Source organism: Streptomyces sp. NPDC014623, assembly GCF_043088245.1.
GTDB lineage: Bacteria > Actinomycetota > Actinomycetes > Streptomycetales > Streptomycetaceae > Streptomyces.
Genome location: NZ_JBIBZU010000007.1, coordinates 115,344 through 173,014 on the forward strand (window position 1 = coordinate 115,344; position 57,671 = coordinate 173,014).

The 57,671-nt window shown below is 71.5% G+C and carries 41 protein-coding genes and 3 pseudogenes (2 of these 44 cut by a window edge); 19 read left to right on the top strand and 25 right to left on the bottom strand.

Annotation, left to right across the window (positions count from 1 at the left end):
- From ACF1FZ_RS14140 to ACF1FZ_RS14165, 6 genes and pseudogenes are all read right to left on the bottom strand, one after another.
- Window positions 1-685: the 5' portion of a substrate-binding domain-containing protein gene (locus ACF1FZ_RS14140; RefSeq protein ID WP_391773647.1), read on the bottom strand. The gene continues 353 nt to the left of window position 1, outside the view; 685 of the gene's 1,038 nt are visible here — the first part of the coding sequence; it begins with the start codon at window positions 683-685; its stop codon lies beyond the left edge, outside the window.
- Window positions 686-763: 78 nt separating this feature from the next.
- Window positions 764-1,816, bottom strand: a complete 1,053-nt coding sequence (locus ACF1FZ_RS14145) for an ABC transporter permease (RefSeq protein ID WP_391773648.1) — start codon at window positions 1,814-1,816, stop codon at window positions 764-766.
- Window positions 1,813-3,336: a sugar ABC transporter ATP-binding protein gene (locus ACF1FZ_RS14150; RefSeq protein ID WP_391773649.1), complete on the bottom strand. Its 1,524-nt coding sequence runs from the start codon at window positions 3,334-3,336 to the stop codon at window positions 1,813-1,815. The genes ACF1FZ_RS14145 and ACF1FZ_RS14150 overlap by 4 nt, the downstream gene beginning before the upstream one ends.
- Window positions 3,337-3,560: 224 nt before the next feature.
- Window positions 3,561-4,742 (bottom strand): ROK family protein, encoded by a 1,182-nt coding sequence (locus ACF1FZ_RS14155; protein ID WP_391773650.1) that lies wholly within the window; start codon window positions 4,740-4,742, stop codon window positions 3,561-3,563.
- A 212-nt stretch (window positions 4,743-4,954) separates the two neighbouring features.
- A pseudogene (locus ACF1FZ_RS14160) lies at window positions 4,955-5,630 on the bottom strand (GntR family transcriptional regulator).
- Between the two features lie 72 nt (window positions 5,631-5,702).
- Window positions 5,703-6,653: a beta-ketoacyl-ACP synthase III gene (locus ACF1FZ_RS14165; protein WP_391773651.1), complete on the bottom strand. Its 951-nt coding sequence runs from the start codon at window positions 6,651-6,653 to the stop codon at window positions 5,703-5,705.
- Window positions 6,654-6,928: 275 nt separating this feature from the next.
- Here ACF1FZ_RS14165 and ACF1FZ_RS14170 point away from each other — a divergent pair.
- The 6 genes and pseudogenes from ACF1FZ_RS14170 to ACF1FZ_RS14195 form a co-directional block, all read left to right on the top strand.
- Window positions 6,929-7,360, top strand: a pseudogene (locus ACF1FZ_RS14170) (ketopantoate reductase family protein); the annotation flags it as partial.
- Window positions 7,338-7,921 (top strand): annotated as a pseudogene (locus ACF1FZ_RS14175) (Fe-S-binding domain-containing protein); the annotation flags it as partial. The pseudogenes ACF1FZ_RS14170 and ACF1FZ_RS14175, both read left to right, overlap by 23 nt.
- 5 nt (window positions 7,922-7,926) lie before the next feature.
- Window positions 7,927-8,778, top strand: a complete 852-nt coding sequence (fdhD, locus tag ACF1FZ_RS14180; RefSeq protein WP_391773652.1) for a formate dehydrogenase accessory sulfurtransferase FdhD — start codon at window positions 7,927-7,929, stop codon at window positions 8,776-8,778.
- A 326-nt stretch (window positions 8,779-9,104) separates the two neighbouring features.
- Window positions 9,105-10,232, top strand: coding sequence for an ABC transporter permease (locus ACF1FZ_RS14185; protein ID WP_391773653.1), 1,128 nt, complete (start codon window positions 9,105-9,107; stop codon window positions 10,230-10,232).
- Entirely contained in the window at window positions 10,229-10,945 is a 717-nt protein-coding gene (locus ACF1FZ_RS14190; protein WP_391773654.1) for an ABC transporter ATP-binding protein, read from the top strand. Before ACF1FZ_RS14185 ends, ACF1FZ_RS14190 begins: the two co-directional genes overlap by 4 nt.
- Before the next feature lie 61 nt (window positions 10,946-11,006).
- Window positions 11,007-11,618: a TetR/AcrR family transcriptional regulator gene (locus ACF1FZ_RS14195; protein ID WP_391773655.1), complete on the top strand. Its 612-nt coding sequence runs from the start codon at window positions 11,007-11,009 to the stop codon at window positions 11,616-11,618.
- A gap of 233 nt (window positions 11,619-11,851) precedes the next feature.
- On the opposite strand, the gene ACF1FZ_RS14200 is transcribed toward ACF1FZ_RS14195, so the two are convergent.
- Entirely contained in the window at window positions 11,852-12,886 is a 1,035-nt protein-coding gene (locus ACF1FZ_RS14200) for a bile acid:sodium symporter family protein (protein ID WP_391773656.1), read from the bottom strand.
- Between the two features lie 115 nt (window positions 12,887-13,001).
- On the opposite strand from ACF1FZ_RS14200, the gene ACF1FZ_RS14205 reads away from it, so the two are divergent.
- The 3 genes from ACF1FZ_RS14205 to ACF1FZ_RS14215 all read left to right on the top strand — a co-directional run bounded on the left by ACF1FZ_RS14205 (window position 13,002) and on the right by ACF1FZ_RS14215 (window position 16,897).
- Window positions 13,002-13,895: a LysR substrate-binding domain-containing protein gene (locus tag ACF1FZ_RS14205; RefSeq protein ID WP_391773657.1), complete on the top strand. Its 894-nt coding sequence runs from the start codon at window positions 13,002-13,004 to the stop codon at window positions 13,893-13,895.
- A gap of 228 nt (window positions 13,896-14,123) precedes the next feature.
- Window positions 14,124-15,923 (top strand): AMP-dependent synthetase/ligase, encoded by a 1,800-nt coding sequence (locus ACF1FZ_RS14210; protein WP_391773777.1) that lies wholly within the window; start codon window positions 14,124-14,126, stop codon window positions 15,921-15,923.
- Window positions 15,924-16,060: 137 nt separating this feature from the next.
- Complete coding sequence (locus ACF1FZ_RS14215) at window positions 16,061-16,897, top strand: aldo/keto reductase (protein ID WP_391773658.1); 837 nt, start codon at window positions 16,061-16,063, stop codon at window positions 16,895-16,897.
- Window positions 16,898-17,084: 187 nt separating this feature from the next.
- On the opposite strand, the gene ACF1FZ_RS14220 is transcribed toward ACF1FZ_RS14215, so the two are convergent.
- The 5 genes from ACF1FZ_RS14220 to ACF1FZ_RS14240 all read right to left on the bottom strand — a co-directional run bounded on the left by ACF1FZ_RS14220 (window position 17,085) and on the right by ACF1FZ_RS14240 (window position 24,196).
- Complete coding sequence (locus tag ACF1FZ_RS14220; protein WP_391773659.1) at window positions 17,085-18,731, bottom strand: penicillin-binding transpeptidase domain-containing protein; 1,647 nt, start codon at window positions 18,729-18,731, stop codon at window positions 17,085-17,087.
- Window positions 18,732-18,969: 238 nt separating this feature from the next.
- Complete coding sequence (gene cs1 / locus ACF1FZ_RS14225) at window positions 18,970-19,944, bottom strand: clavaminate synthase Cs1 (protein WP_391773660.1); 975 nt, start codon at window positions 19,942-19,944, stop codon at window positions 18,970-18,972.
- Window positions 19,941-20,891, bottom strand: coding sequence for an agmatinase (gene speB, locus ACF1FZ_RS14230; protein ID WP_391773661.1), 951 nt, complete (start codon window positions 20,889-20,891; stop codon window positions 19,941-19,943). Before speB ends, cs1 begins: the two co-directional genes overlap by 4 nt.
- A 57-nt stretch (window positions 20,892-20,948) precedes the next feature.
- Entirely contained in the window at window positions 20,949-22,481 is a 1,533-nt protein-coding gene (locus tag ACF1FZ_RS14235; RefSeq protein WP_391773778.1) for an asparagine synthase-related protein, read from the bottom strand.
- Window positions 22,481-24,196 carry a thiamine pyrophosphate-binding protein gene (locus ACF1FZ_RS14240; protein ID WP_391773662.1) on the bottom strand — a complete coding sequence of 572 codons (1,716 nt, stop codon included), beginning with the start codon at window positions 24,194-24,196 and terminating at the stop codon, window positions 22,481-22,483. The genes ACF1FZ_RS14235 and ACF1FZ_RS14240 overlap by 1 nt, the downstream gene beginning before the upstream one ends.
- A 212-nt stretch (window positions 24,197-24,408) precedes the next feature.
- Here ACF1FZ_RS14240 and argJ point away from each other — a divergent pair, with 212 nt between their 5' ends.
- From argJ to ACF1FZ_RS14255, 3 genes are all read left to right on the top strand, one after another.
- Window positions 24,409-25,587 carry a bifunctional glutamate N-acetyltransferase/amino-acid acetyltransferase ArgJ gene (gene argJ / locus ACF1FZ_RS14245; protein WP_391773663.1) on the top strand — a complete coding sequence of 393 codons (1,179 nt, stop codon included), beginning with the start codon at window positions 24,409-24,411 and terminating at the stop codon, window positions 25,585-25,587.
- A gap of 99 nt (window positions 25,588-25,686) precedes the next feature.
- A complete protein-coding gene (locus ACF1FZ_RS14250) occupies window positions 25,687-26,691 on the top strand; it encodes an MBL fold metallo-hydrolase (protein ID WP_391773664.1) in 1,005 nt (334 codons plus the stop codon).
- A 703-nt stretch (window positions 26,692-27,394) separates the two neighbouring features.
- Window positions 27,395-28,159 carry a BTAD domain-containing putative transcriptional regulator gene (locus ACF1FZ_RS14255; protein ID WP_391773665.1) on the top strand — a complete coding sequence of 255 codons (765 nt, stop codon included), beginning with the start codon at window positions 27,395-27,397 and terminating at the stop codon, window positions 28,157-28,159.
- Between the two features lie 392 nt (window positions 28,160-28,551).
- Here the strand turns inward: ACF1FZ_RS14255 and ACF1FZ_RS14260 are convergent, their stop codons facing one another.
- Window positions 28,552-32,667: a NocE gene (locus ACF1FZ_RS14260; protein WP_391773666.1), complete on the bottom strand. Its 4,116-nt coding sequence runs from the start codon at window positions 32,665-32,667 to the stop codon at window positions 28,552-28,554.
- A gap of 192 nt (window positions 32,668-32,859) precedes the next feature.
- Here ACF1FZ_RS14260 and ACF1FZ_RS14265 point away from each other — a divergent pair, with 192 nt between their 5' ends.
- On the top strand, window positions 32,860-34,521 hold the full coding sequence (locus tag ACF1FZ_RS14265) for an ABC transporter substrate-binding protein (RefSeq protein ID WP_391773667.1): 1,662 nt from the start codon (window positions 32,860-32,862) through the stop codon (window positions 34,519-34,521).
- Between the two features lie 50 nt (window positions 34,522-34,571).
- Here the strand turns inward: ACF1FZ_RS14265 and ACF1FZ_RS14270 are convergent, their stop codons facing one another.
- Together ACF1FZ_RS14270 and ACF1FZ_RS14275 are read right to left on the bottom strand one after the other, a co-directional pair.
- Entirely contained in the window at window positions 34,572-36,044 is a 1,473-nt protein-coding gene (locus tag ACF1FZ_RS14270) for a LysR family transcriptional regulator (protein ID WP_391773668.1), read from the bottom strand.
- Window positions 36,045-36,215: 171 nt separating this feature from the next.
- On the bottom strand, window positions 36,216-36,959 hold the full coding sequence (locus ACF1FZ_RS14275; protein ID WP_391773669.1) for an SDR family oxidoreductase: 744 nt from the start codon (window positions 36,957-36,959) through the stop codon (window positions 36,216-36,218).
- A 256-nt stretch (window positions 36,960-37,215) separates the two neighbouring features.
- On the opposite strand from ACF1FZ_RS14275, the gene ACF1FZ_RS14280 reads away from it, so the two are divergent.
- Genes ACF1FZ_RS14280 through ACF1FZ_RS14295 form a run of 4 tightly spaced genes read left to right on the top strand, consistent with a single transcriptional unit; the run spans window position 37,216 to window position 40,983 of the window.
- A complete protein-coding gene (locus ACF1FZ_RS14280; RefSeq protein ID WP_391773670.1) occupies window positions 37,216-38,448 on the top strand; it encodes a cytochrome P450 in 1,233 nt (410 codons plus the stop codon).
- Window positions 38,445-38,657 carry a ferredoxin gene (locus ACF1FZ_RS14285; RefSeq protein ID WP_391773671.1) on the top strand — a complete coding sequence of 71 codons (213 nt, stop codon included), beginning with the start codon at window positions 38,445-38,447 and terminating at the stop codon, window positions 38,655-38,657. Before ACF1FZ_RS14280 ends, ACF1FZ_RS14285 begins: the two co-directional genes overlap by 4 nt.
- Before the next feature lie 35 nt (window positions 38,658-38,692).
- Window positions 38,693-39,997 carry a Cpe/LpqF family protein gene (locus ACF1FZ_RS14290; protein ID WP_391773672.1) on the top strand — a complete coding sequence of 435 codons (1,305 nt, stop codon included), beginning with the start codon at window positions 38,693-38,695 and terminating at the stop codon, window positions 39,995-39,997.
- Complete coding sequence (locus ACF1FZ_RS14295; protein ID WP_391773673.1) at window positions 39,994-40,983, top strand: EamA family transporter; 990 nt, start codon at window positions 39,994-39,996, stop codon at window positions 40,981-40,983. Before ACF1FZ_RS14290 ends, ACF1FZ_RS14295 begins: the two co-directional genes overlap by 4 nt.
- Here ACF1FZ_RS14295 and ACF1FZ_RS14300 read toward each other — a convergent pair.
- From ACF1FZ_RS14300 to ligA, 8 genes are all read right to left on the bottom strand, one after another.
- On the bottom strand, window positions 40,935-41,966 hold the full coding sequence (locus tag ACF1FZ_RS14300) for a GNAT family N-acetyltransferase (protein ID WP_391773674.1): 1,032 nt from the start codon (window positions 41,964-41,966) through the stop codon (window positions 40,935-40,937). The genes ACF1FZ_RS14295 and ACF1FZ_RS14300 overlap by 49 nt on opposite strands.
- A complete protein-coding gene (locus tag ACF1FZ_RS14305; protein ID WP_391773675.1) occupies window positions 41,963-43,672 on the bottom strand; it encodes an ABC transporter substrate-binding protein in 1,710 nt (569 codons plus the stop codon). The genes ACF1FZ_RS14300 and ACF1FZ_RS14305 overlap by 4 nt, the downstream gene beginning before the upstream one ends.
- On the bottom strand, window positions 43,669-44,829 hold the full coding sequence (locus tag ACF1FZ_RS14310; protein ID WP_391773676.1) for a GNAT family N-acetyltransferase: 1,161 nt from the start codon (window positions 44,827-44,829) through the stop codon (window positions 43,669-43,671). The genes ACF1FZ_RS14305 and ACF1FZ_RS14310 overlap by 4 nt, the downstream gene beginning before the upstream one ends.
- Window positions 44,826-46,115 carry an ATP-grasp domain-containing protein gene (locus ACF1FZ_RS14315; RefSeq protein ID WP_391773677.1) on the bottom strand — a complete coding sequence of 430 codons (1,290 nt, stop codon included), beginning with the start codon at window positions 46,113-46,115 and terminating at the stop codon, window positions 44,826-44,828. The genes ACF1FZ_RS14310 and ACF1FZ_RS14315 overlap by 4 nt, the downstream gene beginning before the upstream one ends.
- A 394-nt stretch (window positions 46,116-46,509) precedes the next feature.
- Entirely contained in the window at window positions 46,510-46,815 is a 306-nt protein-coding gene (locus ACF1FZ_RS14320; protein ID WP_391773678.1) for a 4a-hydroxytetrahydrobiopterin dehydratase, read from the bottom strand.
- A gap of 260 nt (window positions 46,816-47,075) precedes the next feature.
- Entirely contained in the window at window positions 47,076-49,370 is a 2,295-nt protein-coding gene (secD, locus tag ACF1FZ_RS14325) for a protein translocase subunit SecD (RefSeq protein ID WP_391773679.1), read from the bottom strand.
- Between the two features lie 557 nt (window positions 49,371-49,927).
- Window positions 49,928-50,773: a rod shape-determining protein MreC gene (locus ACF1FZ_RS14330; RefSeq protein ID WP_391773680.1), complete on the bottom strand. Its 846-nt coding sequence runs from the start codon at window positions 50,771-50,773 to the stop codon at window positions 49,928-49,930.
- Window positions 50,774-50,921: 148 nt separating this feature from the next.
- Window positions 50,922-53,018 (bottom strand): NAD-dependent DNA ligase LigA, encoded by a 2,097-nt coding sequence (gene ligA / locus ACF1FZ_RS14335; protein ID WP_391773681.1) that lies wholly within the window; start codon window positions 53,016-53,018, stop codon window positions 50,922-50,924.
- 102 nt (window positions 53,019-53,120) lie between these two features.
- Here ligA and ACF1FZ_RS14340 point away from each other — a divergent pair, with 102 nt between their 5' ends.
- Window positions 53,121-54,176, top strand: coding sequence for a LacI family DNA-binding transcriptional regulator (locus tag ACF1FZ_RS14340; RefSeq protein WP_391773682.1), 1,056 nt, complete (start codon window positions 53,121-53,123; stop codon window positions 54,174-54,176).
- Between the two features lie 13 nt (window positions 54,177-54,189).
- On the opposite strand, the gene ACF1FZ_RS14345 is transcribed toward ACF1FZ_RS14340, so the two are convergent.
- Complete coding sequence (locus ACF1FZ_RS14345) at window positions 54,190-56,529, bottom strand: alkaline phosphatase family protein (protein WP_391773683.1); 2,340 nt, start codon at window positions 56,527-56,529, stop codon at window positions 54,190-54,192.
- 102 nt (window positions 56,530-56,631) lie between these two features.
- Window positions 56,632-57,009 (bottom strand): hypothetical protein, encoded by a 378-nt coding sequence (locus ACF1FZ_RS14350; protein WP_391773684.1) that lies wholly within the window; start codon window positions 57,007-57,009, stop codon window positions 56,632-56,634.
- Window positions 57,010-57,207: 198 nt separating this feature from the next.
- On the opposite strand from ACF1FZ_RS14350, the gene ACF1FZ_RS14355 reads away from it, so the two are divergent.
- Window positions 57,208-57,671, top strand: partial view of an MBL fold metallo-hydrolase gene (locus ACF1FZ_RS14355; RefSeq protein WP_391773685.1) — the 5' portion only. It continues 313 nt past the right edge of the window; the window shows 464 of its 777 coding nt (coding positions 1-464); it begins with the start codon at window positions 57,208-57,210; its stop codon lies off the right edge, out of view.

A 57,671-nucleotide genomic window follows, 5' to 3' on the forward strand; every position in this document is an offset into this window, starting at 1 on the left:
GCGCCATCTTGGCCTGGCCCGACTCCACGGTGAAGTCGGCGGCCTGACGGGCCACCAGCTCGATGTTGGAGTAGTTCTTCAAGGCGTCGGCGAAGCCCTGGCTGCGCTGCTTGGTGAGTTCCAGGTTGTCGATGCCGGCGAGCTCGACGACCTTGGCGCTCGCCTTGCCCTTGAGCTGTTCGCCGATGTAGTGCCCGGCGTTGAGGCCCATGCCGTAGTTGTCGCCGCCCACCCAGCAGCGGTAGGCCTGCGGTGAGGCGAAGACGCGGTCCAGGTTGACGACCGGGATGCCGGCCTTCATGGCTTCCAGGCCGACCTGGGTGAGCGCCTTGCCGTCGGCGGGGAGGACGACGAGGACGTCGACCTTCTTGTTGATCAGGGTCTTGACCTGACCGATCTGGGCGGCGGTGTCGTTGGAGCCCTCGGTGGTCTCCAGAGTCACCTCGGAGTACTTCTCCGCCCGCCCCTTGGCCTGGACGTTGATGGCGTTGAGCCATCCGTGGTCGGCCTGGGGACCGGCGAAGCCGATGGTGACGGGCTTTCCGGGCTTGTCGTCGGCGGCGGGCTGGTCGCTCTGCGCGGCTGCCGCCTCCTTGGGTTCGTTACTGGTGCAAGCGGTGAGGAAGGCTCCCGCGGAGACGGCCGCGGTGCCGAAGAGCAGTCCTCTGCGGCTGGTTTCTGGCATGGCTGTCAAACCCTTCATCCGGTGTCGTGCGTACGGAACAGCGGGTGGGTGGTCGGTGCTCTGTCACGAGGGAGGGGCTCAGGTCTCGCCGCCGCGCAGGGTGCGGCGCTGGACGAGGACGGCGGCGACGATGATGGCGCCCTTGGCGATCTGCTGGACGTCGCTCTGCAGGTTGTTCAGTGCGAAGATGTTGGTGATCGTGGTGAAGACCAGGACCCCGAGCACGGAACCGACGATGGTGCCCCGGCCTCCGCTGAGGAGTGTGCCTCCGATGATCGCCGCGGCGATGGCGTCGAGTTCGTACAGGTTGCCGTTGGTGTTCTGCCCGGAGCCGGACAGGATGATCAGCATGAAGGCGGCGATGCCGCAGCACAGGCCGGAGAGCAGGTAGAGGTACAGCCGCTGGCGCCGTACGTCGATGCCGGCGAGCCTGGCCGCCTCCGCGTTGCCGCCGATGGCGACCGTACGGCGGCCGAACGTGGTCCGGTTCAGGATCAGCCAGCCGGCGAGGGTGACCGCGGCGAAGACCAGGACCAGCGGCGGGATGCCCAGGACGTAGCTGTCGGGCAGTCCGAGGTCCAGGACCGACTGGACGGTGACGATCTGTGTCTTGCCGTCGGTGATCTGCAGGGCGAGCCCGCGGGCCGAGGCGAGCATGGCGAGCGTCGCGATGAAGGGGACCATGCGCCCGTAGGCGATCAGGACCCCGTTGACGAGCCCGGCGGCGAGGCCGACGATCACGGCGGTGAAGAGGATGCCCGCGAAACCGAAGTCCTGGGTGGCGAGCGTCGTCGCCCAGACGGACGCGAGGGCGACCATCGCTCCGACCGACAGGTCGATGCCGCCGCCGATGATGACCAGGGTCATGCCGACGGTGACGACCCCGATGACGGAGGACTGCGTCAGGATCAGTTGCAGGTTCCCGGTGTCCAGGAACGCGTCCGGTTCGGTGAGGCCGCCGACGGCCACCAGCACGGCGAGGACGCCGAGCAGTGACAGGTTGCGGACATCGGCCCGCAGGCCGAGGGCGCGCGGACCACCGCCCTTCTCCGGAGGCGGCGCGGCGGCGGGACCTGTCAGGGTCCCCTTCTCCGGCCCGTGGTGCTGCGCCGACGGTGCGGGCTGTGTCATGACGTCGGGCTCCCTTCCATGACGAGGTCGAGGACACGGTGCTCGTCGAGCTCCCTGGCGTCGGCCGTGTGCACGACACGGCCTTCCCGGAGCACCAGCACCCGGTCGGCGAGGCCCAGCACTTCGGGCACTTCGCTGGAGACGAGCAGAACGGCGAGGCCTTCGTCGGCCAGCCGGCGGATCACGGCGTAGAGCTCGGCGCGGGCGCCGACGTCCACACCGCGGGTGGGTTCGTCGAGCAGCAGGACCCGGCATCCCCGCAGCAGCCAGCGGGCCAGGACCGCCTTCTGCTGGTTGCCGCCGGAGAGGGTGCGGACGACGGCGTCGGGGTTGTCGGGCCGCAGGGAGAGTTCGCGGGTCGCGGTTCTGGCGGCCTCGCGCTCGGCACCCCGGTCGAGCCAGCCGGCGCGGGCGAAGCGGGACAGGGAGGAGACCGAGACGTTACGGGTGACGGATTCCGTCAGCAGCAGTGCCTGCGCCTTGCGCTCCTCGGGAGCCAGGCCGATTCCGGCGGCCACGGCGGCGCGGACGCTGCCGGGACGCAGCGGTGTGCCGTCGACGACGACGCGGCCCGTGCTCGGTTTGCGGGCGCCGTAGACCGTCTCCAGGATCTCGGAGCGGCCGGAGCCGACGAGGCCGGCCAGCCCGACGATCTCGCCGGGCCTCAGCTCCAGGTCGACGGGCTCGAACTCGCCCCTGCGGCTGAGCCCTTCGATCCTCAGGACCGGGTCGGCCGTGGCCCGGCCGCCGGGGGCGGGCCGTTCGGGGAAGACGTACTCGACGTTGCGGCCGGTCATCATGGCAACGATGTCGCGGGTGGGGGTGGACTTGGCGGGGAGCCCGACGGCGACGGCCCTGCCGTCCTTGAGCACGGTCACCCGGTCGCCGATGCGGCGGATCTCCTCCAGCCGGTGCGAGATGTAGACGACGGCCACCCCGTCGGCGGTGAGCCCGTCGACGATGCGGAAGAGGTTGTCGACCTCGTCGGGGTCCAGCGCCGCGGACGGCTCGTCCATCACGATGAGCCGTACGTCGTGGGAGAGCGCCCGCGCCATGGAGACGATTTGCTGGTGTGCGGCGGAGAGGTCGCCGACCGGGCGCGCCGGGTCGATCTCGGGGTGTCCGAGGCGCTTCAGCAGCGCGGCGGCCCCGGTGCGGGCCTCCCGGGTCCGGACCACGAAGCCCGCGCTGGTCGGTTCGTGTCCGAGGAAGACGTTCTCCGCGACCGACAGGCCCTCCACCAGGTCGAGTTCCTGGTAGATGGTGGCGATCCCCAGGCGCATCGCGGTGATCGGCGAGGAGAGCCGGACGGGCTCACCGCGCCAGGTGATGGCGCCGTCGTCGGGCTGGTGGGCCCCGGCCAGCACCTTGATGAGAGTGGACTTGCCGGCGCCGTTCTGGCCGAGGAGGCAGTGGACTTCACCGGCCAGCACCTCCAGGTCCACGCCGTCGAGGGCGCGCACACCGGGGAACGATTTGGTGATGCCGGACATCGTGAGCAGGGGTGGTTCTGGTGCCATGACGAATCCCCTCGGCGAACGGGGTCTCCCCTGCTCGGGCGGGCCGAGAGCCGGGGAAGGCCGGTGAGCGGGCAGGGCGCAGTGCCGGCGGTGCCGTACTGCTGACGGAACTGCTGGGTGGTGGTGCTGTGCTCGTGCTGTGCGGTCCTGCGGACGGAGCTCGGAACAGGCTGCTTACGGATGGAGCTGCGGAACACGTGCCGAACGGCGCGCCGGCCCGGGCATCAGGCCGGCGAGAACAGGTGGTCGCTGATGAGCCTGGCCGCGCCGGTGACCCCGGCGACGGGTCCCAGTTCACCGAGGACGATGGGGAGGTTTCCCGTGGCCAGCGGCAGGGACTGCCGGTAGACCTGGGTGCGGACGCTGGCCAGCAGGTTGTGGCCGAGCCCTGTCACCCCGCCGCCGATCACGACGAGGCCCGGATTGAAGAAGCTGACGAGTCCGGCGATGACCTGGCCGACCCGGTTACCGCCCTCACGGATCAGGTCCAGTGCCGTGGGGTCACCGGCCGCCGCGGCGGCCGCCACATCGACGGCCGAGAGCTTCCCGGCCGCGTCCAGCCGGTCCGCGAGCTCCGCGGACCGGCCGGTGCGGGCGGCGTCCTCGGCGTCGCGGGCGAGGGCCGCGCCGCTGAAGTGTGCTTCGAGGCAGCCCCGGTTGCCGCAGGCGCAGGCGCGGCCGTCCGGTTCCACCTGGATGTGGCCGATGTCTCCGGCACTGCCCGTCGTGCCGCGGTAGACCTCGCCGCCCACCACGATGCCGCAGCCGATACCCGTACCGATCTTGACGCAGAGGAAGTCGCCCACGGAACGGGCGACCCCCGCGTGCTGCTCCCCCAGCGCCATCAGGTTCACATCGTTGTCGACCATGACGGGGCAGCCCAGTTCCTGGCTGAGCGCCTCACGGACCGGGAAGCCGTCCCAGCCCGGCATGATCGGCGGCGCGACCGGTATGCCTTCGGGGAAGCGGACCGGCCCCGGTACGCCGATGCCGGCGCCGTCGAATCCTTCGGCGAGCCCGGAGGCCCGGAGCTTGGCCGCCATCGACAGCACCTGCTCGAAGACCGCGACGGGCCCTTCCCGTACGTCCATCGGATGGTTGAGGTGACCGAGGACCTCCAACTCGGCGTTGGTCACGGCCACATCGACGGACGTGGCGCCGATGTCGACGCCGAGGAAGCGCAGTCCGGGGGCGAGCCGGATGTTGTGTGAGCGGCGGCCGCCGCGGGACGCGGCGAGTCCGTCGGCCACGACGAGTCCGGTCTCCAGGAGCCGGTCCACCTCGACGGCGAGCTTGGAACGCGAGAGGTCGACCTGGTCGCCCAGCTGCGCGCGGGAGTTGGGGCCTCCGTCACGCAGCAGCCGGAGCAGTCGCGCCTGGTGCGTGTTCGCGGGTCGTGCCGTCATACGTCTCACGCGTCCCTCCCCGCCACATCGGCCAGTCCGTCGGGCTTTCGAGGGGAACGTAGCAGCGGTTTACCGGAGTGGGAAGAAGTTGCGCATGAATCCGCTCCAACTTTCTCCACACTCAGGACAAAGGTGGGGGTCGCGGAAGGCACGCCCGGCCCGGTGGCCGGGCGGCGCACGGAAAAGGCCGGGGCTTTCCGCCCCGACGGCCGTCAGGCCCGCGCCCGCCCGTGGTACGTCCGGCGGGTGTGCTCGGTGTGCGTCCGCATGACCTCGGCGGCCCGCTGCTCGTCCCCGGAGGCGGTCGCCTCGACCAGCCCCCGGTGCTCGATCCAGGACTGGGTGCCGCGCCGGCGGGCCGCCGGCGTGCAGTACCGGCGGACCCGGCGGTCCACCTGGGCGGCGAGCTCGGACAGCACGACGTTTCCGGCCGGCTCCATGACCTTGGCGCGGAACTCGGCGTCGGCGGCGACGGCGAGGTCCACGTCGTCGGCGGCGACCGCCCGCTCCCCCTTGGAGCACGACTCCTCCAGCACCTCGACGCCCGGCTGCCCGGCGTCGGCGGCGGCCAGCCGGGCGGCCTCGGCTGCCAGCAGGGTGCGGAGCGAGAGCAGCTGGCCCGCCTCCTCCCCGGTGGGCTCATGGACGAACGCGCCCTGTGGGGGGCGCAGGTCGGCCCAGCCCTCGGTGTTCAGCCGCTGGAGCTTTTCGCGCACCGGCTGCCGCGAGACTCCCGGGTGCCCGGCCGGTTCACTTTCGACCAGGTGCCGGCCGGGACCGAGGGCGCGTGGTGATCAGCTCCAGGAGCGCCTCGTAGACGCGCTCGCGCAACGGCCCGGGCCGCTCCGGCTTCGGCGCCGTTCCCTGCGGCAGTCCTGCGGACGACATCGCGGCCCCCTCCGGGCGCCGGGCGATTGCTCGTCGTCTGCAGTCTGCGAGCGCGAGGGCACGCCGGGGGCTTCAGGGGCAGCGGATCACCTGACCCGCATACGAAAGATTCCCGCCGAAGCCGAAGAGCAGGGCCGGCGCACCGCTCTCGACCTCGCCCCGCTCCAGCAGTTTGGACAGGGCCATCGGGATCGACGCGGCCGAGGTGTTGCCGGAGTCCACCACGTCCCGGGCGATGACCGCGTTGACCGCGCCGATCTTCCGGGCGACTGGTTCGATGATCCTCAGATTGGCCTGATGCAGCACCACCGCGGCGAGGTCCTCAGGGGTGACACCGGCCCGTTCGCAGACCTTGCGGGCGATCGGCGGCAGCTTCGTGGTGGCCCAGCGGTAGACGGACTGCCCCTCCTGCGCGAACCGCGGGGGTGTGCCCTCGATGCGTACGGCGTTGCCCATCTCCGGCACCGAGCCCCACAGGACGGGGCCGATCCCGGGCCTGTCACCCCCGTCGGGATCGGCGGTGACGACGGCGGCCCCCGCCCCGTCGCCCATCAGCACGCAGGTGGAGCGGTCCGTCCAGTCGACGATGTCACCCATCTTGTCGGCACCGATGACGAGTACCCGGGTGGCGGCCCCCGCCCGGAGGGCGTGGTCGGCGGTGGCCAGCGCGTGGGTGAACCCCGAGCAGACCACGTTGATGTCCATCACGGCCGGCGAGCCCATGCCCAGGCGCGCGGCGACCCGGGCGGACATGCTCGGCGAGCGGTCGACGGCCGTGGAGGTGGCGACGAGAACCATGTCGATGTCCGCGGGCTGCAGTCCGGCCGAGGCGAGCGCCTTGGCCGCGGCGTGCGCGGCCATCTCGTCCACGGGTTCGCCGGGGCCGCCCACGTGCCGGGTCCTGATGCCGACCCGACTGGTGATCCACTCGTCGCTGGTGTCGACCATGGCCGCCAGGTCGTCGTTGGTGAGGACCTGGGCGGGCTGATAGTGGCCGAGCGCCACGACACGTGAGCCGGTCATGTACGGGTTCCCCTCGCTACGTCTGGCAGGAACTGTCCAGTCTTGGTTGCTACCGACCGGTACGAGGGCACGGGACCCGACAGGAATACCGGCCCGGACTTGGAGCGTCTCGAACAGTTCTCCGGGAACTCTCGCGGCCGACCCGAAGGCCGTACCGGATCGGCGACGGGCGAGGCACCCGCCGTCACGAGCATTGGCCCCTTCCGGGGGAACACCGCAGACAATATTCTGTCGACCTGGCACTCACCCGGTCCTCTCACCGCACGGAGAGCCCCGTGAAAGGCGCAGGTGCCGGCGCCGGAGTCATCGGCGGCTGCGCCGGGGCCGCCCTCCACCGCGCAGGCACCGAGGTCCACCTCATCGCCCGGGGCCCACATCCGACGGCCATGCGCCGTGACGGTGTGCACGTGCTCAGCCCGTGCGGTGGCCTCACCGCACGGCCCGCAGCCACCGACGGCCTGTCGGACGTCGGACCGTCGACTACGTGTTCCTCGGCCTCAAGGCCACCTCGTACGCCGCGTCCGGGCCGCTGTCCCATCCGCTCGCGCACGCGGACACCGCGGTGACAGCCGTCCGGACCGGCCTCCCCTGGGTGGTGCTTCCACGGCCCGGCCGGACCGTACACCGGCCGCAGGCTCGGCAGCGCCGACCCGGCGGGCTCCGTGAGCGCCACCCTGCCGCCCGAACGCGCCCCGGGGCGCGTGGTCGGAGGCCGAGGGCTCCCGCCCACTCGCCCCGGCCTGCCCCCGGCGCGCCGAGGCGGGCATGACGGCCCGCACCGGCACCGAACGGGCCCGGCGCAGCCGGAGGTGGCCCTGGAGCCGCCGGCCTCGCCGACGGGCCTGCCGGCGAGGCCGAGGGCGGCCGAGTGGATCAAGGAGTACGAGACGGAGCCCGGACACTTCGGCGCGGACGCCGCCCGCGTGAACGAACAGCCGAGGACCGACAACGCCCTGTACGTCCGCGACCACGACAGGAGCATCCTCTGCTGCAAGTGCGTCGACGCCTGCGGCGAGCGGGGGCGGAACGCGTTCGCCGTCGCCGTCGCAGGGCGCGGTCTGGACGCCCGTGTCCCCAGCGAGCCGGATACCGCGCAGACGCGGACCAGGACCGTCTGCGCCTGCTGCGGAGCGGGCTGCAACGTGACCCCGCACGCGCAGGACGACGAGATCGTCGGGGTCACCTCGCCGCACGACGACCCGGTCCCCCATGGCAACCTCTGTGACAAGGGCCGTTTCGGCTGCCAACACGTACAGAATCGGGATTGACGGTCATGGGACGGGTCACCGAACGTCGCCGCACCATCCGCATCCGGGACGGGGCGGTCACGATCCGCCCCGACACCCTCGTCGCCGAGGAGCCCCTGGAGATCCGGCTGAACGGCAGACCGCTCGCCATCACGATGCGCACCCCGGGCGACGACTTCGCGCTCGCGGCGGGCTTCCTGGTGAGCGAGGGCGTGATCGGCGAGGGCTCGGAGGTGCAGTCGATCGTGTACTGCGCCGGGGCGACGGCCGACGGGGTGAACACGTACAACGTGGTGGACGTGAAGCTCGCGCCCGGCGTCGTGGTCCCCGACATCACGCTGGAACGCAACGTCTACACCACCTCGTCCTGCGGGCTGTGCGGCAAGGCGAGCCTCGACGCGGTCCGCACCACCACCCGCCACCCCGTCGCCGACACTCCCCCGGTCCGGGTGACGCCCGCACTGCTCTCCGCCCTCCCCGACCGGTTGCGCGAGGCGCAGCGGGTGTTCGACCGGACCGGGGGTCTGCACGCCGCGGCCCTGTTCTCGCCCGAGGGCGAGCTGCTCGACATCCGGGAGGACGTCGGCCGCCACAACGCGGTCGACAAGCTCGTGGGGCGCGCCCTCACGGACGACCGGCTGCCGCTCTCGCAGGCGATCCTGCTGGTATCGGGGCGGGCCTCCTTCGAACTGGCGCAGAAGGCGGTGATGGCGGGGATCCCCGTGCTGGCTGCGGTATCGGCGCCGTCGTCGCTGGCCGTGGATCTCGCGGCCGAGAGCGGACTGACCCTCGTCGGCTTCCTGCGGGGGCAGTCCATGAACGTGTACACGGGTGACCACCGCATCGCCCTCGACGCGACGGTGGGCGGCCAGGGCTGAAGCGGTCCGCCCGCTGCAGGGGCAGGGGCCCGGCCGGCAGGGAGCGTCCCTGCCGGCCGGGCCCTCTCGTGCGCGCATGTGTCCGCGCGGCAAGACGCCGACGGCCCCGTTGACCGGTCGCTGATCAACGGGGCCGCTTCATGCGCCCGGCACCTCAGGTACTCAGCACATCGTCCTTCACGGCCGAGGCGAACGACCCACACAACGTGCCGACAGCCGTGTCGGCAACATCCGATAAGATACCGACACGGACGTCGTCAAGTTCAGGCAAAGACGGGACGCGTCCAGCCGTCTCATCCCTACAACCCTCATTGCTCGGAGATGCCGTGTTCCTTGCCCTACGCGATCTGCGTTTCGCCCGCGGTCGCTTCGCCCTGATGGGCGCGGTCGTCGCACTCATCGCCGTGCTCGGCGTTCTCCTGTCCGGACTCGCTTCCGGTCTGGCGGATGCCGGTATATCCGGTCTGCGCGCGCTGCCCGTGACCCATGTGGCCTTCGACGAGAAGGCGACCAGCGAGCAGTTCTCCCGTTCGACCGTGGAGGAGGAGGACTGGCAGGCGTGGTCCGGGGCCCCGGGGGTGGTGCGGGCGGAGCCGCTCGGGAACACCCTGGCCACCGCTCAGGTGACCCAGGGCGCCGAGAAGGGCGCGCAGGTCAACCTCGCGGTCTTCGGCATGGCGGCGGATTCCCCTCTGGCCCCCCGTCCCGCCAGGGGGGAGAGCCTGCAGGAGGGTGACTCGGGGATCGTCATCACCCGGGAGATCGCCGGCTTGGGCGTGGAGGTCGGAGACGTCCTGACCGCGGACAAGAGCGAAGTGCGGCTGAAGGTCGTGGGCCTGGTCGACGAGCCCGTCTCCTACGGACACATCGGCGTCGCCTACGCCGACCTCGACACCTGGCGCCACTTGCACTACGGCCTGCCGGGGGACCTGCCCGAGGCCGCGGGCCGGCAGGCCACGGCCGTCGCCCTGACACTGGAGCCGGGTGCCGACATCGCCGCCGTGGAGAAGACGACCGCCACCCGCGCCGACACCAAGGAGACCACCTTCGGCGCGTCCCCCGGCTACACGGCCGAGTCGAGCACCATGGCCCTGATCAAGGGTTTCCTGTACGCCATCTCCGCCCTGGTTGTCGGTGCCTTCTTCACTGTCTGGACCGTGCAGCGCAAGGCCGAGATCGCCTTGCTGAAGGCGCTCGGCGCCTCCACCGGATACATCCTGCGCGACGCACTGGCCCAGGTCGTCGCCGTGCTCGCCGGCGCGACGGCCGTCGGTACCGCCGTCGGCCTGGTCCTGGGGAGCGCGATGATCGGCAAGGCTCCGTTCTCCCTCTCCGCCCCGGCCGTCGCCACCTCCTCCGGCCTCCTCGTCGGGCTCGGAACCGTGGGCGCCCTCGTTGCCGTCCGCCGCATCACCGCCGTCGACCCCCTGACCGCTTTGGGAGCCACCCGATGACCACGCCCGCCACCGACCACCGGACCGCCCCGGACGCCGCAGGCTCCGATGGACTGCGACTGGACGATGTCACCCTCACCCTCGGGGACGGCGACGCCGCCGTCACCGCCCTCGACCACGTCGGCCTGAGTGTCGCCCCCGGCGAGTTCGTCGCCATCGTCGGCCCCTCCGGATCCGGCAAGTCCAGCCTCCTCGCCGTCGCCGGCGGCCTTCAGCAGCCCACCTCGGGCACCGTGCACATCGCCGGCACCGAGCTGACCGCGCTGTCGGACAAGGAACGCACCGCGGCCCGCCGTCGCCACATCGGCTTCGTCTTCCAGCAGTCGAACCTGCTGGCCTCCCTGACCGTCAGGGAACAGCTCCTGCTGCCCCTGCACATCGACAACCGCCTCGACGCCGCAGCGCGGGCCCGGGCCGACGAGCTCATCGACGCGGTCGCGCTCTCGCACCGCGCCGGATCCCGCCCGCACCAGCTCTCCGGAGGCGAACGCCAGCGCGCAGGCCTGGCCCGCGCCCTGATGGCCTCCCCCGCCGTCCTGCTGGTGGACGAACCCACCTCGGCGCTGGACCGGGTGCGTTCGGCCGAGGCGGTGCGGCTGATCGCCGAGCAGACCCATGAACGCGGAACGGCCACGGTCATGGTCACTCACGACACGGCGATAATGGACGTTGCCGACCGGGTGCACGAAATGGTCGACGGCCGCCTGTCCTGACCCGGGCAGCAGGCCGGCACCTCGCTCCCGGCCCCGTCCGCCACCCAGGAGCTCTCCCCGCATGCCGAAGATCAACGCCTCCACCGTCGCCGAACACCGCGCCCAGCAGCGCGAGGCGCTGATCGGGGCAGCGATCGACATCCTGGTCAACGAGGGCGCCGCCGCCGTCACACCCGCGGCGGTCGGCGCCCGCGCGGGCCTGGCCCGCTCCAGCGTGTACCAGTACTTCGACTCGTCGGCAGCCCTGCTTGCCACCATCACCGAGGAAGCCTTCCGGCGCTCCAACCAGGCACTCACCAACGCCATGGCCGCCGCGAACGGCCCGGTGGAACGCGTCGAGGCGTTCTTCAGGGAAAGTCTCCGCCTCGGCGCGGAGGGTGCGCACCGGCCCGCCGCCGCCCTCATGAACGCCGGTCTCCACCCCGCCTGCCAACAACGGCTGATGGAACTCCATCTGGAACAGGTCGAACCGTTCCGCGCAGCTGTCCGGCAGATCGGTGCCCCCGACCCCGCCCTCACGGCGGACCTGATCGCCGGGATGCTGCACACGGCCCTCGCCGCCGTCGACCGCGGTGTCCCGCTCGATACGGTCACGAAGCGCACTCTCGCACTGGTGCGCCGCTGCCTTGCTCCAGCCGGCAGCACGGCCCGCCCGCCGGAGGAAGGCCGCTGAAGCCACCCGGGTCTCCAGGGCGTGCCGAGGACCGATCGGACGACGTGAGAAGGCTTCGCGCCCCTGAAACCACGTCATCGGCTCGACGCACCCGTGAGGAGGGCCGAACACGTTGACCACGGGAGCAGAGGGCTCGGCGGGCCTCAGGGGGATCCACGGGGTGCCGCACGTTCGGAGTCCCGGCAGCCTGGCCAGCCACCCGTCAGGAGAAAGAGCGGAAGACCCCCTCCGGGTCAGTTCAGCGCCTCCGCCGGAGCAGGCCCGGCGGAGGCCTTCCCCGGTAGCGGGTCACGGGAGCGGCGCTTGGCGATCACCGCGCAGACCATCAGCTGCATCTGGTGGAAGAGCATCAGGGGCAGCACCGCAAGGCTCGCGTGCGCGCCGAACAGGACGCTGGCCATCGGGAGCCCGGCCGCCAGGCTCTTCTTCGATCCGGCGAACTGGATGGCGATCCGGTCCTCCCGGCCGAAGCCCAGCCGCTTCGCCCCGTACCAGCTCACCGTGAGCATGAGCGCCAGCAGCACGGCCTCGGCGCCGAGCAGCGCGCCGAGCCGGAGCGGGGTGACCTGGTGCCAGATCCCGGCCACCATGCCCTCACTGAAGGCCGTGTAGACGACGAGCAGGATCGAGCCGCGGTCGACGTGGCCCAGCACCTCGCGGTGGCGGCCGATGAAGCCTGCGATCCAGCGGCGCAGCAGCTGTCCGGCGAGGAAGGGCACCAGCAGCTGCAGGACGATCTTCATGAGTGAGCCGGCGGAGACCCCTCCCCCGGTGCCGCCGAGCAGCCCCGCCGCCAGCAGCGGTGTCAGCAGGATCCCGGCGATGCTGGAGAAGGAGCCCGCGCAGATGGCCGCCGGCACGTTGCCGCGAGCCATCGAGGTGAAGGCGATCGACGACTGGATGGTCGAGGGCACCAGGCACAGGAAGAGGAAGCCCTCCTGGAGCTGCGGGGTCAGCACAGAGGGCACCAGCCCGTGGCTGGCGAGCCCGAACAGCGGGAACACCAGGAAGGTGCAGGCCAGCACGGTGAGGTGGAGGCGCCAGTGCTTCAGGCCGCCGAGCGCCTCGGCGGTCGAGAGCCGCGCCCCGTAGAGGAAGAAGAGCAGGGCCACCGCTCCGGTCGAGGCACCGCCCGCCACCTCGGCACCGGTCCCGGACACGGGCAGCAGCGCTGCGAGCACCACCGTGCCGATCAGCGCCAGGATGTAGGGGTCGACCGGCAGCCATGACGGCAGCGCGGGGATACAGCGGCTGGTGCGGCGGCTCATGTGCTCCGTGCTCTCCGGGTGGAATCGTGCCCTCCCCATCGTGCTCCTGAACACCGCGATCGGGAATCCCGTACGCCGCACTGACTGTCATCACGTTTCGCGATAACCTCGGCCCGTGTACGACCCCGTCCAGCTCCGCACCTTCCTGGCCGTCGCCCAGACCCTGAGCTTCACCCAGGCGGCGCACCGGCTCGGCGTCCGGCAGTCCACGGTCAGCCAGCACGTCCGGCGGCTGGAGTCCGAGGCCGGCCGGCAGCTGTTCCGCCGGGACACCCACCGGGTCGGTCTCACCGAGGACGGCGAGGCCATGCTGGGCTTCGCCCGGACGATCCTGCAGGCCAACGAGCGGGCGGCGGCGTTCTTCGCGGGCACGCGGCTGCGCGGACGGCTGCGCTTCGGGGCGTCCGAGGACTTCGTCCTGACCCGGCTGCCGGAGATCCTGGAGTCCTTCCGGCGGGAGCACCCCGAGGTGGAGCTGGAGCTCACGGTGGAGCTGTCCGGCACTCTGCACCGGCAGCTCGCGGCGGGCCGGCTCGACCTGGTGCTGGCCAAGCGCCGCGCCGGGGACACCCACGGCGAACTGGTACGGCGGGACACCCTGACCTGGATCGGCGCCCCTCAGCTGCGGATCGACCCGGAGCGCCCGCTTCCGCTGATCGCCTTCCCGCCCCCCGGCATCACCAGGGCGCGTGCCCTGGAGGTGTTGGAGGAACACGGCAGGTCCTGGCGCTTCGCGTGTACGAGCGCGAGCCTGAGCGCGCTCGTCGCGGCGGCCCGTGCGGGCCTGGGGGTGATGGCGCACACTCGTGGGCTCATCCCGCCGGGACTCGTGCCGGTGCCGTCACGAGCAGGTCTGCCGGAGCTCGGAGATGTGGATTTCGTGCTGCTGCGCGGGCACCACCGGGACACCGCCCAGGAGGCGGCGGACGCCCTCGCGGCGGCGATCCTGGCGGGTGGGGACCGCCTGCACCGGGGTCCGGCCGTGCCGCCGCACACCGGGTCGCCGTAAGTGCCGCGTACAGATTCGGTGGAGATTCCCGCCCCAGCCACTTACTCCGCGGTCAGAAGTCTGTCCGAGCCTTGCCCATCTGGCCCGTTTTCTACGGTGGTCCTGACCAGATGTCATGTTTTCCGGAGACTTCGGACCCTCCCACGGTCTCGTACGGTGAGGTAGCGTCGCGGCGCCGTGCGGAGCGCCAGAAGGAGCAGGTCATTGCGCGAATTCACTGTCCCACCCCTGGCCGCAGCCCCTCGAGTCGGTGGTCTTGCCGACACCGTCTTCGACTTCGCCGAGGAAGATCCCCGTCGGACGGCCCTCTGCCGCAAGGACGCGCAGGGGCGGTGGCACGACGTGTCGGCCGCCTCCTTCCGTGACGAGGTACTCGCTCTCGCCAAGGGGTTGATCGCACACGGCATCAGGTTCGGCGACCGGGTCGCCCTGATGTCCCGCACACGCTACGAGTGGACCCTCTTCGACTTCGCTCTCTGGGCGGTGGGCGCCCAGTCCGTGCCGGTCTATCCGACCTCGTCGGCCGAGCAGGTCCTGTGGATGCTGCACGACGCCGAGGTCGCGGCCGTCATGGTCGAGCACGAGGACCACGCGATGACGATCGGCTCGGTGATCGACCGGCTGCCGAATCTGCACCGGCTCTGGCAGCTGGACGCCGACGCGGTGACCGAGCTCGTCGACGCCGGGACGCCGATCGACGACGAGGTCGTGCACCGGCACCGACGCGCGGTGACGCCCGACTCCGTGGCGACCGTGATCTACACCTCCGGCACGACGGGCCGCCCCAAGGGCTGTGTGATCACCCACGGCCACTTCATGTTCGAGGCCGACACGATGGTGGGCCGCTGGCATCCGGTGTTCCTCTCCGAGCCCGGCGAGGAGACGGCGACGCTGCTCTTCCTGCCGCTCGCCCATGTCTTCGGCCGCATGGTGGAGGTCGCGGCGCTGCGCGGCCGGGTCAAGCTGGGGCACCAGCCGGAGCTGTCCGCGAAGGCGCTGATGCCGGACCTGGTGTCCTTCCGCCCCACCTTCATCCTGGCGGTGCCGTACATCTTCGAGAAGGTCTTCAACGGCGCGCGGCGCAAGGCGGAGGCGGAGGGACGGGGCGGGGCCTTCGACAAGGCCGTCGGGATAGCGGTGAAGTACGCGGAGGCGATGGAGGAGCGGGCCTTCGGGGCCGGCCCCGGGCCGTCCGCCGGGCTGCGGATGCAGCACCAGTTCTTCGACAAGGTCGTCTACCGCAAGCTCCGGGACGCGATGGGCGGCCGGGTGCGGCACGCCATGACGGGCGGCTCCGGCATGAACCGGCAGCTCGGGCTGTTCTTCGCGGGGGCGGGTGTCACGGTCTACGAGGGCTACGGGCTCACCGAGACGACCGCCGCCGCCACGGCCAACCCGCCCGAGCGCACTCGTTACGGCACCGTCGGTCAGCCGATCCCCGGAACCTCGGTCCACATCGCCCGGGACGGCGAGATCTGGGTCCGCGGCGCCCATGTGTTCTCCGGATACCTGGGCCGGCCGAAGGCGACGGACTCCGTCCTGCACGACGGCTGGCTGGCCACCGGCGACCTCGGCGCGCTCGACGAGGACGGTTATCTGACCATCACCGGACGCAAGAAGGAGATCCTGGTGACCTCCGGGGGCAAGAGCGTGGCCCCCACCGGGCTGGAGGAACGGGTGCGCGCGCACCCGCTGGTCGCACAGTGCCTCGTCGTCGGCAACGACCGGCCCTACATCGCGGCACTGGTCACCGTCGACCACGAGGCGGTGGAGCACTGGCTCGCCGTGCAGGGCCGCACGCCGATGCGCGCCGCGGACCTGGTGCGCGACCCCGACCTGGAGATGGAGGTGCGCCGCGCGGTGGTGGCCGCGAACACGGCGGTGTCCCAGGCGGAGTCCATCCGCACCTTCCGCATCCTGGCGCACCAGTTCACCGAGGAGCAGGGGCTGCTGACCCCTTCCCTCAAGTTGAAGCGGAAGGCGATAGAGACGGCGTACGCGGCCGAGGTCGACGCCCTGTACCGCTGAGCCTCCGGCCCTCCACGACGGCGCGCGAGGCGAACATTCTTCCGGTCCTCCGGATCCTGGCAGGTGGGAATGGTTGGGCTTTCCCGTTCGTTCCTCTGGGGAGTAGTACCAACCGACAACGTAAGGATCGACTGCTCGTGAGCCAGGTCCCCACCATCACCCTCAACAACGGCCTCGAGATGCCGCAGCTCGGCTTCGGTGTCTGGCAGGTGCCGGACGACGAGGCCACCACAGCCGTGGCCACGGCTCTGGAGGCCGGGTACCGGAGCATCGACACCGCCGCGATCTACGGCAACGAGGCGGGCACGGGAAAGGCCGTCGCCGCCTCCGGTGTGGCCCGTGAGGAACTGTTCGTCACCACCAAGCTGTGGAACTCCGAGCAGGGATACGACTCCACGCTCCGCGCCTTCGACGCGTCGCTGGACAAGCTGGGCATGGACTACGTCGACCTGTATCTGATCCACTGGCCGGTGCCGGCCAAGGACGCCTACGTCGACACGTACAAGGCCTTCGAGCGGATCCTCGCCGACGGCCGCGCGAAGGCCATCGGCGTGTCGAACTTCCACCCGGAGCACCTGGAGCGCCTGCTGGGCGAGACCTCCGTCGTCCCCGCGGTCAACCAGATCGAGCTGCACCCGCAGCTCCAGCAGGCGAAGTCCCGCGCCTTCCACGCCGAGCACGGCATCGTCACCGAGGCCTGGTCACCGCTGGGCTCGGGCAAGGGCCTCCTGGAGGTCCCGACGGTCGCCGCCGTCGCGCACAAGCACGGCCGGACGCCGGCCCAGGCGGTGCTCCGCTGGCACCTCCAGACCGGCCACGTGGTGATCCCCAAGTCCGTGACCCCGGCACGGATCGCGGAGAACATCGACGTCTTCGACTTCGAGTTGGACGCCGACGACCTGGCCGCCTTCGCCGCGCTCGACGAGGGCAAGCGCCTCGGCGCCGACCCGGCCGAATTCAACCTCGGCGCCTGACCCCGTCACGCCCCGGACGGCGCCCCCACCGCTGTACGCGCGGTGGGGGCGCCGCTGTCCGTCCCGGCCGCGAGCACCGGGCGGGCGCCGGGGCCGCCGTACCCGTCAGGCGCGGTAACGGCGGCCCGGGTCGAGACTTCCGCTTCCCGGAAGTCATCGCACCGGCGAAGTGCGCCGGGTCCTGTGCTCAGCCCGCATCCGTCAGACTCTGCAGGAACCTGGCCGCCACCGGCCCCGCGTCGGCGCCGCCCGAACCACCGTCCTCCAGCATCACGCACCACGCCAGGTCGCTGTCACCCTGATAGCCGATCATCCAGGCGTGGGTACGCGGAGGCTTCTCGTCGCCGAACTCCGCCGTCCCGGTCTTGGCGTGCGGCTGCCCGGGGATGCCCTTCAGGGCGCTGCCCGCTCCGTACGTCACCGTCGCCCGCATCATGTCGCGCAGGGCGCCGGTCACCGACGGGTCGAGCTGCGCCGTCGCCTCGTACTTCTTCTTGACGGCGTCGGGCACCAGCACCGGCTGCTTGAAGGTGCCTTCCTTCACCGTCGCAGCGATCGACGCCATCACCAGGGGCGAGGCCTGCACCCGGGCCTGGCCGATGGTGGACGCCGCGAGGTCGTTGGCCGACGTGCTCACCGGGACCGATCCGTCGTACGTCGTGTCTCCGACGTCCCACACACCACCGATCCCGAACGCCTGTGCCGCGTCGTGCAGGGCGGAGCCGGCCACCTTGGCGCGGTGCTCCACGAACATGGTGTTGCAGGACTTGGCGAAGGAGTCCTTGAAGGTCGAGCCGGCCGGCAGCGTGAACTGGTCCTGGTTCTCGAACCGCTGCCCGTCGACATGCGCGAACTTGGGGCACTCCACCACGTCCGAGGGTTTCGTCCCCGCCTTCAGCATCGCCGCCGCCGTCACCACCTTGAACGTCGACCCGGGCGGGTACTGCCCGGCCAGCGCCCGGTTCAGACCGCCGGCCGGACGGTTGGAGACGGCCAGGATGTTCCCGGTCGAAGGCGCCACGGCCACCAGCGCCGCGTTCACCTTCAGCCCCTCCATCGCCTTGGCCGCGGCGCTCTGCACCTTCGGGTCGATGGTGGTCTTCACGGGGGTGCCGGGCTTCGCGGAGCTCTTGGTGAGGGATGCCTCGGCCTGGCCGGACTGCCGGTCGGCGATCACCACCTCACTGGTGGCCGCGCCTCCGCCGCCACGTAACTGCTTGTCGTAGCGCGCCTCCAGGCCGAAGGTTCCCTTGCCCTGTTCGTCCACCGAACCGCGCAGCGAAGCGGCCTGCAGGTCGTCGCCGTTGGCGTCGAGCACGGCGGCACGCTCAGCCACCGTCTTCAGTGCGAGCGTCTGTCCGGGCTTCAGCTCGGGGTGGACCATCGGGGAGCCGAACTCCACGGTCCACTGTTCCGCCTTCTTGACCAGGGTCGCCTCGGAGTCGTAGGTGAAAAGGCCGACGGCGGGGATGGTGAACTTCGCGGTGTACGGGACGGTCACCTCGCCCTTGTCGTTCTTCGCGCCCTCCCCCGCCGACAGCTCCGACTTGGCCGGCTTGAGGTTGGTCATCACCGACGTCAGCAGGGACTCCGCGTTCTCCGGGGAGTCGGACAGCGCCGCCGCCTTCTGCGACTCCCCCGCCGCCCACGCGTCGAGGAACGACTGGAGCCGCTCGGTGGCCGCGGCCACCTCCGGGTCCCGCTCCGGCCCGTCCCCGGACCACGCCCGGTACCCCCACCAACCCGCGCCCGCCGCCAGGACGACGGCCACCGCCACGCCCAGCACCGGTCCTCTGCGCGGTCCGCGACGCCCTGCGCGGTCATGACGTGCCATCTGCTGCAACGTGGGGTCCGACACTTGGCGTTGTCTCCTCGTCTGCTGCGGGTGCCTCTTCCGCGACCGGACTGCCTCCGATCACCTGTCCGACACGCTAACCGCTGTCCCCCGGCGCCGGGCCACCACGGAGAGCGTATCGAGAGTGAACCGAGAGCGGCGGCACGACAGCCGGGCCGGTGGCGCTCCACCTCGTCGGGGAGCGCCACCGGCCCGTTCGCCCGCGGAAGGGGCAGGGTCAGTCGCGCGGGGTGAAGGCGACCACGTCGCCCGCGCGCTCACCACCGGAGAGCTGTCCGAAGCGGTCGGTGCGGATGTAGACGCGGTGCAGCCACCGGTCCGCCCCGTCCCAGCGCGGCGTGAACGGCGTACGGGCGTGCGTCGTACGGAAGTTGTCGACGATCAGGACGTCACCGGGGATCAGGTGCACGGCCTCGGTGATCTCGTCCAGCGCCTTGGACAGCGCTTCCACGGCCTCGACGTCCCGGGGGTCCTCGGGGGCCAGCAGTTCCCGGTCGTAGCCGAGCAGCGGGTCGGACGGGTCGCCGTAGAGCGGCTTCACCTGGGCGATCGCGCCCGGGTCCTCGACGCCGCCGCGGAAGGCGACGTCGACGCAGCAGGGCATCTTGCGGTCGAAGAGGCGGGTGCGGAAGCTCTCCGGGACCAGCGGCAGCGCCTTGCGGACCGAGCCGACCAGGGTCGCGGCCTTGCGTTCGTGGTCGGCACGGGAGCAGGCGAGCATCACGTAGTTGGGCTGGAGCTGGTGGTACGCCATCTCCGTGTGGAATTCCAGCAGGGTCTCGGAGGTCTCCGAGGAAAGGTGGTGCGCGCCGGGCGAGGGGTACACGTCGTGGTAGACGGTGCCGCTACGCAGCTCCTTGTACCCGGTGTGCAGGCCGAGCCGGCGCCCGACGATGCCCAGCATCGCCTCCATGGTGAGCAGCGGACGGTCCACCGGCGCGGGGGTGGACTCGGGGGTGCGCGGCAGCTGGTCCTGCGGTTCGACCGGCAGACCGCGCAGCAGGAGGTAGCCGTCCTCGTTGCCGGAGGCGTTGAAGGTGTCGAGCGCCTCGGCGAGCGGGGCCGGGAGGTCGCCGGACGCCTCCTTCGCGGCCTCCAGGAAGGCCGGGAGGTCCGCCCGTGGCACCGTCGGCAGGCGCGAGGCGAGTTCCAGGAGTTCGTCGCGGAGTTCGGAGCAGTCGATGACGGTCACGCGTCGTTCCTTCCTTTGATGTGAGCACGGGCGTACTGGTAGAGCAGTTCCGCGCCTATCTCTGTCGCCAGGACGGAGGTGATCCCGGCGTGGTCGTAGAGGGGCGAGACCTCCATGACGTCGAAGCCGACCGGCCTCAGCTCGCCCACGCAGCGCAGCAGGGCCAGGACCTCGCGGGAGGACAGTCCGCCGGGGGCGGGGGTTCCCGTCCCCGGAGCGAAGGCCGGGTCGGCGACGTCGACGTCGACCGACACGTAGACGGGGCGGTCACCGATCAGTTCCTTGACGAGGGCGTGCACCCCGGCGACGCCGGTCTCGACGAACTCGTCCGTGGTGACGATGCGCACGCCCTTGCCGCGGGCGTAGTCCAGCGAGTCCGGTCGGGGGTTGTGGCCCCGGATGCCGATCTGCACGGTGCGCTGCGGGTCGATGAGGCCCTCGTCGATGCCGTGGCGGAAGGGGGTCCCGTGGTGGAACTCGCCGCCGTAGAAGGCGGGGTTGGTGTCGGAGTGCGCGTCGAGGTGGACCACGGCGACGGGGCCGTGCTGTTCGGCCACGGCACGCAGGGCGGCCAGGGTGAGGGAGTGGTCGCCGCCGAGCATCAGGAAGGCGGCGTTGTTCTGGAGGAGCCCGCGCAGATGGCGGTGGGCCGTCTCCATCGCGATGTGCATGTTGAACGGGGTGAGGTCGATGTCCCCGCCGTCCACGCAGTCGATGAGTTCGAAGGTGCCGGGCCCCCGGTCGATGCCGACCCCGTGGATCAGGCCGGACTCGTTACGGATGGCGCGTGGGCCGAAACGGGCCCCCGGCCGGTAGCTGGTCCCCCCGTCGTAGGGGGCGCCGATGACGACGACGTCGCGGCCGGTGGGCTGCGGGTCGTGCGGCAGGCGCATGAAGGTCGGGATCTGCGCGTAGCGGGGCGAGATCGTGGTGTCGACACGTTCCACGGCGTCATCCCTCCTGTCGGACGGGCTGCGGGCGGCCGGTACGGGGCCTGGGGCGGTTCACTCGGTCTCCTTCAGCCGTGCGGCCACCTGGTGCACGGAGTCGGCGGTGCTCACCTCGGCGGGTGGCAGGCCCTCGACGACCACCCGGTCGAAGATCTCCCGTACCACCAGGGACTTGGCCCGGTGGATGTCGGTGTCCGGTATCCCGGCGTCCATCAGCAGGAGGCTGAAGGACGACGTCGTGCCCGAACCCTCGTGGACACCGAGCTTCGGCCGGGTGACCGTCTCCTGCGGCAGCAGGGAGCTCATCGCCTCGCGCAGGACCCATTTGTCTCGGCCGTAGCGGCGTTTGAGCCCGGCCTCCAGCGACACCAGCAGGTCCAGTACCTCGCGGTCCCAGTACGGGTGGGTCGACCAGTGGCCCTGGATGCCGGAGAGCACCGGGGTCATCTCGTTGAGCCCGTCGAAGGTGGCCATGTCGAACGCCACGGCCGTGTCCAGCTGGGGCAGCCGGTCCTCGCGGTGCATGCCGGCGAGCGGGATGTCGGCCCCGTAGCCGGTGAGGATGCGCCGGGGAGGACCGTCGAGCGCCCGGTACAGGGCGGTGAGCGGCAGCAGGTACTCGATGATGTCCGGGTCGACGGACTCGGACGCCCAGATCGCGTACGGGAGCTGCCCGAGCAGGTCCGCCGTGGGGACGGTGATCTCCCGGTGGGCGGAGCCGAGGTGTGTGGCGACCACACGTGCCTCGGCGAACTCGTCCGAGGTGTCGGTGCCCATCGACAGCGTGTCCAAGGGCCCGTCGGTGTGCGCGGCGGCGAGTGCGGCGACCCCGGAAGAATCGATTCCTCCGGAGAGCACCACCAGCGGGGTGGTGCCGCCCGTGCGGGCACGGACTGCTCGCTCCAGTGCCTCGCGTACGGCGGTGGTCGCCTCGGCCTCGGGGACGATCCGCCGGGACACCGGCGGGGTCCAGGTCCGTGAGGGCACGGCGGTGCCGGTACGGACGTCGATGTCCAGCACCGTGCCGGCGGGCACCTGGTGGACGCCCGGTACCCGGCGGACCCTGCGCGCCTCGGTGACGGGCCGCCCGGAGGGCGGGGTCGTCACCGTCGCCGGGACGAGGGCCTTGATCTCGGTGGCGGCGAGGACACGGCCGGGTGCCGTGAGGGTGTAGAGGGGGACGGAACCCGCGTGGTCGGTGGCCAGGAGAACCCGGTCGCCGAGGGCCGCGGCCGCCGCGAACCGGCCGTTGAGCAACCGGAAGGCGTGCAGGTCGTAGACGCCCAGCAGGGCGAGCAGCAGTTGCGCGTCCGTGCGGACACCGGTGCCCGCCGGGAGGAGGGTGAGCAGTTCCTCCCGGTTGTAGAGCTCGCCGGCCAGGACGAGCGCCGTGTCCCCGGAGCGGGCCATGGCGTCCCCGGCCGAACCCGAGTGCACGAGTACGGCGTTCAGGGTCTGGGTGCGGAGGGCTTCGGCCACGGTTTCGTGGGCGCCCCGGGTGGCGAAGACCGGCCCGGGGACCTGGTCCCCGCCCTGCTGGGCGGAGACCAGGAACCCCGTGGCGGCGGGGAATGTGTGCGCCATGATCAGATGCTCAGGGCACCGAAGCCGCCGGAGGTGAAGTCGTAGTTCACCGGGACCTCGATCAGGAACGGACGGCCGAGACCGGCTCCCTTGCGCAGGGCGGCGAGCAGGTCCTCGCGGGAGGTGGCCTTGACGGCCTCGACGCCGTTGGCCCGGGCGAGCTCGGTGAAGTCGACCCCGGTGAACTTGACGGCCGGGTCGTGGGAACGCTGGTGGCCGAGGTTCTGGTAGAGCTCGATCAGCCCGTTGGTGTCGTTGTTGACGACGACCGTCACGATGGGCAGGTTGAGCCGGGCGATGGTCTCCAGGTCGGCGCTGTTGGAGTGGAAGCCGCCGTCACCCGCGATGAGGAAGGTGGGCTGGCCGGGCCGGGCCATCTGGGCGCCGATCGCCGCGGGGATGCCGTAGCCGAAGCTGGAGCAGCCGGCCGAGGTGAGGAAGCCGAAGGGCTGGTCGGCGCGGGCGAAGAGGACCCCGTAGTGCCGGAAGAAGCCGATGTCGGAGACGATCGTGCCCTCTCCGGCGGCAGCGGTCTCCTCCATCACCGTGTTCATGGAGTCCATCACCTGGTGGACCCGCATGCCGTCCTCGTACTCGGTGGGGTCGGCCAGGAACTCGGCGACACGCTCGCGCAGCGGGGCGATGTCGTGCGGGGTCTTCTTGGCGAGGTCCGCGGTGGCGTTGTCCAGGTGCTCGACGAAGGCCAGCACGTCGGTGACGACGTCGACGTCCGGGCGGTAGACCCGGGGGATCGGGTTGACGGTCGGGGAGACGCGGACGGTCTTCTTCTCGCCGCCGCGGGTCCACATCGAGGGGCGCAGGTCCTCGGCGTAGTCGTAGCCGAGGGTGACGATGACGTCGGCCGGGCCGAAGAGGGTCTCCAGGGCGGGGAAGGAGAGGATGCCGTCCATGTATCCGGTGACGGCACCGTAGTTGAGGTGGTGGCCGTGCGGCAGGACGCCCTTGGCGATGTACGTGGTGATGACGGGGACGTCCAGGCGCTCGGCCAGGGCGCGGATCGCGGGGACCGCGCCGGAACGGATGGCCGCTGCGCCGACCACGAACACCGGGTGCTCCGCACCGGCGACCAGGGCGGCGGCCTCGTCGGCGGTGGCCTCCCAGCCCGCCTGGACGGCGCCGACCGGCTTGGCGGGGGTGTGCGCGGCGGGGTGGGTGACCGTGGCGTCCACGTCGGTGCCGAGCAGGTCGACGGGGAGGGAGATGAAGCTGGGACCGACGGGCTCGGTCATCGCTGCGGCGACGGCGGAGTCCACCAGGTCGGTGATCTCGTCCGGGCGCTGGAGCTCGACGGCGTACTTCGTCATGGGGCGCATGACGGAGACGGAGTCCAGGCACTGGTGGGTGTCGTTGGGGAAGATGTCGTGCGACTCGGACTGGGCGGCCAGTGCGATGACGGGCGAGCGGTCCAGGATCGAGGTCGCCACACCGGTGGCGAGGTTCGTCATGCCGGGGCCGAGCGTGGCCCAGCAGGCCTGCGGCCGGCCGGTGATGCGGGCCAGGACGTCGGCGGCCACGCCGGCGGTGAACTCGTGCCGGGTGAGGACGAAGTCGATTCCCGGCGCCTCGTCGAAGAGAATGGAGGCGGCTTCGCGGCCTACGACACCGAACACCGTCTCCACACCGTGCTCGTGAAGGCGCTTGAGCAGTGCGTGGGCGGCCGTCGGGTTGCCACTGGGCTTGGTCGAAACACGGGACATACGGCGTCGTCTCCAGGATGTCGACGGGAAGCGGATTGCCGTCACCGTGCCGGTGGGCTCTCTCCAGCGCCTCTCCAGCGCCTATCCGACCGCGCTGTAGTGCACTTCGAGGCGCCCCGGTCCGGTTCTGGGCTTGCACACGGGCCGATCGTGATGAGTGAATAGGCATACGATCAAATGCATAAATCTATCGAGCGAGGAAGAAGGCGATCATGACCGGTACGACTACCCGGGACCCTGCCGGATTCGTGGTGCACACCGCCCCGGTGGGACTTTCCGACGACGGGCGGGACGACTTCACCGTGCTGGCCTCGACCGTGCCCACGCAGGTCAGCGCGGTGTTCACCAAGTCCCGCTTCTCCGGCCCGAGCGTGGTGCTCAGCCGGGCCGCGGCGGCCGGCGGGCAGGCGCGCGGAGTGGTCGTCCTCGCCCGGAACGCCAATGTCGCCACCGGCCCGGAGGGGGAGAGCAACGCCCGTGAGGTGCGGGACTCGGTAGCCGCCGCCACCGGGCTCCCCGAGGACGAACTGCTGATCGCCTCCACCGGGGTGATCGGACTCCAGTACCCCATGGAGCAGATCCGAGCCCACATCAAGACGCTCTCCTGGCCCTTCCCCGAGGGCGGCTTCGACCGGGCGGCCCGGGCCATCATGACGACCGACACCCGGCCCAAGGAGGTCAGGGTGCGGTGCGGCGAGGCGACCCTGGTCGGCATCGCCAAGGGGGTGGGGATGCTGGAGCCCGACATGGCGACCCTGCTGACCTTCTTCGCCACCGACGCCCGGCTGCCGCAGGACGCGCAGGACCGGATCTTCCGGAGCGTCATGGACCGGACCTTCAACGCCGTGTCCATCGACACCGACACCTCGACCAGCGACACGGCGGTGCTTTTCGCCAACGGGCTGGCCGGTGACGTGGACCTCGCGGAGTTCGAGGAGGCACTGCACGAGGTGGCACTCGCCCTGGTGAAGAACATCGCCTCCGACGGCGAGGGGGCGAGCAAGCTCATCGAGGTACGGGTCACCGGAGCCCGGGACACCGCACAGGCCAAGCGCGTCGGCAAGACGGTGGTCAACTCGCCGTTGGTCAAGACCGCCGTGCACGGCAGCGACCCCAACTGGGGCCGGGTGACGATGGCGATCGGCAAGTGCACCGACGACACCGACATCCTGCAGGAGAACGTCACCGTCCGCTTCGGCGGGACCCAGGTCTACCCCCGGCACGCCGACGGCCCCGGTGACGCCGAGCTCCGCATGGAGGTCGCCGAACACATGCGCGGCAGCGAGGTCCTGATCGGCATCGGTCTGGGCATCGGGGACGGCGAGTTCACCGTCTACGGCTGCGACCTGACGGAGGGGTACGTCCGGCTGAACTCCGAGTACACCACCTGATCCGCCACGCCCGGCCCCACCGTTGACTCAAATGTGCCGCCTCACCGCCCCCTCTCCGTAGGGTGACGTGTGATCAGCACAAAGTGAACGAGGTGGCACATGGGTCAGTCGCGAAGGTCGGTCCTCCAGGGCGCGCTGGGTGCCGGAGCGGCGGGGTTGCTGACCGGCTGCGCCGCCCCGGCGCCGGCCGCACGCCCACGCCGGATGCCGAAGGGCACCGCGCTCGGCCTGCGCTGGCTGGGCGTGGCCGGCTGGGAGCTGTCCTTCGCGGGCCGCAGCGTGCTCTTCGACCCGTATCTGAGCCGGATGCCGTACGCCGACGAGAAGGGCGCCCTCGACCCGGCGCTGCCGCTGCGCCTGGACCCGGAAGCGGTGGAGCACGTGGCGGAAAAGGGACTGACCGGGGTGCCCGAGCTGATCCTGATCAGCCACGGGCACTTCGACCACCTCGCGGATGTGCCGCACCTGCTGTCCCGGCCGGGCTGGGCCGGCCGGCGCGTCCGGACGCTCTGCGACACCACCTCACGTCACCTGCTGGCCGCGATGGGCACCCCTGCGGACCGCATGGCGGACGTGGCGGCGGTGCACGGGGGCGACCATCTCCAGTTCGACGGCTACAGCGTGGAGGTGTTCCGCAGTCTGCACAGCAGGCAGCAGGACTACACGTCCTTCGCCCCCGGGACGCGGGACGCCGTCCCCGCGCGGCCCCGGACCCTGGGTGATCTGGTCGAAGGGCAGACGCTGGCCTTCCAGGTATCCGTGGAGGGGGGACCGTCCGTACTGCTGACCGGCACCAGTAACGTCGCGGAGCGGGAACTGGCCGGCGCGCGGCCCGATGTGGCGGTGATCGGGATGAGCGATCACAGCGCTGTCCACGGCTATCCGGACCGGCTGCTGGCCGCGCTCGGGTCGCCGCCGGTACTCCTGCCCTGCCACCACGACGACATGGTGACCCCACTGGGTGACTCCGGGATCTTCCGCACCGCGTCCCCGGACGCGGTGACGGCACTGGCGCAGGCTGCCGAGCGCCGCGCGCCGGACGGCGGCACGCGCGTACTGACGCCCCGGCACCTGGAGCTGCTCGACATCACGGGATCCCGGTGACCCGAATCCGCCCCCGGCGGGTGGGGATCACCGGAGCCCGAAGCCTTCGGGACAGCCGAATTCCGGGGTCCACATCCTTCAAAGTGCCCGAAGCCCTCCAGCTCCGGACCTCGGGGATGCCCGTATCGGGCACTCTTCGACCTCGCCGCCCGGTCACCTGGGCGTACGATTTCCGCCATCACTGGACTAGACCGGTGAGCGGATACCTTCGAAGGCCCGATAAGTGCGCTGAGTGACCACACTCTCTGCACACATCCCCCCACCTCCTCCACGACGGAAGCGCACCCTCTGTCAGGGGGCGAGATTCCAGGGGCCCCGACGCGCCGTGCGAGCCGAACGGCATATGCCCCCTTGACTACTCCACGCAGTGCGCGCCGGCGCCCGCCCCGCCGCCCCGCGCACATACCCACCGTCCAGGGGTTTCCCCATGTCCACTTTCCGCTCTCCTCGACACGGCGGTTTTCAGCCGCACCCGCCACGGCTCGTTGACGCAGCAAGGTTGGCTGATTACTGTCCCGACTCGGCAGGGCAGGGGCAGAACCCGCTACGCGCGTAGTGGCTGAAGCGGGACAACTGAATTCCTTCGTCGATCAGCGCATCCCATGACATTGCATGCGATAATCCAGCAGTCCATGGCAGAGAAATTCAGCCATGGACAGGCAGAAACGGGAGAACCCCTATGACTGGCGTGCAGATTCGCATATTGGGTCCGATTGCCATGCTCTCCCGGAACACACCGGTCCCCCTCGCCGGACAACGGCAGTTGCGGGTTATCACCGCCCTCGCACTTGTGTCGGGCAGAGCCGTCAGCACGCCCGAACTCATCACCCATCTCTGGGGCGAACGGCCGCCCCGGACCGCCCCCGGCCAACTGCAGACCAGTGTGTGGATGATCCGCCGCTCACTGGCCACGGTCGGCGCGCCGCAGGAAACCATCCTGTCGACGGCTTCCGGTTACCAACTGGACTCCGCCCACTGCGAGGTGGACAGCGACGTCTTCCGGCGGAACGTCGCGACGGCGAAGAAGCTGGTGCGCGCCGACCTCAAGGAGGAGGCGCTGGAACTCCTCAAGGACGCGCTTGCCCTCTGGCGGGGCCCGGCCCTGGCCACGATCTCGGGAAGTGTGCTGCAAACCCGTGCGGCCCGCTTGGAGGAAGAACGCGTCGCCGCACTGCAACAGCGTATCTCTCTGGAGATAAACCTGGGCCAGTACGAGGAGGCCATCGGTGAACTCACCGACCTCATAGCCCTTCATCCCCTCCGGGAAGAGCCGTACGCGCAATTGATGCAGGCACTGTACCTCTGCGGCCGGCAGGCAGACGCGCTCGCCGTGTTCCGAAGAGCCCGCAACACGCTGACCGACGAACTGGGAATCGACCCCGGCCCCAGGCTGACCACGCTGGAGAGGGCGATCCTCCGTCAGGACGCCGACATGCTCTCGGTGGTCCCGGGCATGGCCCGGTACTGACCGCCCCGGCACCCACCGCCGCGCTCCCCGTAGCTGCACCGGGGAGCGCGGCGGTGTGTCACGGGGCGGATGCCTTCCGCGCGGAGGCCGCGGCGCCTCCCGGCGCGACCGCCTGTGCCACCGCCGTGGCCCGGGCCCGCACGGCCGTCGCGATGCCGACGGAAACCAGCACGCTCAAAGGCGGACCAGCGCGGCCGGGACGCCTCGCGGACGGTTGCGATCCCGTCCGGACTGTCTGTCAGACCCCGGAGGCCAGCGCCCCGAGGAGCATGACCACGCCCAGCAGAAGGGGCAGGGCCGCCCTGCTGTCACCCCTTCGGAGACCCGTCCCCTCACCCGCCTCCGGTCCAGGGCCCTCCCCTGGGTGGGGAGGGCCCGTCGGATGCCGTGGATCAGAGACCCATGCCCTGCATCGTCCGCTCCAGGGAGTCCGCGTACAGCCGGGCTCCTCCGACCTTCGGGTGGAAGGACTGGGCGGAGGCGCCGAGTTCCAGGATCGGCCAGTCGATCTGCGGTTCGTCGCTCTCCACCAGGTCCAGCACGATGCCGTGGACCTGCTCGGGATCACCGCAGACGGCCTTGCCCGCGAAGTTCTGGGCGGGGTTGGAGAACCAGGCCTTGGCGCCGGCGGCCTTGGCGTCGTTCACGGCTCCTTGCATCTCGGTGGCGAGGGTGCCGGCCATGCTGTTCAGCCAGGGGGCCTCCCCTGTGCCTATGCCGGGGATGCACTGGCCCGACCGCTCGAGCAGCGGCGGGTACCCCATCAGGACGATCTTGGCGTTGGGCGCCTTCGCCTGGATCTTCTTCAGGGCGTCGGTGATGGCCGGCCGCACCCGCTCCTTGGCGAGACGCTCGGCCGCCACGCCGACGTCCAGCCCCTGGTAGGCCGCGTCGTCCACATGGGAGTCGTCGTCCTCGAACTTCTGGTTCTGGCACAGCGTCGGCCAGCCGATGCCGCCGAAGATGCACTTCTGGATGATGTAGGCGAACCGGGCGTCGTTACCGCCGATGGAGATGGTCACCAGCGTGGTGTTCTGGTCGAGGTAGCCCTTGGACAGCTGGGGCAGTTCGCCGTTCTCACCGACGCTCGCGATGTTGTAGGTGCGGGCACCGGAGCAGGCGATCAGGTGGTAGTCCATGGCCGCGGACCTGCTGTCGTCCATGGAGCCCACGGACGCCGAACGGCCCGGGATCGTGGCCTGCCGTGACCACGTCTTGGTCGAACGGTGGCAGGCGTTGCGGGTCGAGGGGTTGCTGGTGTCGCGGTAGTTGGTCTCCTTGTAGTAGTCGACACCCCCTGCGGCCGAGGCGCCCTCACCCGAGGAGTAGGAGTCGCCCATCGCGACGACCATGTCCTTGGGCTTGCCCGGCAAGGGCTGGAAGCCGACGGCGTCCCATGCGACGTCCTCGGACCCCTTTCCGTCCGCCGCGTGCGTGGAGAGCGCGACCTTCGGGGTGGAGGTGAACTGGAACACCCCGAGGGAGACCCACTTGTTCGATCCGACGCGCTGCGGGTGCACCCGCACCGGGCTGGTGCTGTTGGTGCCGGAGATCGTGTACGAGGCCTGCCGGGTGTGGGCTCCGTGGTCGGGGAGGTGCACCCAGACCCGGGCCCAGCCGGTCATGCCGTTGGTCAGGGTCCAGGTGCCGGTCGTGCGCATCCGGGCGCCCTCGGAGGTCGCCTGGTTCCTGGTGTGCCCGAACCAGAAGTGGTTGCCGTAGCCGGCCCCGATCTGATGGGTGTCGATCTTGCCCGGGTAGTTGGCGCCGTCGGCCGCGAAGGTGAAGCCGAAGGTACCGGGCGAGGTCTTCGCCCCGCAGCTGCGCCCGGCCGAACCGGCCGGCGTGACGCCCGAGGCCACGTCGTCGATCACGTGCGTACCGGAGGGCAGTCCGCTCGCGCACCGGGGCGGGTAGGCGTTGCCGTCGGCCTGTTCGGGATAGGTGCCGTCGAAGCGGTGCAGGGCGAACCCGCAGGCCGCCACGGACTCACAGTTCTTCCAGGTCGCCTTCTTGTTCCACCAGCAGTGCAGGAAGAACTCGTCCGCCGGGTTGTCGAGCTGGCACGCTCCGTTCTCGTTGGTGTCGTTCTCCCTGATCTTGCTGGGGTCGCAGTTGTTGGAGGTGTCGCAGAACGTCCCGACCGGCGGCTTGGCCGAGGTGCGGTAGGCCGTGTTCGTCCACCAGGCGGCCCGGTAACCGGGCTGGAAGTCCCCCGGGGCGAACATCGCGGAGATCGGACGGGCGGCCCAGCCGATCACCTTCTCCTGGTAGGGCCAGTCCTGCGGGTGGGCGGCGTGGGAGTAGTCGTCCGCGCCGCCCGCGCTCTCGAGGAAGGGGGTGCGGTTGGCCTTCCACAGGGCGTTGGCCGGGTTGTTGGTGTAGCCGACGCCCCAGTGGCCGCCGTGCGATCCGGCGCTCGACTTCGGGTAGAAGCCGGAGTTGTAGGCCCAGAGCGCGAAGAACCAGTTCTCGATGTACTTCGGGCCGCCGTCGTTGACGGTCATCCCGGCGCTGTAGGTCTGGTTCCACTTGTCCACGAGGATGTTGACGCCCGCGGCGATGTTCGCGGTGTAGTCGAGGGCGACGGCCTCCTGCTTCTGCACGGAGAGCGCGGTCTCACCGGGCTTCTCGCGCCCGGCCTTGCGCATGCCGTCGGTCACCTGGACGATCCCGTAACCGCAGTCGGAGTCGGCCCAGTCGATGGCCCACGGGTCCGGAGCCTCACCGTCGGAACCGTGGCTGATGCCGTAGTAGTTGCCGATCAGGCTGTTCGCGGTGACGCCCGGCACGGCGAAGCGCGTGGCCTGCCACATGTTGGATTCCTGCGCGGTGATGCCCAGCATCACCTGCGCGGGGATGTGGTAGCCGTCGGCCGCGTCAGGTGTGCCGTTGGGGTCGCCCGCCATGGTCTTGAGAGGGAAGAGGGACTGCGGCTGGTAGGCCGACATCCCGGTGTTCTTCCAGTTGGCGGCGCGGGAGACATGCTGGTTGAGCTTGCCGACCACGGCCTGGTCGACCGCCCACTCCACCTGACGCGGGGTGGGCTGGAACGCCTGCTTGCGGACGTCCCCGCGCGGCACCGAGCAGTAGCGTTCGTCCTCGACGGGGTTGGTCGGCGAGGCGGCGGCGAGCTTCGGGGTGGCCGCAGCGGTGCCGCGGGTCAGTGCCGGGGAGGTGGCGAGGCCGGCCGCGGTCTTCGCGGTCGAGCCGACCGCCGTGCCGGGGTGGGCGTCCAGGGTGACGGTGCGCCCGGTGCCCAGGAACTTCATCCCGGTCCGGGCGGTCCGCGCCGAAGCGGCTTCCTGCGGGGAGATCCTGGAGTCCTTGCCGTCGGCCCACGCCGTGGTGACGGCGGCCTCGCCCCGGGTGGAGAGGACCGCGTCCTTGGCCACTCCCGCGGGCATGCGCACGGACGCGGGCAGGGAGCCGGCGGCCTTGGCCTTGCCGGTGACGTACACCGTGCCGGTGCGGGCGGAGCGGGAGAGGTCGAAGCCGGTGAGCGCACCGGTCGCCAGTCGCTGGGTGGTTCCGGCGGCCCTGGCGGTCGCCCCGAAGAGCGCCGCGGGGGCGCGCCGCACCTCGGCCTGCTCGGTGGCGGCCTTCGTCTTCGCGTCCTTGGCGGTGGTGCCGGGCCGGTCGATGTAGACGACCGAGCCGTCCGCCGCGGCCGTCAGCTGGAACGGGACGGCCGAGGTGCGGGCGGCGACGCGCACGTCGCCGGAGGAGGCGACCCGGACCAGACGGGCCCCCTGGGCGGCGGCGTAACCGTCGGCCAGGGGAACGGCGGAGGTGACCTGGCCGGGCAGTTTCAGCGGCTTCGCCGCCTTGCCGCTCGCGGTGTCCACGCCGATGAGGCGGGTCTCGTTGCGCTCCGACTCGTCGTCGGAGAACTGTGAGAAGACCGCCTTCTCCGTGGTGCCGCAGCCGGGTGAGAAGTAGCTGAGGCTGGACTGGACGGGAAGCTTGGTGACCGCGCCGGTCCTGAGGTCGACGACGGCGGTGAAGGCACCGCGGGTCATCAGCGCGGGCTTGTTGGTGAAGGTGCGGGGTGCGTAGGTGACGGCTGCGCGCTCGCCGGACGCGGTGACGCAGGCGTTGCCGATCCAGGTGTCGGTGTCGAAGCCGGGCTCCGACAGGGTCGCCGCGGTGCGCCAGCGGTAACCGTCCTCGGCGGCGGCGACCATGACGTGGAAACCGGTGGCGTCACCCGAGGTGGTCCAGGCCAGGTCGTCGGAAGTGCGGTAGCCGGAGCCGAGCAGGGCTGCCCGGTCGTCGGCGGGTACGGCCTCGGGGAGCTCGGCGGGGCCGGGCTCCGCGGCGTCCGCCTCGTCCTTCTGGGACCACCCCTGGGCGGCTCCTTCGGGAGGGGTGGGGGCCGTGGCGGCCGACACCGACGGATAGCCCGCCAGCAATGCCGCCGCCGCGACCGTTATGACAGGTATATGCCATCTTTTTCTTCGGGACACGTTCTGTTCGCCTCTTCTCCGGACACCCGCGTCGCGCATGGGGGGAAGCGGGATTCCGCTTCACGCGTGGGGGGACGCGAGCCAATCAGCCGGGGCTCTTGTCCCCCTCTCACCCAGCTCTCCCGCTATACCGACCCGCCGTCGGCTATGCGCCCGTGCCGTCATGTCCCGCTCCGCAGCCGTGCGCCCCCGCAGAATGGCGCCGGAAATCACCGTGAGAAGGGCTGGGACATGGAGACCGAACAGCCGGACACCGCCGGCTTCGACGCCGCCGTCGACGGCGTGGCCGCCCCCACCGACACCCTGGGCGGGACCCTCCGCCTGGTGCGCACCGACGACTTCGACTCGCTCGACCCGGGCAACACGTACTACGCCTACACCTGGAACTTCTTGCGCCTGGTCGGCCGGACCCTGGTCACCTTCGACACCGCGCCCGGCAAGGCCGGCCAGCGGCTGGTCCCCGACCTGGCCGAGTCGCTCGGTGAGGCCTCGGACGGCGGGCGGACGTGGACGTACCGGCTGCGCCCGGGCCTGCGCTACGAGGACGGCACCCCCGTGATCTCGGCGGACGTCAAGTACGCGATCGCCAGGAGCAACTACGGTACGGACGTGCTGGGCGTCGGCCCCACCTACTTCCGCCACCTGCTGGGCACCGACTACGGCGGCCCCTGGCGCGAGCCCGAGGTGGACGGCCCGCTCACCGTGGAGACCCCCGACGACCGCACCCTGGTCCTGAGGCTGACCGAGCCCTTCGCCGGCATGGACCTGCTGGCCACCATGCCGAGCACCACCCCGGTCCCCCGGGCCCGTGACACCGGCATCGGCTACCGGCTCGGCCCCGTGGCGACCGGCCCCTACCGCGTCGCTTCCTACGAGCGGGGCGAACTCGTGGTCCTGGAGCGCAACCCCCACTGGGACCCGGCGACCGACCCCGTACGCCGGCAGCGGGCCGAGCGCATCGAGGTGCACCTGGGCAAGGATCCGCACGAGGTGGACGAGATGCTGCTCTCCGGCGAGGCGCACATCGACCTCGCGGGCTTCGGAGTGCAGCCCGCGGCCCAGGAACGCATCCTGGCCGACCCCGCGCTGCGGGCCAACGCCGACAACCCCCTGACCGGCTTCACCTGGATCTACTGCCTGTCCAGCCGGATCACCCCGTTCGACAACGTGCACTGCCGGCGTGCGGTGCAGTTCGCCACGGACAAGGCAGCCATGCAGGCGGCGTACGGAGGCCCTGTCGGTGGTGACATCGCCACCACGATCCTTCCGCCCACCATCGACGGCTACCAGCCCTTCGACCGCTACCCGGTCGGCGAGGACGGCACCGGAGACCTGGAGGCGGCCCGCGCCGAACTGGCCCTGGCCGGCATGCCGAACGGGTTCCGCACGAAGATCGCGGCCCGCAAGGACCGCCTGAAGGAGTACCGGGCCGCCGAGGCGCTCTCGGCCGGGCTGGCCCGCGTCGGCATCGAGGCCGAGGTGCTGGACTTCCCGTCCGGTGACTACTTCGACCGCTACGGCGGCAGTCCCGAGTACCTGCGCGAGCACGGCATCGGGATCATCATGTTCGGCTGGGGGGCGGACTTCCCCGACGGGTACGGCTTCTTCCAGCAGATCGTCGACGGTCGCGCGATCAAGGAACGCGGCAACCAGAACATGGGTGAGCTGGACGACCCGGAAATCAACTCCCTGCTCGACCAGGGAGCCGTCAGCGGCGACCCGGCGGAACGCGCGGCAATCTGGCACCGTATCGACCGGCTGACCATGGACCACGCCGTGATCGTGCCCTACCTCTACCCGCGCTCGCTGCTCTACCGCCACCCGGACGCCCGCAACGTGTTCGTCACGGGGTCCTTCGGGATGTACGACTACGTGGCGCTGGGTGCCCGCTGACACACGCCCGGGGGTGGCCGGCGGCCCTCGGCCGCCGGCCACCCCCGCTGTCAGCTCCGCCCGGCGACGGCGGCCCGCGCCGCGGTGCGTTCGGGCGCTGTCCGTCCGGGGCGCACCGTGCCGCCCCGGAGAACCCGGTGCGCGCGGCGCGGCGTGTTGCCGCCCGGCTCCGGCGCCGGGGCGCCCTTCGCCCCCGCGAGGCCGGTCATGTCGAGTTCGGCCTCGAACACGGCCAGCCGTGCCAGGAACTGCCGGGTCGGCGCCGTCAGGTCGGTACCGCGTGAACTTCGCAACAACAGCCTTGCTCCGAGCCGGAGTTCGAGTCGGTGGATGCGCCGGGTGAGAGCCGACTGACTGATGGAGAGGACGGCGGCGGCGCGGTTGATGCTGCCGTGGTCGGCCACCGCGTGCAGCAGATGGAGGTCCTCCACGTCGATCTGGACCGACTCGTCGGGCAGTGCCGGTGTGGCCGGGGCGCTGCGTGCGGCGGCGTCGGTGCGGCGTTCCAGCGCGACGCGCTGTCCGCGCAGCCAGTCGGCCCACCACGGATCACGCAGCATGTCCCCGTGGTGCTCGGTGAACCTGCTGAGGCAGCGGGCCGTGAGCAGCGCGGCCAGCTGCTGGGACAGGGCGCCGGGGACGACTGCGGGGTCGACGAGAAGTCTGGCGGTCCGCCGGGGCCGCTCCACCAGCGAGCGGCGTACCAGCGAGGGTGCGAACACGGCCGGACAGGCCGGGGAGCCCAGACCGATGGCGTCACCGCGCCGGAGCATCCCCCGGGCCACCGACGCCCCCGTCACCTGGATGCGCTCGGGCGGGGTGATCCCCGCCGTCCGGTAGACGCGGCTCACCAGGACCTCCGCCTGGGGGCCGGCCTCCGAGACCCAGTTCTCCTCACGCAGATCGGCGAGGGAGACCGTGTCGCGGCCTGCGAGCGGGTGTCCGAGGGGCAGCGTCACCCAGAGCGGGTCGTCCAGGACGTCGTACGTGCGCACGGTGCGGTCCACCGCGTGCGAGAGGTTGTCCAGGCCCCAGGTGTGCGCGGCGTCCACCCGGTACCCGGCGAGCTGCCGGAGCACCTGCCGGGGTGTGTCATGGCTGACCGAGAGGAGGATGCCCAGCGTGTCTGCCGCGTCCTCGACCAGGTCCTCCATCAGCGGTTCGGCGGTGGCGATCTCCAGGATGCGAGGTGCGTTCAGTGCCTCGGTGCCACGCCCGTAGATCTCCGTCTGCACGGCCTGGTCGACCTGGCGGAAGAACCTCCGCCCGGCGTTCAGCACCTGGGCACCGTCCGGGCTCAGCCGGGCGGTACGGGCACAGCGCAGCGTCAGGCGCAGCCCGGTGGCCTGGTCCAGCCGGTCGAGCCTGCGCTGGGCGGCTGCCGTTCTCAGTCCCGCCCTGCGGGCGGCTTCGGCGAGGTCGCCGCACTGTCCGATCGCGTCCAGCAGCCGCAGATCCGGACGCGAGAAGGGCAACCTCGTCAGCCGGTCGGAAACGGAGGGCACGTGTATCGCAGAAGGCACGGACGGCTTCCTTACGGTTATGGATGACGCCTCTTCTTCACCTGTGACGGCCTGTTGCGGCTCACGTTAGGCAGGCGTTCTCTTCTCTCGCTCCTCTCGCCGAAAGCGCCGGGACAGCACGACGGCGGGTACCGCGCGGTGCGGTACCCGCCGTCGTGCGGACGTGTCTCCTCAGGCCTGGTCGGTGGGACGGATGAAGATCTCGTTGACCGTGGCGTGCGGGGGGGCGGTGACGGCGTACAGGACGGCGTCGGCGATGTCCTCGCTCTGCAACTGACGTATTTTCGCGACCCGTTCCGTGATCGCCGCCTTGGAGGGGGCGTGGGTGATGTGGTCGCGCAACTCGGTCTCCACGGTGCCCGGCTCGATGACCACCACGCGCACCCCGCGCTCGGTGACCTCCTGGCGCAGCCCCTCGCTGAAGCCGTTGACCGCGAACTTGCTGGCGTTGTAGACGGCGCTGCCGCGTCCGACCACGCGGGCGGCGATGGAAGAGATCTGGACGACGGTGCCCTGGTTCCTGATCAGCTCCGGGAGGGCAGCGTGGGTCATGTACATCAGACCCATGACGTTGGTGTCCATCATCCGGGTCCAGTCGGTGGTGTCGGCGTTCTCCACCGGCCCCAGCAGCATCAGCCCAGCGTTGTTCACCAGGATGTCGAGCCGGCCGAGCGTGTCGACGGTGGAGCGTACGGCGGCGGCCACGGCCTGCTCGTCGGTGACGTCCAGGTCGAGCACCTGGACCGTGGCGCCCTTCGTCTCCAGTTCGCCGCGCAGTGCTTCGAGACGGTCTACGCGCCGTGCGGCGAGGGCGACCGAAGCTCCGGCCGCGGCGAGGGCGCGTGCGGTGGCCTGGCCGATTCCTGAGCTGGCTCCGGTGACGAGTGCGACTTTGCCCTGCAGCGATGAACTCATGAGGTCCTCGTTCTCGGGGTGGTGAACCGGACGGTGGGCCGGAGAGAGATCCGGCCGGAAAGCGTATGACAGTACGGCGCGCCGACCGTACCAGCCGGGTGGAAGCCCGGTGAACGGCCTTCGGCGGCCCCTGTTATGTGCGTTCGTGGCTGGTTATGCGGGTCGGCCCGCCCCGTAGGGGAGGTCGCGGGCCGGACGGTGAGGATGGGGCCGCTACTTCACGTCGGCATGCCCGTGCAGCGATAGGTGGGACCCCATGACGCAGGACGCAGCACCCCCGAAGGCGACGGCCGCGCCGTCCTACCCGATGGAGCGCGTCTCCCCGATCGATCCGCCGCCGCCGCTGGCTCTTTTGAGGTCCGGCCCCGCCGCGAGCCGGATCACGATGTGGGACGGAAGCCAGGTGTGGCTGGTGACAGCACATCCGCACGTGCGTGCGGTGCTCGCGGACCGCAGGTTCACCGCGGTGACCAGCGCCCCCGGCTTCCCGATGATGACGACCACGTCCGTCCTGGTGCGGGACAAGCCCCACACCGCTTCCTTCATCCGCATGGACGACCCGGACCACTCGCGGCTGCGGTCCATGCTCACCCGCGACTTCCTGCACGGCAGGGCCGAGGCGATGCGCCCGGTGCTGCGCGGGCACCTGGACGAGATGCTGGGCGAACTGGTCAAGGGCGAGCGCCCGGTGGACCTCGTACGCGGGCTGACGATCCCGGTCCCGTCCCGGGTGATCGCCCTGCTCTTCGGTGTCTCCGACGAGCAGCGCGAGCTGATCGAGAACCGGGCGGGGATCCTCATCGACCGCGGCTACCGCCCGGAGCAGGTCGCCGCGGCCCGCGACGAGCTGGACGGCCTGCTGCGCGACGTGGTCGAGGAGCGCATGCGGATGCCCGAGCCGGGTGACGACCTGCTCAGCCGGCTGGTCGTCGACCAGGTGCGCAAGGGCACTCTGACGGTCGAGGAGATGGTCCCGATGTGCCGGCTGCTGCTGGTCGCCGGGCACGGTACGACGACCAGTCAGGCCAGTCTCAGCCTGCTGAGCCTGGTCACCGACCAGGGTCTGGCCGACACGCTGGCCAAGGACCCGGAGCTGCTGCCCAAGGCGGTCGAGGAGTTGCTGCGCTACCACTCCATCGTGCAGAACGGGCTGGCCCGTGCCGCGCTGGAGGACGTGGAACTGGGGGACGTGACGATCCGGGCCGGCGAGGGCGTGGTCGTGTCGCTGTCGGCGGGCAACCGCGACGAGACGGTCTTCCCTTCCCCGGACACGCTGGACCCGCACCGGGACGCCCGGCGTCATCTGGCGTTCGGTCACGGCATCCACCAGTGCCTGGGCCAGTGGCTGGCCAAGGTGGAGCTGGAGGAGATGCTGGCCGCCGTGCTGCGGTGGATGCCGGGCGCACGGCTCGCCGTCCCCTTCGCGGAACTGGACTTCCGGCACGAGGTGTCCAGCTACGGGCTCGGCGCCCTGCCGGTGACCTGGTGAGCTCCGGCCGGCTGACCGTGGCCGTGGACACGGACGCCTGCTGTGCGATGGGGCGGTGCGCGGCGACGGAGCCGCGGGTTTTCGACCAGGATCCGGACACCGGCACCGTCGTCCTCCTCCTGCCCGAGCCACCACCCGAACTGCACGAGACGGTACGGCTGTGCGCCGAACTCTGCCCGTGCGCGGCCATCTCCGTCACCGAGGACTGACACCACCGGTCGGCAACGGCCGTCGAGGAGCGATGATGAACGATCTGCCCGGTTCCGACACCTCCGTCCGCCCGGACGCGCAGGCCGCGCTCGACGGGGACGGCAGTCCTCTCGGGCAGCACACCCGCTGGGCGGTGGAGCTGCTCACCTCCCAGGAAGCCCCTCGGGACGAGGACTTGTCCGGGAGCTTCGTCCCCGTCTTCCTCGCCCGGCACCCGCAGGGTTTCGCGGCCACGCTCGAACAGTGGCGCGGCCTGGGACCGTTCACCGTCGTCGACTACCAGCCGGTGGCCCACAAGTCGTGGGTGACCCTGGAAGGCCCGGCGGGGGTCCGCTCCACGCTGTCGCTGACGCTCGACTCCACCGGGCTGATCCGGGTGCTCCACCTGGGCGCGGAGGTGGTGACGCCGCCGGTGCGCGCGTGGGACGACTTGGTGCGGGCGCTGGAGCAGCCGGGGGTGACCTGGTCGGCGCTGGCGACCCGGGTGGACGGCGGAGTGACCGAGACGCTGTACGCCAAGGACGCCGACCGGCCGATGCCCAACGGCTCCTCCTACAAGCTGTATCTGATGCGGGCGCTGGCCGAGGCGGTGGCAGCCGGCACCGTGCGGTGGGACGACGAGGTGACGATCACCCCGGCCCTGCGCAGCCTGCCCACCGGTGACATGCAGGAACTGCCGGACGGTGCCCGGGTATCGGTGCGCGAGACGGCGTACAAGATGATCGCGATGAGCGACAACACCGCCGCCGACCTGATCCAGGACCTGCTGGGCCGGGACACGGTGGAACGGGCCGTGGTGGACGGCGGTCACAGTGATCCGTCCTTGCTGCGCCCCTTCCTGACGAGCCATGAGGTGTTCGAGATCGGCTGGGGTGCCCCGGAGCTGCGGGACGAGTGGGTCGCCTCCGACGAGGCGGGCCGCAGGCGTCTGCTGGAGCGGATCGCCGGCCCGATGACCGTGCGCGGATCCGATCTCGGCCCGACCGTCCACCAGTTGGGTCTGGACTGGCACATGAGTGCCTGGGACGTGGCACGCGTTCTGGGCGCACTGGTCGAGGACGGGGTACGGGACACGAGCGGGGTCGTGGACGCCGTGCTGACGGCTTACCCGGGTGTGCCGATCGACTCGGCCCGCTGGCCCCGCGCCGTGTTCAAGGGGGGCTCGTGCCCTGGAGTGATGATGTTCTGCTGGTTGCTGGAGGACCCTGACGGCGTCCGGTACACGCTGGTGCTCCAGCAGCGCGCCGACGATCAGAAGCTCATCGGCGACGGGCAGTTCCTGCGTGGTATGGGCGGCCGGGTCATCGAGTCAGGTCTGCTCTCCGGTACCTCCCGGTGACCGCCCGGGACCGGTCCCTGGCCGTGCTGGTGGCGGTGCTGTGGGGGCTGAACTTCCTCGCGGTACGGGTCGGTCTCGACCACTTCCCGCCCTTCTTCCTGGCGGCGCTGCGTTATCTGGTGCTGGCCGTGCCGGTGGTGCTGTTCGTGCCTCGCCCGGGTGTGCCTCTGCGGTGGCTGCTGGGGTACGGGCTGGGTTTCGGCGTCGCCCAGTTCGGACTGCTGTTCCTCGCCATCGAGCAGGGCATGCCGTCGGGTCTGGCGTCGGTGGTGGTGCAGGCCTCGGCGCCGTTCACCGTGCTGCTGGGGGCGCTGCTGCTGCGGGAGCGGGTCACCGGGCGGCAGTTCGCCGGCATCGGGCTGGCGGTGCTGGGGATGGCCGTGATCGCGGTGGACCGGGCGCGGACGGCGCCGTTGCTGCCGTTGGTGCTGACCGTGCTGGCGGCGCTCGGCTGGGCGGTCGGCAACCTGTCGAGCCGGCAGGCCAAGCCGCAGTACCCCTTGCGCTTCGCGCTGTGGATGGCGGTGGTCCCGCCCCTGCCGCTGCTGGCCCTGTCGGCGGTGATGGAGGGGCCGGCCACGGGGTGGCGGGCACTGGGGTCGTCGTTCGGCCCCGAGGGGTGGCCGGGTCTCGTCGCACTGGTCTACATCGCGGTACTGGGCAGCGTCGTGGGTTCCGGGATATGGACGGCGCTGCTCAAGCGCTACCCGGCCGGCGTGGTGGCGCCGTTCTCGATGCTGGTGCCGGTGGTGGGCATGGCGAGTGCCTGGCTGGCGCTGGACGAGCAGCCCACCGGATGGGCGGTGGCCGGCGGGGCCGCCGTGGTCTCCGGCGTACTGCTCGGCACGGGCTGGCTGCCGCGCTTCCTGCGCGGACGTACGAGTGCGGCGGCCGTTCCCCCCGCCCCCGAGGGGGACGGGGGGCGGCCGCCGGACGGTCAGCCGGCCGACGCCACGGGCGCCTCCCAGGAGACCCAGCGCTCCTGAGGGGAGAAGCCCATCGCCTCGTTGAGGGCGATCATCGGGTGGTTGTCGTCGGCGTTGGCCGTCTCGATCAGCCGTACCCGGGGCTCGTACTCCCGCACATGGGCGAGGTTGGCGAGCTTGAGCAGGAGCCCCAGGCCGTGGCCCCGGTGAGCCGGGGCCACCACCGTCATGCCCTGGAGTGCGTGCTGCGGGTTGCCGGTCGTCTTGGAGACGCTGGTGAAGCCGGCCAGTTCGCCGGTCTCCTCGTGGACGGCGCCCACGTGGTAGGCGCGCCGTCCGCGGCCCACCCGCATCCGCTCGAAGCGCCGCACATGGCTGGCGCGTATCGCCTCGGGCCCCTGGTCCCAGGTCTCCGGCAGGCTCTCGCCGAGCGACTGACCGAGTTCGGAGACGGCGATCGCGAACGCGTCGGGGGTGATGGTCCCCCACCGCTCGAGCCGGTAACCGGCCGGGGTCCCGGGGAGGCCACCGGCCAGCGGGTCGTGCCGGTCCAGGTCGAGCCACTGGTGCACACCCTCCGGGCCGGCCGAGGGCGTGGCCCCCATCGCCGCCGCGAACGCGGCCGGGCTCTCGTCCCGGGGAGGCCCGTCGGGCAGGGCCTGGACCAGATCGGCGACCAGGAGGGAACGGCCGTGCTGTTCGGCGATGCCTCGGGCCCGCCGGAACAGAGCGGTGCCGATCCCCTGGCGGCGCTCCTTCGGTGCGGTCAGAAGCTGGTCGACGACGGCGACCGGCGCCCCGTCGGGAAGCACGAGGCGCAGTGCGCCGACGGCCTGCCCGCCGAGGAAGGCGACCTCCCCGGCCAGGGCGGTGCCCGGCGGTGCGAAACGCACCGAGCCGGTCAGGTCGTCCGCGCAGGGCGGGGCGGCGGACAGGGGGACGTCCTCGGCGCTGTCCATGGTCAGCCGGAGCCATGCGTCGAGCGTGGCGGGGTCGTCGGCGTCCAGCGGGACGAGACGGAGATCCGTTGCTGCGTTGTTCATACGGTGTCGTTCTCCCGGTCGGCGCGGGTGTCGGTGACGCCCATGGCCTGGATGTCGTACAGGCCGAAGGCTGGATGGACGTAGACGTTGGTGGCCCGGGGGCCCCGGTAGTGCAGGGTCTTGTCGTGGACCAGCGGGAGGATGACCGCGTGGTCCATGACCCGGCGCTCCACCTCGCGCCACAGTTCCGTGCGGGTGGCGGGGTCGGCGGTGTGCAGCCCGGTGTCGATCAGTTCGTTGATCTTCGGGTCGTCGAGTTCGGCGATGTTCCAGTTGCCACCGCCGGGACGGATCAGCCGGCCGTCCACCAGGGGCGCCAGGAAACCGTATTCGGTGGGGAAGTCGGCACCCCAGTCGGTGACGATCAGACCGAGCCCGTGCTTGCGTATCGTCTCGGGCGAACCCGCGCCCTGACTGAAGTAGGTGGCGACGTCGAGTTCCTTGACGGTCAGCCTGATGCCGATCCGGGCGACGGACTCCACCACCGCGTCGGCGACCAGCCGGAACTTGCCGCGCTGGGTGCCGATGACGGCGTCGAAGCCGTCGGGCAGACCGGCGGCCCGGAGTTCCGCTCGGGCGGCGTCGAGGTCACCCCGCAGATCGGGACCGGTCGGGTAGCGGTCCAGCCGCTGGTGTGCGGGGAGCCCCGGCGGGAAGAGCGCGGTGGTCAGGTCGCCTCCGGTGACCGGGCCGCCGCGGGCCTCCTGGAGCAGGATCTTGTCGGCCGCGTAGTGCACGGCCCGGCGTACGTGCACGTTGTCGAAGGGCGGGATGTGCGGCTGGAGCGAGACGAAGTGCAGGAAGCTCGTCTTCGGGTTGTCGGTGCGTGAGCGCAGCACCGGGTCACCGGCCAGGCGGTGCTGGGCGGCGTGCTGGAGACCGCGGCCCTCCAGGTTGATGTCGAACTCCCCCGCGGTCAGCCGCTCGTCCATCTCGTCCAGGTCGAGGCCGATGGTGACGTCCACCCGGTCCGGAAGCGCGGGCCGCACGGGGTCGGTGGCCCGGTCCCAGTGGGGGTTGCGCTCCAGCAGGAGTCTGCTGCCCGGCCTGTGCTCGGCCACCCGGTAGGGCCCGGTGCAGCGCGGGTCCTCGCCGTAGCGGGCCCCGGTGTCGGCGTGCCGTGGCACGGGGGCGACGCAGGGCTGGGCCATGAGGTGGTCGAAGTCGGAGAACGGGGTGCGCAGCCGGAAGACGATCGTGCGCGGGTCGGGGGTGAGCACGGCGGGCAGGCCGTCCCCGCCGCCGTCCCGGTAGGGCCCCGCGTACGGGCGGGCCGGATCGTCGAGCAGCGGCACCAGGTAGGTGGGACCGCCGGGGAGCACGTCCTGGGCGAAGATCCGCTGCACGGCGTACCGCACGTCGGCCGAGGTCACAGGGGTGCCGTCGTCGAAGCGGACACCCTCGCGGAGCCGGTAGGTCCAGGTCCGGTTGCCGTCGCTCGGCACTCCCGGCGCCTCGGCGAGGTCGGGTACGGGGACCAGGCCCGCCGGTCCCGGGTCGGTGGGGTAGGCCATCAGGGTGCGGTTGAGCAGCCGTTGCAGCAGCCACACCCAGACGTAGTAGGTCCGCGCCGGATCGAGGGAGTCGACGTCGGCGGAGGAGACCAGCCGCAGGGTGCCCCCGCGCCGGTCGGAGGGATTGACGCTCGTTCCGACGGCGGCGTTCCAGCCGCCGCCTTCCCGAAGGCCGGTGGCGGAGCTCGTCATGTGGTCGTCTCCCGGTCGTCGGCGGGCCCACCCGCGGTGCCCTCGGTGCGGGGCAGCGGCAGCAGGTAGGAACGTTGTTCGCTGGCCCGGCAGCCGCGGGCCAGCTTGGCCTCGACGCTGCCGATCCCGGCGTGCAGGACGGTGGCGCCCTCCTTGGCGGCGGCGTCCAGCACCCGGTAGTACAGGACGTCGTAGTAGAGCGGCAGCTTGCCCTGGGCCTCGTAGTCGAACCCGGCACGGTGGCCGTACCACTGTTCCTCGCCGCGGGCCCGGGACCGCAGCACCATGCCGAAGCCGATGATGCTGCCGTGCTGCCGGGCCACGGACACCAGGACGTCATCGCCCATGATCTCGGCGATCCTGCCGATCATGCGGGCGGAACCCTCGTCGCTGGCGGGATTGCCGTACTTGCGAAGGAGGTTGGCGTCGAGCTGCCCGAGGCGGGGAGCGAGCGCCTGGGTGAGCGGCTCGACGTTCACCTCGACGCCGGCCTCGGCGAGCGCCCGGCGTTCCAGTCGCACCCGGCGGCGGCGATGGGCGCTCATCTCCTCGACGAACTCGTCGAATCCGCCCTGCGGTATGTCGAGCCAGGCGTAGTGGTCGGAGGGGTGGTGGTGGTAGCCGCGGCGCTCCAGCAGGGCGACCAGAGCGGTGTCGCGTACGTCGACGTGCGGGAAGCAGACGGTGGCCGCCCCCCGGTCCGCCGCCATCGCCTCGGCCCGTTCCAGGAGGGCTGCAAGGTCGTCCTCGGTGGCGTCGGGGGAGGCGAGGGCCCGGGTGCGGCCCAGGTGCCGCCCTCCGCAGACCAGGGAGGGCAGCAGGCTGTCCGGGTCGCCCCCGGCGACATCGCGCAGCACACCGGCCGCTTCGGGGACCTCCCGCTCCAGGGCGCGCTTGAGCATGGCGTCCGGCCGGGCGAGCAGCCAGGCCACGGAGGTGTCGGCCCAGGCGGTCACCAGTCCGGCCACCGGGGCGCCGTCCCGTTCGCGTACCAGGAAGTCCATCGCCGTACCGGAGTTGTGCTCCTGCACGGTGAGCCACCGGGGGGTCTGGAAGAAGTCCTCCGCCCCCAGCAGCGAGTCCCAGCCCGCCGCCTCCAGGCCGGCCGCGTTCGCGACCGCCCGTACGCCGTCCGGGTCTGCCGTGTACGGGCTCATCGAAGCTCTTCCTCGACGACGAAGTCCAGCAGCGCGGCGGCCTTGTCCGCGAGTTCCTGGGCGGCGACCCGGTCGGGGCCGTTGCAGTAGGTGAAGCCGACGCAGGAGGAGTTGTCCATGCGCTGCAGCAGGTGGTCGCCCTTCTCGACGTGCAGCAGCACCTGGACGTTCTCCACGGCCGCCGCGGCCTCCAGCCCGTCGATGCGCGCGAGGGTCCCGCGCCGGGTGGGGTAGATCATGCGGACGGCGGCGCCGCCGCGGTGGACGACGGGCTCGATCGGCGGGGTGACGCCGATGGTGAGCAGCCAGGCGTCCAGGATCGGGCTGCGGCCGGTGACGTCGGTCACCAGCATCGTCATGCAGCTGGACGGGGTGCGGGGATTGGCCTCGATGATCCGCCAGCCGGACTCGGTGCGCCGGACCTCGGTGTGACAGGGACCGTGCCGGTACCCGATCATCTCCAGGGTCGTGCGGACCACGTGGTACAGCTCGTCACGCTCGTCGTCGGGGAGCGGTACGGGGAAGGTGTGCCCGCACTCGATGTAGGCGGGGTCGCCGAAGAGGTCCTTGGAGGTGACGCCGAAGACGTGGGTGTACCCGTCCACGGTCATCGTCTCGACGCTGACCTCCTCACCCTCGACGTACTGCTCCAGCAGGACGTCGCCGGTGCGGGGCTGGCCGCGGAGGCTGTGCCGGACGGTGGAGAGCTCCTCCCACGCCTCGACGAGCCCGGCCATGTCGTCGACCCTGCGCACCCCGTAACTGATCGCCTCGGCCGGAGGCTTGGCGATCATCGGGAAGCCGAGCCGGCGGGCCGCCTCGTCGAGCTGTCCCCGGTGGCTCACCAGTACGTGGGGAATGTTGAACGGCTGGTCGCCGAGCGCGATCCGCAGCTGGTCCTTGATGTTCGCGGTGCGGACGGCGGCCGGGTCCGGGCCGGGCAGGCCGAGACGGCGAGCGGCGTGCGCGGCCAGTTCGGTGTGGTAGTCGGAGAACGAGGTGAGGCCGTCCACCAGGGGGGCGCCGTCCTCGCCGGTGACGACGGCCAGCACCGCGTCGAGGTCGGTGGTGTCGACGTCGATCACCCGGTCGACGATGGCCAGCGGGTGGGTCTCCCAGTCGTGTCCATGGGTGTACCAGGACCGGTCGCCCGTCAGCAACCACACTTCGAGGCCGTGTTCCTGAGCCTGCTTCAGACCCAGGACGAAGGGATGGTTCTGCATGTGCTCGACGATCGCGATCCGCTTTCCGGCGAACTGCGCGTAGTCGGCCAGAGGTGTTGTCATCGGACGCCTCCCGTGTGGGTGATGTTCAATCGACCGGTGCCGGATTCTCGTGGTTCAGTTGAACCGGCCCGGGCCCGGTGGTGCCATGCATCAGGAGGCAGGACGCATAGGCGACGGGCGAGGCGCATAGGAAGGGCCGGAGGCTCCCGGCGGGATCCGGTGGTGCCGGCAGGCCGCGTCCCCGCCGGCTCCGGGCCCCGTGCCCCGGTCACTCATCGGCCCACCGCCGGGCCGGCGCTCCTCGGGGGCCGGCACCCACGCTCCCCCGCCACGGCCGGTGCGGTGTCCGGGCGCGTCCGGACGGCCCGCCCGGAGGTGGTGCGGTGCGGTGACGGCCACGCACCGGCCGGCCGCACACCCCGTCCCGGTCCGGCGCCCCTGGTCCGCCGCGCGGCTACTTCGCCCCGTGACCGGCGGCGATCGCTTCGACTCGCGCGGCCAGCATGAGGTCCTTCCGCGTGACGGCGCCACCCGCGTCATGCGTGTGCACGGCGATGGACACCGTCCTGTAACCCAGCGTCAGGTCCGAGTGGTGGTTGAGCTCCTCCTGGATCCGGGCGACGTGGACGGTCAGCCCGGCGGCGGCGAAGTGGGACGGCAGATGGTAGGTACGGGTGATCCGGTCCCCCTCGAGCCGCCAGCCGGGCAACTCGCGCAACCCGGCCTCGACGGCGTGAACGGACAGCGGTTCGGCGGGCATACGGCGGCTCCTGGGACATCGCTGCGGACCACGGTGCCCGTGACGTCACGGTCCGGGTCCTTCCACTGTCGCGCCTGGGACAGGGCCGGGCAACCGTGGCCGGCTCGTCCCTCGCCGGGTGGCCGTGCCCGCGGGACGCCGTTCCGGGCCGGCAGGGCCGTCGCCGTGCTCGTGGCAGCCAGGAGGATCACGTACGGCCGGACCGGCCGTACGTGACGGGCGGGGCGCGTCCGGACCGCCCGTCACGTCGTGTGTCCGCGTTACACGCGTGCCCCGTTGTCGGCGGGGTCCCGGCGGGCCCCTCCGGCCGGCCTGCCGCGCTTCGGTGCCCGCTTCCTGGCCGGCGGCGGGGCCTTTCCGGTCCTCTCCAGCAGGAGCGCCCCCGGTACCGCGGTCATCACGGAGGAGTACGTTCCGACACAGACGCCGATGAGGAGGGCGAGGGCGAAGTCCTCGAGCGAGTCGCCGCCCAGGACCGCGAGAGCGACCAGGATGAACAGGGCTCCCATCCCCGTGTTGACGGTGCGCGGCACGGTCTGCAGCACCGCGCGGTTGGCCACGTCGGCGACCGGGGTGCGACGGCTTCCGGCCCACAGCTCCCGCACCCGGTCGAAGACCACGACGGAGTCGTTGACGGAATAACCGATCACGGTGAGCAGGGCGGCCAGGAAGATCCCGTCGACGGGGCGTCCGAGCCAGGCGAAGGCGCCCACCAGGATGACGACGTCGTGCACCAGGGCTCCGACCGAGGCGACGGCGAACGTCCACCGGAACCTGGCCGCGAGGTAGGCGAGTTGCACGAACACGGCGACGCCCAGTGCGATGAGCGCGTTCCGCCGCAGTTCGTCACCGAGGCTGGGCCCGATCAGCTCGTCACGCACCTTGGTGGTCTCGCCGCCTTCTTCGGCCAGGGCGGCACGCAGGGCGTGTTCCCCGTCGTTGTCGAGTTTCCCGGTGCGTACGGAGAGGTCCCGGTCGCCCGCGGTGGTGACCTCGGCGTCCTCGAAGCCCGCGGCGGCGACCGTGTCGCGGGCGGTCCCGATGTCGACGGGGCGGCTGGTGGAGTACTCCACCAGCCTTCCGCCGGTGAACTCGACGCCCAGGTCGATGCCGCGCACGAGGATGCCGCTCACGGCGACGAGGACGAGCGCCGCGGAGATCATCAGCCAGCGGCGCGGTGACCGGAACAGCTGGATGTCGCGCGTGTTCAGCCAGGTGCGGACGCGGCCGGGCCGTGCGAGGCCGTTGACGCCTCGGTAGTCGTTGACGAACCGGGAGCCGGCCGCGATCCCGGTGAGGGCGCGGGCGATGACGAGCGCCGAGAACATCGAGGCCAGGACGCCGATGGCGAGCGTGACCCCGAATCCCTTCACCGGCCCGGAGCCGAGGAAGAAGAGCAGGGCGGCCGCGATGAGGGTGGTGACGTTGGAGTCGGCGACCGCGCTCCACGCGTTACGGAACCCGGCCGTCAGCGCGGAGCGCAGCGAGCGGCTCCTCCGGCCCGCGTACTCCTCGCGGGCCCGTTCGAAGACGAGGACGTTGGCATCGACCGCCATGCCGATGGCGAGGACGAATCCGGCGAGTCCCGGCAGGGTCAGCGTCACGCCGAGGACGACGAGGGCGGCGTAGGAGATCACGGAGTACGCGCCCAGGGCCAGCGCGGCGAGAGCGCCGAAGAGCCGGTACACGAAGGTGATGAACAGGGCTGTGGCGGCTGCTCCGATGAGCGCGGCCCGGGCGCTCGCGTCGATGGCGTCGGCGCCGAGCGTCGGGCCGACGGTCCGCTGTTCGACGATCTCGACGGGCACGGGGAGTGCGCCGCCCTTGATGAGCAGCGCGAGATCCCGTGCTTCGTCGGCGCTGAAGGAGCCGGTGATCTGCGTGGAGCCCGAGGGCAGTCCGACCTCGCAGCCGATCGACGGATCCACCTGGGGTGAGGAGATGACCTTCTCGTCGAGGACGATCGCGACGCGGCGTCTTTCGTCCCCGGCCGGGTGGCAGGCGGCGTCCCCGGTGAGCCGCTTCCATTCCTGGCCCGCGTCCTTGTGGAAGTCGAGCGAGACGGACCAGCCCGTGCCCTGCTGGGCGTCGAACTGTGCGGTGGCGTCCTTGACACCGCCGCCGGAGAGCCTCTCCGGGCCGAGTGCGAGGGGAGTGCCCTGTTCGTCGGGCAGCGTCTTCCCTTCGCCCTTCTGCCCTGCTCCGGCTTCCTGGACCGCGTGGAAGCCGAGTTGTGCGGTCCTGCCGATGACATCGGCAGCCTGGCGCGGGTCCTGTACGTCGGGCAGTTCGACGATGATCCGGTCCTCGCCCGAGCGCGTCAGGGTCGGTTCGGAGACACCGAGGGAGTCGATGCGCTGCCGCAGTACCTCCAGGGTGCGGTCGGTGCTCTCCCGGTCCGCCTTCGCGGTGTCGGAGTCCTTGGCCTGCAGCACCATGCGGGTGCCGCCCTGGAGGTCGAGGCCGAGTCTGGGTGACATGGTCAGCGTGATGAACACGGAGACGAGCAGAACGGCGGCAGCCAGAACCGCTCGCACCGTGGTGGCGCGAGTCATGGGAATCCCCTTGAGTGGGCGTCGTCCGCCCTGGACTCAGCGAGGAGGGCGGAGCGACAGCTCTGTGGAACAGGGCCGGTGAGGGGCCGGCGGACCGGCCGGCTCCCCCGGAGGGCCCCGCACACCGGGCAGCGCCGCCTGGGCCCTTACGGCCGCGGAAGGGGGGCCCGCTGCCACGGGGACGACGCCCCTGGGCAGGGGAAGGCTCTGTGTACGCGTCGGCAGGGCGCCGTGGCCTGGCGGGGGGACGTGGGGCGGGGCGTGCGGGCGGTCGGCACCCGCACGCGGCGCCGGTGCGGGGAGAGCCTCCGTCCACCAGGCGGGAACGGCCCGCACCACGGTCTCCCGCGCGGAGAGATCCGTGGAACCGGGTACGGCGCCGCGCGTGGCGACGGCATCCCACCCGGGAAGCCCGGTCCCGGCTGCCGCGGGTGCGCCGCCGAGGAGAGTCAGGACGGTGAGGAGCAGCGCGGCGAGGAGGTGCCGCGCCTGGTGCGGCGGTGTGCCGTGCGGGCCCCTCGGGGGCGCGTTCCCCCGGGGAGCCCCCGGGAGGGGGCTCACCTCGGCCGGACCGGGCGGAGGGCCGCCGTGCCCGCGTCGGCGGAGCCCAGGACGGTGCCGAGGATCAGCGCGGCGCCGCGTACGACGGCGGTCGAGGGATCGGGGTCGACGCGCAGCGGCCCTCCGAGGCAGCCCGCGATCCCTTCGGTGACATCGCGGCGGAGCGCTCCGCCGCCGGTGAGCACGGGGCCACGGCGCAGTGCTCCGCGTACCGCGCCGTGCTGGTCCTCACGCCACATGGACGTGATCATATCGAGGACGTTCCGGACGAGCCCCGCGGGTGGTGACAGCGGCTCGAGATCGCTGAGTCCCGTCTCGGTCTGGCGGGCGTCGACGACCGACCCGTCGACGAGCAGGGCCACTTCGGTCAGTTCGGCCCCCAGGTCGACGACGAGCAGGGGGCCACCGTCCGGTCCTCCCGCGCACGCGGCCACGGCTCCCGCGCTGTTGAGGACCACGGCGCCGGAGGCACCCAGACCTGCGAGCAGTTCCCTCGCCAGCACGCGGTGCTCGTGTCCGGCCAGAACCGGATGACTGAGCACGATCACGCTGTCCTGCCGGTGGGCGCCCAGTGCGGTGTCGGCGAGGCGCCCCAGCAGCCCGGCGCAGGACACGGGGTCGACGATGCGTCCCCGCCTGACCGGCCGCCCGACGCCGTCCTCCCAGCCGGACGGTCCGCCGGTGACGAGCCCCTGCCCCGGGACCCAGGCACGGGCCCCGGAGCTGCCCAGATCGATGGCCAGTCCCCTGAGAGGGCGGGGCCGGTGCGCAGCCACGGCAGGCGCCTCCCGCCGCCGGAGGACCGGACGGCCACGCCGCCGTCCGTCACGCGAAGCACGCATCGGCCCTCACCCTCAGGTCTTGCCGCTACAGCCGCCGGCTCACGCCGAACCGCCGATACGCAGGAATGATTGATCCTTCACTATGCAATACAAGGCACAGAAAGACCACTCCCTTGATAATCCCAAGGCATGAGTGCGCTCATACCTTTCACCCCTCCAAGGCCAGATAGGGCTCGACCAGCTCCGCGAACTCCTCGGGCGTGGCGATCCTGATCTCCAGCTCCTCCGCCTTGGTGCGCTTGGAGCCGGCCTTCTCCCCCGCGACGAGCAGACTCGTGCGCTTGGAGACGCTGGAGGAGGACTTTCCGCCGGCCCGCTCGATCAGCTCGTTCATCTGGTTGCGCGACAGCTTCTCCAGGACACCGGTCATGGCGCCGGTGACCACGACGGTCATTCCGCCGAGGGGCGGACCGTCCGCTGTCTGCCCCTCGGCGCCTTCCTCCGGTCCGCTCCCGGGCTCCGGCGGCGGGGTCGCACCGGGCTCCGTCATGTTCACCCCGGCGGCCACCAACTTGCCGATCAGCGGTGCCAGTTCCGCGAGCTCCGTGACGACCGCTGCCGCCTTCTCCTTGCCGATGCCCTCCACCTGCTGCAACGCCTCCGCGTCCGCGGCGACGATCCGGTCCATCGAGGCGAAGTGGCGGGCGATCCGGCGGGACATCGAACGCCCCGTGCCGCGTACGCCCAGGGCGCAGAAGACGCGGGACAACGGGCGGGTCCTGGCCGTCTCGACGGCCGCCAGCAGGTTGTCGGTGGAGGTCTCCCCCATCCGCTCCAGGGAGAGCAGCTGGTCCCGCTCCAGCGTGAAGAGATCGGCGAAGTCCTGGACGAGGCCGGCGTCGACGAGCTGGACGACCCGGGTGGCCCCGAGCCCTTCGATGTCGAGCTGGTCACGGCCGGCCGCGTAGGAGACGGAAGCGACCGAGCGGCAGTCGCGGCCCCGGGTGCAACGCCAGCGCTGCTCGCTCATGTCGATCTCCGAGCCGCACTGAGGACAGACCTCGGGGAAGGCGACGGGCTGCTCCTCACCCGTCCGCAGGTGCGCGACGGGCGCCTCGATACGGGGGATGATGTCACCCGCCTTGTAGACCATCACGTGGTCGCCCAGGCGCAGATCGCGGCGGGTGATGTCGGCCGGGTTGTGCAGCGTGGCGTAGCTGACCGTGGAACCGTCTATCTCGACGGGCTCCAGCACGGCACGCGGCGCGATGATGCCGGTCCTGCCCACGTTCCATTCGACGCCCAGCAGCCGGGTGACCTTCTCCACGGCCGGGAGCTTGTAGGCGATGGCCCAGCGCGGTGCCCGCGTACCGGAGCCCGCGTCGCGCTGGTCGGCCGCCAGGTCCGCCTTGATCACGATGCCGTCGATGCCGAACGGCAACGAGGCGCGCAGGGCGGCGATGCCCTCGACCCGGGTCTGCACCTCCTCGACCGTGGTGACGGTGCGCGGGGCGACCGCGGTGCCGGCCGCCGTGTGCACACCGAGTCCGGCGACGTACTCCAGGACCTCGCCGTGCGGGAGTTCGGCCAGGGCGGCCGACAGCTCACCGGAATCGGGCAGCGCGAGCGCCCCGTACGCGAAGAAGGTCATCTCCACGCGGTACGGACGGTCCTTGGCCCGCAGGGTGCCCGCCGCCCCGTTCCGGGGATTGGCGAAGGGGGCGGCACCGTGCTCCGTGCGCACCGTGTTGGCCTGTTCGAACTGCTCGTCGGTCATGAGGATCTCGCCGCGCACCTCGAGGGTCACGGGAGCTCCCAGCTGCTCGGGCAGGCCGAGCACGGTCCCGATCGCGTGCGAGACGTCCTCGCCGGCCGTCCCGTCGCCCCGGGTGATCAACTGGTCGAGGCGGCCCCGCCGGTAGCGCACCGCGACGGCCAGACCGTCGAGCTTGGGCTCCACGCTCCAGGCGGCGACGGGCCGGCCTATCCGACGCTCCACGGACGCCGTCCAGGTGACGAACTGCTCGGCGGAGAACACGTTGTCCAGCGAGAGCATCGGGACGGTGTGCGGCACGTCCCCCGACGCCGCCCCGCCCGCGACCTTCCCGGTCGGCGAGGCGTCCAGCACCTCCTGCGGGTGCTCCTCCTCGTAGACCGCGATCCCACGCACGAGCCGGTCGTACGCGTCGTCGTCGAGGCGGCTCTCACCTGCGGTGTAGTACGCGGCGGCGGCACGCTTCGCCTCTTCCACGGCGGCCGTGTAGGCGGCGGTGTCGGCGAGCACGCCGGCTGAGTTCGTCGTCATGGCCATCATCCTGCCGCCCACCACTGACAACGCCCCGGGGGACGGCCGCTGACGTGCCGGAACCCTTCGACCGCCCCTCGGACCACCCGGTATAAAGACTCCATGACTGCCGACGCGTCACCGCCCGTGCGCCCCGCCACCCTGGAGGACGTGGCCGCGGTGGCGGGCGTCTCCCGGGCGACCGTGTCCCGTGTGATCAACGGTGCGACCACGGTGGACCCGGCACTGCGGCGGGTCGTGGAGGAGGCGGTCGCCACCACGGGTTACGTCCCCAATCGCGCGGCACGTTCGCTGGTGACCCGGAGGACCGACTCGATCGCCCTGGTGGTGTCGGAGCGTGAACGGCGTCCGGTCTCCGAGCCGTTCATCGGCCGGATGTTCTCCGACCCGCACTTCGGGCGCGTGGTCGGCGGGCTGATGGACGTACTGCGCCCCGCCGGTATCCAGATGGTGCTGATGCTGGCCGACGACGAGGCCTCGCGGAACCAGCTGTTGTCGTATCTGCGCCAGGGGCACGTCGACGGGGTGGTGCTGATCTCCTCGCACGCCGACGACCCGCTGCCGGGCCTGCTCCATGACACCCGGCTTCCCGCCGTGCTGGCGGGCCGCCCCCGCGACGCCTCGCCGCTCACCTGTGTCGAGGCGGACCAGCGGGCCGGGGCCCGGATGGCGGCCGATCATCTGGCGGCCCTGGGCCGACGGCGCATCGCGACGGTCGCGGGACCGCAGGACATGCCTGCGGGGCAGGTGCGTCTGACCGGTTTCCTGGACGCCTTGGAGCAGCACGGAATCGGGGATGTGGTGACCGCGGAGGGGGATTTCACCCACGCGGGCGGAGCTTCGGCCATGCGGGAACTGCTGCGCGAACGGCCTGATATGGACGGGGTGTTCATCGCTTCGGACCTGATGGCACTGGGTGCGCTGCCCGTGCTCCTGCGGGCGGGCAGGGAGGTGCCCGGGGATGTCGCGGTGGTGGGGTTCGACGACAGCAACGCCGCGGTGGCGTGCGATCCGCCGCTGACGACCGTGCGTCAGCCGGTGGAGGAGATGGCGGCCGAGATGGCCGGGCTCCTGCTGAAGCAGATCGGCAGTCCGGGTGACGGTCCCGCACCGTCCGTGGTCTTCCGTCCGACGCTGGTGCGGCGCGAATCCGCCTGACCCCCGGGGCCTCTCATCCGCGCGTGTCAGGTACGGGGCCGTCAGGGCCCGGGGCCGCGGGGAACGGTGCGACCGCACGGACCGGCTCATCGGCACGAGCGGGAACAGCGGCACGGCCCGGTTCGCCGGCGGGGACGGAGGGGGGAGGATCTTCGCCGACGCGGACGGAGACGGGGACGTCCGCACCGGCCGGCCCGTCCGGGAACGGCTCGTCCACCCGCACCGCCCCGGCGAAGCCCTCCTGGCGCAGGGGGACCTGCGGCCCGGAGAGCTCCCTCAGCCAGCGGGCCAGCACCCTGTGCACGGCTTCCGCCCCCACGAGGCCCGCCCGGGGCACCCCCGCCGGCACGGCCGGGGAATCTCCCCGGGGGGTTTCCGCCGCCATGGCGTCGAGCGGGTCCGTCAGCGTCCGCGGCCACAGCAGGAACGGCCGCGACTGCTCGCCGCCGAGCCCGCCGTGCGAGCCGATCTGCTCCTCGAAGGCGTGGACCCGGCCGGTCTCGGGGTCGTACATCGAATTGACCATGACGTCCGCGACGTGCGGGAAGCCGTCGGTCCGCCGCACCGCGTCCGCCGCGCCTGGTCCGAAGACGGCGATCGGCCCTTCCCCGTCCGTCAGCTCCGCCACCGGGACCTCCGCCCCGCCCCGGCCGAGCACCACCGATCCGTGCTTCTGGCTCCGTACGAGCAGGAAGCCGATCCCCGGGTGGTCGGCGAGCGTGTCGAGCAGCGCGGGGTAGCGGCGGTCGAGCTGCTCGCGCGAGGCCCGCCCCTCGATGTCCGGGAACGACAGCAGCCCGAGGTTTCCGGAGGCCAGCACGACCGGCTCGGAGGGCTTGGCCGGGTTTTCCGCCTCCTGCACCCCCACGACGGGCCTGTGCAGGGCGATGCGCACCGCGTCACGGGCCTCCGAGGCGCTGCGGGTGCGCTCCGCCCGGCGGGGCACGGGCAGCCCGCAGCCGGCTCGCACGAGGTCCTTGAGTGTGAGGCCGTACCGGCTCGCGAAGGTCTCCCCCGGGCTCTGGCCGTGGTCGGAGAGCAGGACGACCCGGTAGCCGCGCGGGGTGTGGTCCGCGATCTTCATGATGAGGCCCAGCGAGCGGTCGAGCCGTGTCAGGACCTTCTCCGCGTCCCTGCTGTGCGGCCCGGAGTGGTGGGCGACCTCGTCGTAGGCGACCAGGTCGGCGTAGACCGCGGTACGGCCCGCGAACATGTCGCCTATCACCGCGGCGACCACCACATCGCGTTCGACGACGGTCGCGAACGCCCGGATGAAGGGGTACAGCCCGCCGCGTTTGACCCGGGGTGACTCCTTCCGTATCCGTGCCCGGACGGACTGGCCGATCTCCCGTCCCACCTCCGCGACGAAGGACAGGGCTGTGCGGACGGCGTTGGCCGGGTCGGAGAAGTAGGCGAAGTAACCGGCGCGCGAGCGGCTCCCCTTGCCGAGCCTGGCGGCCATCGACAGGACCAGGGCGAGCTGGTCCGCGCCGCCGCTGAAGAGATTGCCCCGGCTGGCACCGTCGACGGTGAGCAGGCCGCCGTCATGGGTACGGGCGATGGCTCTGCGCTGCATTTCGAGGGCGCTCGCCGGTCTGCTGGAGACCATGACGGTGCCGGTCTCCTTCTCGAACCAGCGGAAGGCCGGGACGTCGAAGTTGCTGCCGTGCAGGATGGCGAGCTGGCTGGCGCCGGTCTGGCTCGACCAGTCGGTGGTCCACGGGGTGAGCCGGTGACCCGCCTCGTCGGCGAGCAGACCGGCCACGGTCGGCATGAGGCCGTCGGCGGCAGCCTGTTCGAGCACGTCGTGACCCACACCGTCGAGCTGGACGAACACGATCCCGGGCGGGCCGCCGCGCTCACCGTCCGCGCTCCGCGGCGCACCGCTGCGTCTGCGGCGCCGGTCGGCGAGGCGGGAGAGTCTGCGCCGGTAGGCGTCGTCGTCACGGACCGCGAGGGCGGTGGAGGTCGCGGAGGCGACGGCGGACATGACCGCCGCCACGACGACGGCGGTCTCCGGGTCGGCGTCGCCGCGCCCGTCCGGGATGAGACGCAGGGCGATCAGCAGCAACGAGCCGTTGAGGAAGAAGACGAGGGCGCCCAGCACCAGTGCGGGCACGACGAGCAGCGCTCTGACGAGCGCGGGCCACACCAGGGCGGAGAGCAGACCGAATGCCCCCGCGCCCCAGGCCGCGGTGAAGGCCGTCCTCGTGACGGTGTCGCCGTCGTCGGCCTGGAGCTGGAAGTCGGGCAGGATTCCGGCCAGTGCCAGCAGGGTGAGGGTGGAGACGGCCCACACCGAGATCACGCGTATGAGGGTCCCCCCCGCCGTACGCCATCGCCCGTCACTCACGCCGTTCCACCTCACGTCCGGGCCCGGTGTCCGTCTTGGGCCCGGATCAAGCCTGTCACAGCGCTCCTGGGACCTTTCGGGGCCCCGGGCCCTCTCCGGGAATCAGCCGTCGTATCCTGCGGTCGGCACGGAGGGCCTGCGGCGGACGCCGGCCTCGGTGCGGACGAGCCCTTCCGGGCCGGTGAATTCCAGCCGTGCTCCACGGCGCTCGCGCTCCGCCGCGAAGTCCGGCACCGAGGCGGCCGCCCGGGCCAGCACCCGTGCGCCAGGTGCCACGGACAGCTGGAGCCGCCCGCGATCGGCGCCCGCCCTCAGGGCGTGGTGGCCGGGGCGCGGCCCGTGGACGCGGAGCCGGCGGGTGACGACGTGCCCCTGACCGGCCGCCCGGCGTGCGCACGCGGCGTGCCGGCTGCGTGTGCCGAGGGGGAAGGGGCCGCCGTGGAGTTCTTCCAGCGGTGCGGGGCCGGCGACGGCCGCCACCCGTACGGTCTGTGCGGACGTCGTCCATGAACGGATCCCCCCGCACTCGGATGCCGGCCATCACCCTACCTCTGCCGTATCCGTCCGCAGCCGTGCCGGAACCGGCGTACGGGAGCACAACGGCGTGGGGTCCGCGGTGGAGCGCCTACCCTCGTACGCGTACGACGACGGCTTGGGCGAGGGCGAGGAGGCGGGGCGGTGGAGGTCACTTGGTGGGGTCATGCCACCTGCACGATCGAGGACACCGGGGTCCGGGTGCTGACCGACCCGCTGTTCGTACGGCGCTTCGCGCATCTGCGCCGGCGCCGGGGTGACGTCCCGCCGCCCGAGGCCGCGGTCGCCGACGCGGTCCTGATCTCCCACCTGCACTCCGACCATCTGCATCTCCCCTCCCTGGCCCGCCTCGCCCCCGGCAGCCTGCTGATCGTTCCCCGGGGCGCCGTCGGGGCCGTTCCGGGGCTCCGGCTGCTGCGCCGGGCGCGCGGGCTGCGGATCGCCGAGGTCGTCCCCGGGGACGTGGTGCGGGTCGAAGAGGTCCTGGTCCGCGCGGTCCCGGCCCTCCACGACGGCCGCCGACTGCCGGTCGGGCCACAGCGGGTGCCTGCTCTCGGGTACGTCGTCGAGGGCGAGGCCCGCACCTATTTCGCCGGTGACACCGGACT

Bases quoted from the DNA above. Each gene is read 5' to 3' on its own strand.
- fdhD (WP_391773652.1), top strand. From the start codon at position 7,927: ATGGGACGGGTCACCGAACGTCGCCGCACCATCCGCATCCGGGACGGG.
- ACF1FZ_RS14320 (WP_391773678.1), bottom strand. From the start codon at position 46,815: ATGCCCGCCGAACCGCTGTCCGTTCACGCCGTCGAGGCCGGGTTGCGC.
- ACF1FZ_RS14310 (WP_391773676.1), bottom strand. From the start codon at position 44,829: ATGAGCCCGTACACGGCAGACCCGGACGGCGTACGGGCGGTCGCGAAC.
- ACF1FZ_RS14240 (WP_391773662.1), bottom strand. From the start codon at position 24,196: ATGTCCCGTGTTTCGACCAAGCCCAGTGGCAACCCGACGGCCGCCCAC.
- ACF1FZ_RS14200 (WP_391773656.1), bottom strand. From the start codon at position 12,886: ATGAGCCGCCGCACCAGCCGCTGTATCCCCGCGCTGCCGTCATGGCTG.
- ACF1FZ_RS14275 (WP_391773669.1), bottom strand. From the start codon at position 36,959: ATGAGTTCATCGCTGCAGGGCAAAGTCGCACTCGTCACCGGAGCCAGC.
- ACF1FZ_RS14195 (WP_391773655.1), top strand. From the start codon at position 11,007: ATGCCGAAGATCAACGCCTCCACCGTCGCCGAACACCGCGCCCAGCAG.
- ACF1FZ_RS14250 (WP_391773664.1), top strand. From the start codon at position 25,687: ATGGGTCAGTCGCGAAGGTCGGTCCTCCAGGGCGCGCTGGGTGCCGGA.
- secD (WP_391773679.1), bottom strand. From the start codon at position 49,370: ATGACTCGCGCCACCACGGTGCGAGCGGTTCTGGCTGCCGCCGTTCTG.
- ACF1FZ_RS14145 (WP_391773648.1), bottom strand. From the start codon at position 1,816: ATGACACAGCCCGCACCGTCGGCGCAGCACCACGGGCCGGAGAAGGGG.
- ACF1FZ_RS14280 (WP_391773670.1), top strand. From the start codon at position 37,216: ATGACGCAGGACGCAGCACCCCCGAAGGCGACGGCCGCGCCGTCCTAC.
- ACF1FZ_RS14155 (WP_391773650.1), bottom strand. From the start codon at position 4,742: ATGACGGCACGACCCGCGAACACGCACCAGGCGCGACTGCTCCGGCTG.
- ACF1FZ_RS14300 (WP_391773674.1), bottom strand. From the start codon at position 41,966: ATGAACAACGCAGCAACGGATCTCCGTCTCGTCCCGCTGGACGCCGAC.
- ACF1FZ_RS14290 (WP_391773672.1), top strand. From the start codon at position 38,693: ATGAACGATCTGCCCGGTTCCGACACCTCCGTCCGCCCGGACGCGCAG.
- ACF1FZ_RS14260 (WP_391773666.1), bottom strand. From the start codon at position 32,667: ATGCGCGACGCGGGTGTCCGGAGAAGAGGCGAACAGAACGTGTCCCGA.
- ACF1FZ_RS14315 (WP_391773677.1), bottom strand. From the start codon at position 46,115: ATGACAACACCTCTGGCCGACTACGCGCAGTTCGCCGGAAAGCGGATC.
- ACF1FZ_RS14305 (WP_391773675.1), bottom strand. From the start codon at position 43,672: ATGACGAGCTCCGCCACCGGCCTTCGGGAAGGCGGCGGCTGGAACGCC.
- argJ (WP_391773663.1), top strand. From the start codon at position 24,409: ATGACCGGTACGACTACCCGGGACCCTGCCGGATTCGTGGTGCACACC.
- ligA (WP_391773681.1), bottom strand. From the start codon at position 53,018: ATGACGACGAACTCAGCCGGCGTGCTCGCCGACACCGCCGCCTACACG.
- ACF1FZ_RS14265 (WP_391773667.1), top strand. From the start codon at position 32,860: ATGGAGACCGAACAGCCGGACACCGCCGGCTTCGACGCCGCCGTCGAC.
- ACF1FZ_RS14330 (WP_391773680.1), bottom strand. From the start codon at position 50,773: ATGCGTGCTTCGCGTGACGGACGGCGGCGTGGCCGTCCGGTCCTCCGG.
- ACF1FZ_RS14150 (WP_391773649.1), bottom strand. From the start codon at position 3,336: ATGGCACCAGAACCACCCCTGCTCACGATGTCCGGCATCACCAAATCG.
- ACF1FZ_RS14190 (WP_391773654.1), top strand. From the start codon at position 10,229: ATGACCACGCCCGCCACCGACCACCGGACCGCCCCGGACGCCGCAGGC.
- ACF1FZ_RS14165 (WP_391773651.1), bottom strand. From the start codon at position 6,653: ATGACCGGCTCACGTGTCGTGGCGCTCGGCCACTATCAGCCCGCCCAG.
- ACF1FZ_RS14220 (WP_391773659.1), bottom strand. From the start codon at position 18,731: ATGGCACGTCATGACCGCGCAGGGCGTCGCGGACCGCGCAGAGGACCG.
- ACF1FZ_RS14340 (WP_391773682.1), top strand. From the start codon at position 53,121: ATGACTGCCGACGCGTCACCGCCCGTGCGCCCCGCCACCCTGGAGGAC.